This window comes from Ochrobactrum quorumnocens (assembly GCF_002278035.1).
Classification (GTDB): Bacteria; Pseudomonadota; Alphaproteobacteria; order Rhizobiales; family Rhizobiaceae; genus Brucella; species Brucella quorumnocens.
This window is the reverse complement of record NZ_CP022604.1, coordinates 1,601,144-1,657,473: the sequence shown is the minus strand read 5'-3', so window position 1 is coordinate 1,657,473 and position 56,330 is coordinate 1,601,144. Positions and strand designations below refer to the sequence as shown.

The following is a 56,330-nucleotide window of genomic DNA, read 5'->3' as shown; positions in this document are numbered from 1 at the left end:
ACCGTCATCATTGGCGATGAAGCCATCAAGACTCATGGCAAACATATAAACGACTTCGCTCATGACTAGTCCTTCTTGCCAAGAAGTTTCTTGAGCATTTCTGCCATCGGGCCACTCGCGGGAATGCTTGATTTTGCGGCACTCTGGCGCGCCTGACGAATGTGGCTCTGTGCCTTGGGAGGAGCCTTAGCTGCCTGCTCTGGATCTGCTTTGAATCCACTCGGGCGCTGACTACCGTCACCCATGGCGATGGCCACGCGGTTCATGAAGCTGTTGTCTTCCTTCTTGGCAAGCAGGCTGACATTATCTGCGATAGCGCCAAAAAGTATATCAAGCCATTCGCTATCGACTTTTGCAAAATCGCCGAGAACGTAATTGTGAACCAGCTCCTTTGCGCCGGGATGGCCGATGCCGAGACGCATACGGCGATAATCTTTTCCGCCCGGAAAGGCCTGCACATGGGCGTCGATGGATTTGATTCCATTGTGGCCACCAGAACCGCCGCCGGTCTTGATGCGCAACTTTGCAGGCGCAAGGTCAAGTTCGTCGTAGATCACGACGAGGTCGGCAGGGGTCAGCTTGTAGAAGCGCATGGCTTCTCCAATCGACTGGCCAGAAAGGTTCATGAAAGTCATTGGCTTGATGAGAAGCACTTTTTCGCCGTCGATCACGCCATCGGCGATGTCCGCTTTGAACTTCTTCTGCCAATTTGAAAATCTATGGCGGCGGAATATTTCATCCACCGCCATAAAACCGATATTGTGACGGTTATGCGCATATTGGGGCCCCGGATTGCCAAGCCCTGCGATGAGCAGCATGGTTCTGAGCCCCTATATGCGGAAAGCGATTATTCGCCGTCCTTGGCTTCTTCAGCGCCTTCTGCATTTTCTTCCGACTTCAGGCCGGCAGGTGCAGCAATAGTAGCGATCGTGAAGTCACGGTCCTGAATGGCAGCAGTTGCACCCTTCGGCAGCTTGATAGCCGAAATGTGAACCGAGTCACCGATTTCGAGACCGGTCAGGTCGAATTCGAGAGCTTCCGGAATTGCGTTCGCTGGAACGATCAGTTCAACATCGTGACGAACGATGTTGAGAACGCCGCCGCGCTTGATGCCCGGTGCAGCTTCTTCGTTCTTGAAGTGAACTGGAACGTTGACGTGAACAACCGACTTCGCGGAAACGCGAAGGAAGTCGACGTGCTGTGGGAAGTCACGAACCGGATCAAGCTGGTAGTCCTTCGGGAGGACCTGAATTTTCTTGCCGTCTACTTCGATCGTAGCGATCGTGGTTTTGAAACCACCGCCGTGGATCTTGTAGTAAACTTCCTTATAAGGAACGGCGATTGCGAGGGGCTCCTGCTTGTCGCCATAGATGACTGCAGGAATCTGGCCGTTGCGGCGAAGTTCGCGGGAGGACCCCTTACCAACCCGGCTGCGCAGATCGGCCTTGAGCACGTAAGTATCGCTCATGGCATTACCTTTCAAAGTTACTGGAGTGTTGGTCGCAGTTTTTTATCTAAGCATGATCTTGTCCGAAAACCGGTTTCCACTTTTCGGGATCATGCTCCAGCGAACAACATGAAACAGCCCGTAATGTCTTCCACAGTGTGAAAGACCGGACCGCCCCATTCCGCGTTGCCTCCAAGGGTGTCTACGCGGATGGCAGCCTATAGCCCATAGGCTTTTCAAGCGCAAGTTTTTTGGGTTCGAAACACGCCTTCTGTGGGCTTTTCCTTTAACGGGTGGCATTAGCCGCGTCAAAAATGTTAAGCGGGTGCCTGATTGATCGCGGGTTCTCCTGCCGAGTCGTCCCAACATTCACAGAACAAAAGGAAACGAGATGCAGGTCGGTATCGACATGGGTTCTGTTGCTGGAAGCGGTACTGCTGCGGCAGGTGCGCTTGGTGGTGGCAAGCAGGCCATGCTTGATCTTGAAGAGCTTCTCGCAACCCGCCTGCTGGTTCAGGGAAATTCAGGATCAGGCAAATCGCATCTCCTTCGCCGCCTGCTTGAGCAGAGCGCCCAATGGGTGCAGCAATGCGTTATCGATCCTGAAGGCGATTTCGTTACGCTGGCCGATATTCATGGCCATGTCGTCGTTGATGCTGCACGCACCGAAGCCGAACTGACGCGCATTGCCGGACGTATCCGTCAGCATCGGGTTTCCGTCGTACTCAATCTCGAAGGTCTCGACGTCGAACAGCAGATGCGTGCGGCTGCCGCTTTCCTCGGCGGCCTGTTCGATGCTGAACGAGATTACTGGTATCCAATGCTGGTTGTGGTCGATGAAGCGCAGCTTTTCGCACCGGCTGCTGCCGGCGAAGTATCGGACGAAGCCCGCAAGCTTTCCCTGGGTGCTATGACCAATCTTATGTGTCGCGGTCGTAAGCGCGGCCTCGCGGGGGTGATTGCCACACAACGTCTGGCCAAGCTTGCCAAGAATGTCGCTGCAGAAGCTTCCAACTTTCTGATGGGGCGTACTTTCCTTGATATTGATATGGCGCGCGCCGCCGATCTTCTCGGTATGGAGCGACGTCAGGCCGAAATGTTCCGAGACCTGCAACGCGGTCACTTTGTGGCGCTTGGACCGGCATTGTCACGCCGTCCGCTGCCCATCAAAATCGGCAAGGTTGAAACTTCCGCGCGTTCATCGTCACCGAAGTTAATGCCATTGCCGGATGCGCCAGAAGATGCACGCGATCTCATCTTCACGCCTGCACCACAGGAAATCCGTACGGTTGTTCGACGAACTCCGCCGCCACCGCCGCCGCCATCAACAGCGGAAATTCTGGCGCAGGTCGCCAAACCCAAGCTTGAAGCGGAGCCCGTCGAAGCACCGTTGTTTCCTGGCATTGTGGAAGCAGAGCGCGAAGAACTGCTTGAAAAGGTGATGCGCGAAATTGTCGATGACCCGGAAGCATCGTTCCGTTCGGTCGCCGTGCTTTATCAGGATTTTCTGGTGCGTTGCCGTATTCATCGCGTTCCCGGGGAGCCTTTGGCGCTTCCCGCATTTCGTCGCCGGTTGGCGGTTGCGCAAGCGAGCATCAAGGGTGATGCCGCGACTGGCGAAACCTGGCAACAGGCTCTCACGCTGTCCGAAAGCCTCACCGATGATGTGCAGGGTGTGTTCCTGATTGTCGCGCAGGCGGCTGTGACGGGTGCGCCATGTCCTTCGGATGCGGCCCTCGCGCGCGCCTATGGCACGCATTCATTGAGCCGTGCTCGACGTCTCCTGACCTATTTTGAAGAGCGCGGTCTTCTTGTATTGCGTAATGACTTCAAAGGACTTCGCATCGTTAACTTCCCTGATCTTGGCTGTGAGACGGCGCCCGGTGATCCCAACGCGCCTGATGATCACATCGACGAAAGCACTGCTGCCGAGTAACGGACCTTCTGTGCAAATTGTCATCAACCTGTAATGATCCTCAGCAACTGCTTGGGGGATTATGCAGAGAGTGAACATGACAACAGAGCCGCAACCGGATTTCAGGGAATTATTCGCCACTTTTGGCAAGATCGGGTTGCTGTCGTTTGGTGGGCCTGCTGCGCAGATTGCCATGATGCAGCGAGTGATCGTTGACGAAAAGAAGTGGATGGATCAGGAGCGACTGATCCATGCTCTGAACTTCTGCATGCTTTTGCCCGGACCCGAAGCCATGCAACTTGCCACCTATTGCGGCTGGGCCGCCAAGGGTTGGCGTGGCGGGCTGCTTGCTGGGTTGCTCTTTGTTCTTCCCGGCGCTGCGGTCATGTTGGCGCTATCGGCACTCTATGTGGTCTTCGGTCATGTAGATGTGGTTGCCGGTCTCTTGTTTGGGCTGAAAGCGGCAGTTTTGGCGATTGTCTTTGAGGCTCTTTATCGAATGGCCAGGCGCACACTGACGTCTGGGTTTTCCTATGTAATAGCATTGCTGGCATTTATGTCGGTCGCGTTCCTCAAACTGCCATTTCCTTTGGTGGTGGCGCTAGCGGCTCTGGCAGGAGGAATGCGTTACTGGCTGCAGCGCGATGGGCCTGGGTCGGCACATGGTGCGGTTGGTCCGAATGCAATGCGTGTAGCGACACAGCAGGCGCTCATCTGGGGCTCTCTCTGGGTTCTTCCTCTCATAGCGCTTTATCTGGCGTTTGGCGGACGTCATGTGTTCACGACAGAGGCTGTCTTTTTCTCAAAGCTTGCAGCTGTGACATTTGGCGGTGCCTACGCCGCGCTCTCCTATACTGCACAGCAGGCAGTCGAGCATTTTGGCTGGATGAAGCCCGGTGAGATGCTGACAGGACTTGGGCTTGCCGAAACCACGCCGGGCCCGCTGATCCTTGTACTGGTTTTTGTCGGCTTTATCGGGGCGTCCAATCTGTCGGGGCTCCCGCCGCTCGTGGGTGGTTTTTTCGGCGGCTTGATTGCGCTGTGGTTTACCTTCGTGCCGTGTTTTTTATGGATTTTTGTTGGCGCACCATTTCTGGAGCGGTTGCGCAAGGTACGTTGGCTATCCGCCATGCTGGCTGGGATAACAGCTGCAGTCGTCGGCGTGATTGCCAATCTTGCCCTGTGGTTTTCACTGCATGTGCTGTTTGGAACAGTAGTCGACCACCCAATAGGCGCTTTAACCCTGCCTCTGCCAGTGGTGAGCACAATAGACAATGCCGCCGTCCTGATTGCAGGCGCGGCGGCATTTTTACTTATTGTTCTGAAGCTCAACATGCCGCTCGTGCTTCTGCTCGCGGCATGTTTTGGTATCGCTATTCGGTTGATAGCGAATTAGTCGAACAGGCTCGAAACCGACTCTTCGGCCGCAGTGCGCGCGACCGCTTCACCGATGAGGCTGGAGATCGACAGAACGCGAATATTTGGAGCGTCATTGATTGCAGTGGTTGGCTGGATGGAGTCGGTAATGACCAGCTCTTTCAGCTTTGACGAAGCGATACGGGCAACAGCGCCGCCGGAAAGAACACCATGTGTGATGTAAGCGGTAACGCTCTTTGCGCCCTTGGCGAGCAGTGCTTCAGCTGCATTGCAGAGCGTGCCGCCAGAATCCACGATATCGTCGAACAGCAGGCAATCTTTGCCGGTCACGTCACCGATAACATTCATGACTTCCGATTCACCCGGACGTTCACGACGCTTGTCAACGATCGCTAGCTGAGCATCGATGCGCTTTGCAAGCGAGCGAGCGCGAACCACACCGCCAACGTCGGGCGAAACGACCATGCAATTGCCGGTCGCGTAGTTGGCCTTCACATCGCGTGCGATAACTGGAACGGCATAGAGATTGTCGGTCGGGATATCGAAGAAACCCTGAATCTGACCCGCATGAAGATCAAGCGTCAGAACGCGGTTAGCACCTGCTTCGGTGATAAGGTTTGCGACAAGCTTTGCGGAGATTGGTGTGCGTGGGCCAGGCTTACGATCCTGACGCGCATAGCCGAAATAAGGAAGAACGGCTGTGATGCGGCGTGCCGATGAACGACGGAACGCATCAATCATGATGAGCAGTTCCATCAGATTGTCGTTTGCCGGGTAGGATGTCGATTGCAGTACGAATACGTCTTCGCCGCGTACGTTTTCCTGAATCTCTACGAAGATTTCCTGATCGGCGAAACGGCGTACAGTTGCCTTGCCAAGCGGGACGTTGAGATATTGAGCAACGGATTCGGCAAGAACCCGGTTGGAGTTGCCTGCGAAAAGTTTCATTCTTTTTGCCTCTGAAGCCGGAGCAGTTTCGTTCTGTCGCAAAAAGTCCGTGAAACGGACGTAATCTCTGGTTTGAGCGAAACCCAACACAAATCCGGGTGCGCTCTGTCATTCTTAAAAAGCTTTAAAGCCGCGGGTTCTATGACGATTGGTCAAGTGCCGCAGCTTGCAAGGTTTTCTCGAATGTGCGGCCTATTGCAAAGAGTCACTGCCATTGCAAGGCCTGAGGGAAAACAATTGCAGTAAAAAGCGATCGCAAAGTGCTTTCCCACAGGGCTGACACGCGATTCAGCAAAAGATTTCAGTCTTTTGCTGAATCAGCTCGTTTTCATGCGCGATTTGCCGCAAGCCAGGTGGAATACTCCTGCATGGTCTTATCGGCGATGGATTGCATGGCAGAGGGCGGAACGATGCTCCATGAGTCTGCGGACGCGCCCGGAACTTTTTCCTGCCCCTGTATGCGGTGAAGGCGGTTACCGGAAGCATCCATCACATCCCAGACGTATAGGATCGTTGTCTGGTTATCTTCAGACAAAACCGAGAAATAGCCCTTCATCACATAAGCGGCGTCGGTGCCATTATTGCCTGCAAGCTCCACACCCTTGGCGCGTGCATCATCATTGATGCGATGAGTAAGCGGGGTCACGACATTGACGGGCGCGCCAATGATGGGAGCTATGTAAAGCTTGCCCGGTTTGAGTGAGGCCGTACGCGCGGGCGGTGTCGCTGGTGTTGTTGTAACTGCCGGGGGTGAGGTTGGGGCAGTAGTCTGACCTGTAGAAGCTTGGCCCGTGGCCGGTGTTGTGGTTTGTCCAGATTGCTGGTTAGTTCCCTGCACGTTCAATGCAGTTTCGGTGCTGTTGCAGGCGGCAAGCAGTCCAGCAAGCAACAACATCATAGAAAGATGTGCCTTGTTCATGTTCGGCTTCATGCTCCTGAAAGCGCAGACCACTCCTGCGCTATGAACGGAGTTTATCGCTTATCCTGCGTCACTTGACAATAATGTCTAGCGAATGGCGGGACAGCGGTACGGCAGCGCCATTTGTTGTCAAGTAAGTCTGGCCAAGCGTCATCGCGGTTTCGGTGTCAGAATCCATGATGATCATGTGCGCAAACAGCGTCATGTCGGGCTGGATGCTTTCCGGGTTACCGGAATAGAACATCTGCGGGTCCATCCATGACGGTGTAAAGCGCGCACCGACAGAATAGCCGCAAGCATTCAGGCGATGACGGGTAAGGCCATGGGCTTCCATCGTGCGGGAATGCGCATCGAACACGTCGCCAAAGGTTGAGGCCGGTGTCATGGCTGTCTCGACAGCTTCCAGCGCTTCTCGTGCGGCATTGTAGAGCTTTAGATGCTCTGCCTTTGGCTGGCCGATGATGACGGTTCGCATCATCGGTGCGTGGTAGTGTCGGAAGACGCCTGACCATTCCAGTGTGAGCTGATCATTCGCAGAAAGTTTGCGACGGCCTGCTTTGTAGCGGCATAAAAGTGCATCAGCGCCGGAGCCGATAATATATTCATTGGCCGGATAATCGCCATCGCCGGCAAAGTTCGCGCTCATCATGGCCGCCAGAATGTCGGCTTCGCTTGCGCCTGCCTTGGTGAGTTTCAGTGCAGCATCCAGCGCATCATCACTCAGTTCGGCGGCACGCTTGGCATAGGCGATTTCTGCGGGGCTCTTGAGAAGACGCAACCGGTCAACCATACCGGAGGCGTCAAAAAGCTTGGCAAAGCTTTGCAATTGTTCATCGAGCTTTCGTGCGTTGGCCCCGGTCAGCCCGTGGGTCTGGTATTCAATGCCGATGCGCGTGCCGAGCAGATCAAGCTCAGTCAGGATATTGCGCAGATCGATGGCCGGATTGGCATTGTCGCGATCGGTCCAGACGGTAATATTTTCGATATTGGAGGTGTGACGCGCCTGTCTCAGATCGGCAGAGCGGGTCATCAACACTGTCGATCCGTCAGCCTTCACCACGAGGCACTGGAAGAAGCAAAAGCCGAACGTGTCATAGCCGGTCAGCCAGTACATGCTTTCCTGTGCGAACAGCAGCAGAGCATCAAGCTTCTCTTCCTCCATCTTCAAGATCAGACGGTCGCGACGTGCAGCGAATTCTTCCGGCTCGAAGTGAAGGGCCATGTGGTTCTCCTAATCGTTTACGATAGCGATGGCGGCAATTTGACGACCGTAATCAGGCTCGTTGCGGTGCGTCGTGCGCCGGTAGGAATAGAACTGATCTTCATTGGCATAAGTGCACTGGCGCAGTGCTTCGGCTTTCACATTGGCCTTCGTCAGGCGATCTGTGATGAAGGTCCAGAGATCAAAAAGCTTGTGACCTTCCTTACCTGAAGGTTGGAAATATTTGTCATAGCTTACGTCTTTGCCAGTGAACTCGGCATAGAATTCCGGACCGACCTCGTAATTTTCAGGGCCGATTGTTGGGCCCAGCACTGCAACGATATTCTCACGCTTTGCGCCAAGTTCGATCATGGCTTCAATCGTGTTTTCAAGAACGCCGGTGAAAGCGCCGCGCCAGCCGGCATGAGCCGATCCAATGACACCGGCTTCATGATCGGCAAACAGAACAGGACCGCAATCCGCAGACAAAGCGCCGATTGCAATGCCCGGCACATTTGTGACCATGGCATCGGCCTTGGGGCGCGGACTGCTGAATGGTTCAGTGACGCGCAGCACATCCGGTGAGTGGACTTGATGCACGGTCATCAGATGGTCGGATGCGACGCCGAGCGTTTCAGCAACACGACGGCGATTCTCCGTCACCAGTTCCGGTACATCATTTGACCCGCTGCCGACATTCAAACCGGCATAGATGCCATCTGAAACGCCGCCTTTTCGGGTGAAAAAGCCATGCGCAATGCGCTTGCCGTTGTGTCCGGCATGGCCATCCAACAGGGCGGAGCGAAGCGGTTGCGGCTTATCGGTCATTGGCTTTCTCTTTTCAAACGGCGGGATGTTGGGGGAGGCAAGTCAGCTTGTCAATCGCAGCTTTTTGACAGCGAGCTAGGCTGAGGGTTGGTGCAGTGCGGTTTCAAACGGGAAGATCGCGGTTGCCGGATCTGCAATCGCAAGCGCCTTAAATAGTGTCCCCATCTGATCAGGTGCTGCAAGTCGCTCAACGTCTTCGCGAATCTTGTTCTGAAATGCCGCATCGCGTCCAGTACCGAGACGGCCTGCGCGGTCAATAAGACCCATAGCCAGGAGAAAATCGCCCTGCGTCATGGTTCCCGTCTTGCATCCGCAATTGCGTGCAGTTCTTTCCAACATGTCGAAATCGACGTGGCTGGTGAGGTCTGCCTCGCCGGGATGCGCGAAAACATCGTCATAGGCATGTTTCAGCATCGCTTGCAGCGTATCGCCAAGGCCCGATTGAAGGTGTCCATAGTCGATTGTGAGTGCGGCTCCACGCGTTGCCGCAATTCGCTGTGCAATCTCCTGCATCAAAGCCGTGCGGGCAGGGGCAGCTTCAAAGATTGTCCCTTCGGGAGCGGTCTGATGGCCGGGTGGTAACAAAGCTTCGTCAATGCCACCAGCCCCGCTCACAAACTGGAATTCGTCCTGCTCATCAAGTGCAATCAGCCTTTCGACAAAGCGGTCATTGGCTTTAACGAATTGTCGAAACGGTATTGCATCGAACAGCTCGTTGGATACGAGGATCAACGGGCCGTCTGGAATGCTCGAAAAGTTCTCGAACCATTCGATTGAATGGCCCAGACCAGAGAGCTTTTCTTTTTGCTTTTCAATCAGTCGTGGACTGGTTTCGACCATTGCAACGCGCGTGGCTGCGAACATCTGAGGCGCAAGCTGTTTGATCGTGCGCAGCATGTCGCTCATTAGTGTCCCGCGACCCGGTCCAATTTCGCACAGGACCGCGTTGTCAGGGAGGCCGAGCGCATCCCATATGCCGACGCACCATATGCCGATTAGTTCGCCAAACATCTGACTGACCTCGGGCGCGGTAATAAAGTCACCGTCACGTCCGAATGGTTCGCGTGTTGTATAGTAGCCTGATTCACGGTCGCCGAGGCATGCAGTCATATAATCGGCGACGCTGATCGGTCCCGTGGTTCCGATCAGCCGCTTCAAACGATCTTTGAGTGTTACCTCAGGCATTCTTTGCTACAGCCCGGTTTGCACGCAACATTGCCCAAAGCCCAATCAAGACCATCGGCACCGACAGCACCATGCCCATGGTGAGCCAACCGCCGAAAAGATAGCCAAGCTGTGCGTCTGGTTCACGGAAGAACTCGACGATAATGCGGCTGAGGCCATAGCCTGCAACAAAGGTGCCGGCGATGAAGCCGGGCGCTTTGATTTTTTTGCCCACCCAGATGAGCAGGAACAGAACGAAAAACAGCACGAAACCTTCAAGGAAGGCTTCATAGAGCTGGCTCGGGTGACGCGGCAGTGGGCCACCATTGGGGAAATAGACAGCCCAAGGCACATCGCTGACGCGGCCCCAGAGTTCCTGATTAATGAAATTGGCGATACGCACGACGCCAAGGCCTATGGGGACGCCTGCTGCAATCGTATCAAACATGCTCCAGACTTTGATGCCGCGTGAGCGCGCGAACAGGATCATGGCAACCGTGGTACCAAGAATGCCGCCATGGAATGACATGCCGCCATCCCAAACGGCCGGAATAGCCAGTGGATTGGAGAGATAGTAGGAGAAGTTATAGAACAGGACGTAGCCGATACGGCCACCGAGCACCACGCCGAGTGCCGCCCAGATGACAAAGTCGTCGAGCGCTTCGGGCTGCATGGGCGGCTGATTATTGCCCCAAAGGCGATGATTGCGCAAAAGCTTCTTGCCGTACCACCACGCAAACATGATGCCGACAACATAACCAAGACCGTACCAATGAACGGCAAGCGGGCCGATGGAGAAAATCACCGGATCGATATTCGGAAAAGCCAGAGCCGAAACCGGCAGCAACGTCTCTATCATATAATAACTCCATTTTCCGGCGGACCATGCGCGACGATATCTGAGTGGTCAAGTGATCACGATTATACAGCTTCACTTGCATCAGAACCGAGACAGCCCTATTTCCAATTTATGTTTTCAACAAGCCTGTATCGAAGATAGGGAAGAATGCCATGACCAGCGGACAAAACCGGGTTCTCGATGAACTCGCCAAGCTTGTGACCGATGCGGCAGGCGCTGCGCAAGGCGTGCGCCGCGAGGTGGAGACAGCTTTGCGATCACAGAGCGAACGCGTGCTCAACACGCTTGATGTGGTGCAGCGCGAGGACTTTGAAGCCGTGCGTGAAATGGCAATCAAAGCGCGTGCTGAAAACAGTGCTTTGCTTGTTAAAATTGAAGCTTTGGAAGCGCGTCTTGCCAAACTTGAAGTTGATTCGAGTGCCAAAACGACGAAAACCTCTGCTCAGGCGTCTAAATCCAAAGATAATTCATAATTTTTTATTAACAGGCCGCAAGTGGCAAAAACCCTTGTCTTAGAGTCGGTTAAGGCAAGGGTTGCGGCCCGCCCCAATCATATTTCCACATGCTTTAATGCCTCTTTTTAGAAAAGGGGCTGGCGTTCAGATTCAGCATCAATAGACTGAAAACACTACATGATTCGTAACGCAGTCATGTGGGCAGCGGCGAGGGGCTGTAGTTTTAGTTTTCGCGTCTTTCAGGCTGCTTTCCAGTATCAGTTGCGTATGTGCGTGTGCCATTGAGGCGTTGCATGCTTTTCAAGCATGTCGGTTCCTCAACCGATCAATTCGTGCCTGTTTTTCTGCGCTCAGTCTTGCGTGGTGATGGGTGCGGGCGAGCAATAACTTGCGCGCCGGGAATTTGGAGGTGTCTTTCGAGGCGCTTCCCAGAACAGGAAACGGACATGAGCCTTCTTGAGCTTGAATTTGCACGCGAAGCGCATCCTGTGGATGTGATCGAGCACGTTGCGAATTCAAACGACTGGACGTTCGAGCGGACTGGCGACGATGAAATTGCAATTTCGGTAGCGGGTAACTGGACCGACTACCACATCTCGTTCTCCTGGATGGAGGACTTTGAAGCGTTGCACCTGGCTTGCGCCTTTGACATCAAGGTTGCGGAGCCGCGCGTCAATGAAGTGATGCGGTTGCTTTCGCTGATCAATGAAAAACTTCTGATGGGTCATTTTGATCTCTGGCGGCAGGAAGGTGCGATCATGTATCGCCAGTCGTTGCTGCTGGCCGGTGGTGCAGAGCCAACCAGCCGTCAGGTTGAAGTGCTGTTGTCGGCGGCACTTGAAGCTTGTGAAACCTATTTCCAGGCATTTCAGTTTGTTGTCTGGTCGGGTGTCAGCGCGCGTGAATCGCTTGAAAGCGTTGTCTTCGAGACAGTTGGGCGCGCATAAGCATTAGAGATCCCGGTAAACTGCCGGGATCTATTTCAGGGGATTTATTATGAATGCAGCGGAAACGATCAGCTGGGGCGATTTCGAGAAAGTCGATATCCGCACGGGGACCATTGTTGAAGCCGTTCCATTTCCTGAAGCGCGTAAACCTGCTTTTAAACTGAAAATCGATTTTGGTGAAAAAATCGGTGTCAAAAAGTCTTCCGCCCAGATAACGAAGCATTATCAACCGGAAGAGCTGATCGGGCGTCAGGTAATGGCAGTGGTCAACTTCCCACCACGTCAGATTGGCCCCTTTATGTCCGAAGTCCTGACACTTGGCTTTCCAGATGAGAATGGCGAGGTTGTTCTCGCTGCTATCGATAAGAAAGTCCAAAACGGCGTCAAACTGTTCTGATCTTATAGCTGTGATTTGTGCATATCGCATGTTCTGTGCGATTGGTTGTGCAAGCAACGTATAGGAATAAGACAGATGCAGGGAACAATTGCTGTAGCATTGGGCGGTGCGTTGGGGAGCGTTTTGCGCTACTGGTTTGCCATCTGGCTGGCCCCTGTCAGCCGTGATCTGCCTTGGGGCACAATTGTCGTCAATATCATCGGTTCGTTTGCAATCGCCTTTTTTGGTGCACTGACGATGGCCTCGAGCCGCTTCGAAGTGCCTGAAATCTGGCGTCTCGCCTTCATGGTCGGCATTTGCGGCGGCTTCACCACCTTCTCCTCATTCAGCGTGCAAACCTTCGAGTTGCTGCGTCTCGGCATGCCGGGACGCGCACTGCTGAATGTTAGCATATCGCTTTTTGCGTGCCTCGCCGCGACAGCACTTGGCTATGTGGCAGCGCAGGCGATCAGTCGGGTTTAAGCCGGAATACGGATAATTGCTCTCAGGCCGCCTGTGGGGGCGTCTTCAAGATCGATATCGCCGCCGTGACTTCTGGCAATGTCACGCGCGATGGCGAGGCCAAGGCCACCAGTGCCGCCGGAATCCTGCGTGCGCGCTTCATCTAGGCGCACAAAAGGTTTGAAGACGTCTTCGCGTCGATCTTCCGGGATGCCGGGGCCATCGTCATCGACGATAATTTTCAGCCAGCCATCGTCATGGGTAATTGACAGCTCGACATTATCCGCATGGCGGAAGGCATTGGAAACAAGATTGCTAACGAGGCGTGAGAAGGCATTCGGACGAACATTGACCTCGCTGTCGCCTTCGATTGAATACTTGAAGCCACGCTCGCGCAGTCGCGCTTCGTTCGCGAGCTTGTCACACAGCAGGCGCACGTCATAGGTCGCAGCTTCTTCTGAGCCTTCGCCACGTGCAAAGGCAAGATAGCCTTCAAGCATCGTCTGCATGTCGGCGATGTCCTGGTTGAGCGGCTCTGTATCGATTGCGTTACCGGTTAGTGCCAGTTGCAGCTTGAAGCGCGTCAGAATCGTGCGCAGATCGTGGCTGACGCCGGAAAGCATGGCGGTGCGCTGTTCAATTTGCCGTTCGATACGTGAGCGCATCTGGATAAATGCAATGCCTGCGCGGCGAACTTCTTCGGCGCCGTGCGGACGGAAGCCTTCGGGCATCGGTCGACCCTTACCAAAACTTTCGGCTGCTTGCGAGAGCTGCTGGATGGGTTTGATCTGGTTGCGCAGGAAGGCGATTGCGATGATCAACAGTACAAGCGCGGTACCGATCATCCATGTGAGGAAGATGCCGGTATTGGACGCATAGGCCTGACTGCGACGTGCGAAGACACGCAGCACCTTGTCGTCGAGCTTAATCCGAATCTCGATCAGATCGGAATCGCCGACTGTATCGACCCAGAAAGGGCGATTGATCTGGCGAGTGATCTCTTCGCTCAGGAAGTAATCGAGAATAGCGAAGAAGGGTTTCGGCCCGGGTGGCGGTAGCGGATCGGGTGGCAGGATCGAAATGTTCAGCCCTAGACGCTGCTGCGAAATGCGGATCAGATTGTCGTAGCCGGGTTCTTGCGGATAGGTTTCTAGAATGTCGATTATCGCGGAGATATCGCGCACGACAGCCGTGGAAAGCCGTTCAGTCACCATCTGCCAGTGACGTTCCATGAACACATAGGCAATCACGGACTGAAGCAGCACCATTGGCGCAATGATAATGATAAGCGAACGCGCATAGAGCCCTTTGGGCATACGGCGCGCAAACCAGCGCGTGAGTGTTTTCCAGAGCGATTTCATCGTCTCAGAATACTCCAGACGGTTCTGCAAATTCTATGTCTTCGGTCACGCTCTGAAATTTGCGACGCTCCGCTCTTTCTAGATCCAAAGCGCGTTTCGATCGGATCGGCGCTCCAAATCTTTGATTTAACGCGCATTCCGAAAACCGCTTCGCACTTTCTGGGATGCGCTCTAAACGCTACTCGATGCTCAGCTTATAGCCGATGCCGCGAACGGTTTGCAGCCAGACGGGATTAGCCGGGTCCTGCTCGATCTTGCGACGCAGGCGGTTGATCTGCACATCAATTGTGCGTTCGCCGACATCGCCGTCCTGTCCGGTCAGTTCATGACGCGGAATGGTTTCACCGGCACGCTCGGCGAAAATCGCCATGATATCCTGCTCGCGATCCGTGAGCTTGATTGTCTCGGTGCCCTTCTTCAATTCGCGACGCGGAATGAAGAAGGTGTAAGGTCCAAAAACGATCTGTTCGATTTTCAGCTGGGACGGTGACGCACCACGGCGGAGGATATTGTTGATACGCAAGATCAGTTCGCGTGGATCAAAAGGCTTTGGCAGATAGTCATCTGCGCCTGCTGACAGACCATCGATCCTGCTGTCGGTTTCTGACAAAGCGGTCAGCATCAGGATCGGCACGCTTTTCTGCTCACGCAGTGAACGGGTCAGCGAGACACCGGTTTCGCCGGGCATCATCACGTCGAGGATTAGCAGGTCGAAATCGATGCCTTCGAGCTTGCGGCGCGCTTCTGCTGCGCTGCCAGCCATGGTCACTCGAAAACCGCTAGTCGTCAGATATTGCGAAAGCAGGCTGCGAATTCGCGTGTCATCATCGACAACAAGAAGATGTGGCGCGTCGTCGGAAAGGTTGTTTTCATCTACAGCCATGGCGTCGTTCGATCCCATCCTGTTTATATATTGCCGTCAGCGGAGGCTGTGCGGCCCTGGGCTTTTATTATAGGCATGCCGCAGAAAGCTGGTCTCATAGTTTCTACGGCGAGCTGCATCTTAGCCACTGCAAGACAGCGCGTCTATCTGAGGCTTGCACTGTAGGCGATTAGCCCCCAGCCTTATCGAGCCTGGGTTCAGATGCTGCGCCAGCCGTTTCAGTGGCCGCGAAATCGTCAATCTGGGCACGGCGTTCAGGATTGACCATATTATAAAGAAACCGCTCAATGACTTCGCGTTCTGCAGCACCGGATTCTTCCAATGCCCGCGCGATGCGGCGCGACTGTGGCAAAGCAAGTGCAAGCGTGAGTTGTCGCCCACTTTTTGTGGGATAAAGTTTGCGGTGACGGCGATCGTGTAAACCAGTGGCCTGTACAACATGGCCGGTATCGATCAGTTGCTTGAGAACGCGCGACAGGCTCTGTTTGGTAATGCGGAGCACTTCCAGAAGCTCGGCCACCGTCATGCCGGGCTTGCGATTGATGAAATAAAGCACACGGTGATGGGCGCGGCCAAATCCGATCTTCTCGAGGATCAGGTCCGGGTCGGCGGTGAAATCGCGATAAGAGAAGAACAGCAGTTCAATGACGTTGAGATCGTCAGCCTCCAGACACGTCAGAGGATTGCTGATATAGTTAACGTCGTTCGTCGAATTCACATCGAAGCTCCATCCTGTTGCGATAAATATGTCAGCATTGTTGACATAACTCAATCGCCAAGATAATTTTTGGTAAGTGCAGGCTGCTTTTTTTGGAATAAAGTTTGCACTGATGCATGTTGGAGGAGAGATAATTACGCGGCTTGCTGTGTCAGACTGTCCAATAAGGACGGTAAAGCATAATGGCGAGCTTTATTTTCTGTAATTGTCGGAAATATCTTTGTTTTACATGCATTATTTGCCTGATCTCAGCGAGTTGTTCGAGCTGACCTCAGCGCATTTGATTTTAAAATGCCAGTGTTGGCGAAGAAAAACATGTCTTACTTACCAGTTATATCGATTTAACTGGCCAGAAAAGACTAGGGAAAGGCTCATCAGAGCCAAACGGCCTGCAAAAAAGCGGGCAATTTGAGGAAGAGTAAAATGGCTGCGATTCCATTCGATCAACGCGACGGATTTATCTGGCAGGACGGCGAGTTTGTCTCCTGGAAGGATGCGAAGGTACATGTGCTGACGCACGGTCTGCATTATGCGAGCGCCGTATTCGAAGGCGAGCGTGCTTATGGCGGCGAGATTTTCAAGCTGACCGAGCATACTGAGCGCCTGCATGAATCTGCCCGAATTCTTGGCTTCGAGATTCCATATAGCGTCGAAGAGATCGACAATGCCTGTCGCGAACTGCTCAAGAAGCAGGGTTTCGTCGACGCATATGTTCGACCGATTGCTTGGCGTGGATCAGAGTCGCTTGGCGTTTCGGCTCAGAACAATCGCATTCATCTGGCTATCGCGATCTGGCAGTGGCCAAGCTATTTCTCGCCTGAAGAAAAGATGAAGGGCATTCGGCTCGACATCGCAGAATATTGCCGTCCTGATCCGCGCACTGCGCCCTCGCGTTCCAAGGCTGCCGGACTTTATATGATCTGCACTATTTCCAAGCATGCAGCCGAAGCAAAAGGCTATGCGGATGCGCTTATGCTTGACTGGCGCGGTCAGGTCGCTGAGGCCACGGGTGCGAATGTGTTCCTTGTCAAAGACGGTGCATTGCACACACCAAAGCCTGATTGCTTCCTTGATGGCATCACACGCCGGACGATTATTGATCTTGCCAAGCGTCGAGGTCTGGAAGTTATTGAACGGGTTATCATGCCGGAAGAAATGGCGACATTCACAGAATGCTTCCTGTGTGGAACAGCGGCAGAAGTGACGCCGGTTTCGGAAATTGGGAAGTACCATTTTACGCCGGGTGAAATCACCAACACGTTGATGAATGATTATGCGACCGAAGTTCAGCCCAAGCGAATAGCTGCTGAGTAGCAACGTTTTAAACAGAAAAAAGCGGCTTTTAAGCCGCTTTTTTACTATGTGACGGCTTATTGTTTGACATTGGAAAGTTTCGGTCCAAGATTTTCCATGTCGGATTCGCGTTATTCCGGCTTTTAACTCAGATGGGGTGACGATTATGGAATCTCTACTGCCTATCATTCTTCAACTTGTTTCGGGCGCAGTGGGCGGCAATATTGCTGGTGCTGTCAAGAATCTAAGCCTCGGAACTGCTGGCAATACAGTTGCCGGTGGCATCGGTGGCGTTATTCTTGGCCAGCTTCTGCCTATGCTTTCCGGTGGCGGGATGGACTCGGTTCTTAATGGCGTCGTTGGCCAGTTGGCTGGTGGCGGTGTGGGCGGTATCGTCCTCACAGCGATTATCGGACTGATCAAGAACTCAATGGCAAGCAAGGCCTGAGCTTAAGCGAATAGCGCGGTTGTGGGGACAACAACCGGCGATCTCATGGGGTGACATTTTTTCCAAAAGCCGTGCAGACTTTTGGAAACTTGAACAGTTTTCGTGAGAGGGGATACGGGCGGCCTTGTGCCGCCCGTTTTACTATGACCAGACCTTTGCAATCTGAAGTCCGCGCATTATCTGAATATGCAAACAGATCACGGCAGTTCGAGAACCAACGGTTTATCTTTCCAACATACTGACTGAATGGAGTATCCTATATGGGACAATTACAAGCCATCATCGTTCCAGTGACGCCATTTCAGCAGAACTGCACCATCCTTTTCGATGGTGACACTAAGAAGGGTGTTGTGATCGATCCGGGTGGCGATTTTGATCGAATCAAAGAGGCAATTGCGTCTCAGAATGTCGACGTAGAAGCTATTTGGATCACGCATGGCCATATTGATCATGCAGGGGCTGCGCTGGACCTCAAAGAAGATTTGGGCGTTGAGATTATTGGTCCGCACAAGGACGACAAGTTTCTGCTCGATAATCTGGCAACTACTGGCCTTAAATACGGCCTGACTGAGGGTGTACGCAACGTAACACCTGACCGTTGGCTGGAAGAAGGCGATACGGTTTCAGTTGCCGGGCACACTTTCGATGTCTTCCATTGCCCAGGGCATGCACCGGGACATGTGGTGTTCTATAATCCTGAGGCGCGCTTCGCGATTGTTGGAGACGTTTTGTTCAACGGTTCAATCGGTCGCACTGACCTGCCGGGCGGTGATCACGCCGCACTCATTCGCTCGATAAAAGAAAAGCTGCTGCCGCTGGGCGACGATATCGGCTTTCTGTGCGGCCATGGTCCCGGCGGGCGCTTTGGCGAAGAACGCCGCAACAATCCGTTTCTCAACGATATTGGATATGCCTGAACTGAATGCTTCAAGAAAAAAGCCGCCTTTGAGGCGGCTTTTTGTATTTAGACGTGCAGCGGGTTTAGTTGGCCGAGCAGAAATGGTCGCGTCCATCATAACCGCGATAGGTTCCGGTATTTGCATTGAACGAACGATAACGGTCCGAACAATATTGATACCAGCCGCGGCTCCATGGCTCATAGCCGACGCGATACTGCACGCTGCGTGCAGGTGGTGCCGGATAATATGCAGGCGGCGGTGGAGGCGGCGCGTAAACGGGCGCAGGCTGGACATATGTCGGCTGAGGCTGGCTCAAAGCGCTGCCGAGCAAAGCGCCCGCCGCAAGGCCGATGACGCCAGCAGCAACCGCATCGCCGCTGCGGTCACGGTGACGATGATAGGGGCGATCCCAACCGCCGCGGTTCCAGTCGCCTCCGCGATCCCAGCCGCGACGACCCCAAGAGTCAGCTGATGCCGAAGCCAGCGGTGCTGAGACTGCTGCTATGGAGGCAACTGCCAGAATAGCTGTTTTAAGTAGTTTGTTCATTGTCCGCTCCTTCAGAAGCACAACTGCAATTTCGGCGATATGCGGGGCCGAGTTGGCACACCGCATCAATCATGAATGACAAGTTAATAGTCTCGACATGAATGGAGGCTGAACAATGGTGAAGGGGCTGCTGAAACCTTTATTATCCGGTAAAATACATGCAGTGTCGGTAATATTTCGCGCGCTGAGAGTTGGAGCGGGTTGCAGCTAAATGGATTCATTTAGCGTTCGCGAACATGCGTTAGTTAAAAGAATCTGGAGCGAGCGCCATGGGTGCGATTAGGCGCGACACGATCTAGGATTGGCGCTAATCTCAGTACAATAAAAAACCCCGGCGTTAGCCGGGGATCAAATTCTTGTTCTGTAAAGTTTCGGACTTAGTCAGTAACCGAGATATTTACAGCCTTAGGACCTTTGCCGCGACGATCCGGTTCTGTCTCGTAAGAAACCTTCTGATTGTCAGCAAGTCCTGCCAAACCTGAAGCTTGCACAGCAGAAATATGGACAAAAATGTCCGCGCCGCCATCATCAGGCTTGATAAATCCGAAACCTTTTTCGGAGTTGAAGAATTTGACCTGTCCGGTCTGTGCCATGGGATCCGTTCCTTTTCCTTGGCGCCACTGCTTTATTAAGAGACAGTGGAATTACAACTTCCGCCGAACGCACCACACACCCGGCAGAGGGTCATGCAGGCAGTTATCGACATAGGAGAGGAACCGATCATTGCCAGAGACTAATCTCCGACCCGGAACTTCTAGCGGTTCCGGCGCGCCGTTCTTCCAGTCTTCCGTTTGTACTCAAATTGCCCGGACAATCGAAGACTGATCTATGATGCATAATTTGGCAAGCAAATTCTTCATAGAATATGAGATTGGTTATCTTCGTAACGGTATCGTCTCGAATCTTTACAAAAATTACGAGAATATCACTCATTCAATACCAAAATAGCACAGGCCAACAGCAATATATCGATTCATACTAAGGTATAGCATGCTCATTTGCTTACCGATTGCGTAAAACTATGCATGCGCCGCCTGCCGCGCGAAGTTTAGTGCATATGTTGTCCGCTTCACCTCGACTATCAGCTCCGATACGTACTGCATAAATGCCACGCCGGGCCATTGGTGTACGTACGCGGCTAATGACCGGATTGTGGCCTGCGAGCACTGAGGAGAATTGCTTGCGTAACCTGCTCCACTGATTGGCGGCAACGCTACGTCGAAAATTGCCCGCGACCTGAATGCCCCAGGGCTTAGGCTTAATGCGGGACATGGGTATCGTGGCTGTGCGAATGATCGGCAGACGCTGGCAAGCTTCTGCAAAACTGAGTTTTGCGTCGAGCGGCTTGTTGGTGATCTCGCTGCCGGATGCAAAATTATCAGCGGGAGCGCCTGTGAGATCAAGAACGTAGTCTTCTGTCTCAAGTGGAAGAAATCCGCCTGAGCGCATCCAGTTGGAAACGCGGGTCGGCCCTGCATTATAAGCGGCGGCTGCCAGCCCCCAATTTCCGAAAGCGCGTTTGAGTTCGCTTAGAAAGCCTGCAGATGCGGGGATCGCCTGTTCAATATCGAATGGATCGGCGAGGCCACGCTCTTTTGCAGTATAAGGCATGAATTGTGCGATGCCTTGAGCGCCAACCGGGCTTACTGCGCGATGATCGAAGCGGCTTTCTTTCCAGATGAGCCGCGCAAAGAAGTCTTTCGGGATGCCTTTCGCTTCGGCGTTGATTTCTATGAGCTCACAAATGCGACCGACAGTCGGCGTGATCTTCTCGGGCGGCATGGGCGGACCATAGGTCAGAGATTCGGGATTGACCGTTGTCTGGGCTGCCGCGTTGATGCTTTCAGGCCAGCTTAAGAGCTGCATAAATGCAAATGTCGCTATCGTTATATGCAGACGACTCATACTGTTGATTCCGCCCTTTATCCCGCTCTTGGAATGTAGAGTAATGCATGTTTACGACTTGTCGATATGCGGTTTTTGAGAACGTTGCCGATTATCTTTTAATCGCGCCTTGTTCTCGGAGGCTGCTGTGCCATCTTAGATCGCACCCGAAAGTGTGAAACGGTTGTCGAAAAAATGGGCTTGAAAACAAAGTATTGAGACGCGCCGATCTGATTCAATCAGATCGAAATGCGTTCTAACATGCGGATTAGGAGAGGGAGAGAGTTATGTTGTTCAATAAAGTCAGTCGATTGGGCTTGCTCGCGGGTGCCATGTTTCTGGCGGGGTGCGTTGCCGAAGGTGGCCCGGATTATCGGCCTCCAGTACGGCCCGGTCCATCGCAACCGCAGATGTGTCCGATGATTTATGCGCCAGTTTGTGGCGAACGCGGTCATTCACGCAAGACTTTTGGCAATGCCTGTCAGGCCCGTGCCGATGGCTATAGGATTGTCGGTAACGGCCAGTGCAGCTCACGGCCCGGCCAGGGATCGGGACCAGGCGCAGGTTGGGGAGGAGAACGGCCGGGTCGCCCGCCACATCAGGGCAACAGACCAGGACGCCCGAGTGCTGGTGCTTGCACACGGGAATATATGCCGGTTTGCGCGCGTCGCGGTAATGACAGGCAGACATTCTCAAATCGCTGTGAAGCAGAACGTGCCGGTTATCGCATTACCGGCGGTGGTCAGTGCCGGTAAGTTAGCCAACAATAAAAAGGACGGTTTCAACCGTCCTTTTTTCTATCATGCAGCCTTTTGACCAGAGGGTTGCCCCAGCAACGGCTTGCCGAAGCGGTCGATATTGGTATCCCCCCAATCCTTCAGTGCCAGCAGGATTGGTTCGATGCTGCGGCCAAGCGGAGACAGGCTATATTCGACCTTGGGAGGAACCTGTGCATAGACCTTTCGCTCGATCAGACCGTCTTCTTCCAGCTCACGCAACTGATTGGTCAGCATACGCTGGGTCACACCCGGTATTTGCCGCCTGAGCTCATTAAACCGCATCGTGCCGTCGAGAAGATGAAACAGCACAACGCTTTTCCATTTGCCATCGATGAGACTGATGGCGGCTTCAACCGCACAGCCGGGACTGCAATCGAAGCGCGAGTGCTTGGCCTTGGTCATTTAAGTATCCTTTATATACTAAGTACAAAAAACAACACTATTGGCGATTTTTGTGCGTATTCACATTCTGTGATAGTAGTCTAATATTTGGTCCATAGCAAATGGAGCAGAACGATGAAAGCAGTTGCCTATCAAGTTGCGGGTCCGCTGGACCGTGCAGAATCTCTGGTCGACGTAACATTGGAAAAGTCGAAAGCGGCGGGCCGTGATCTGTTGGTTCGGGTTGAGGCGATTTCAGTTAATCCAGTCGATTACAAGATCCGCAGCGGCGTGTCGCCAGAAGCTGGCCAGTGGAAAGTGCTCGGCTGGGACGCGGTCGGGACAGTCGTTGAGACGGGTAACGACGTGCGTAACTTCAAACCGGGTGATGAGGTCTGGTATGCAGGATCTTTGATCCGGCCAGGTGCCAATTGCGAGTTTCATCTGGTCGATGAACGCATTGTTGGCCATAAGCCCGCGTCGCTTGCCAAAAGTGAAGCTGCTGCTCTGCCACTCACATCGATCACCGCCTGGGAAATGCTGTTTGACCGGCTGGATGTGCGCAAGCCAGTGCCAGGCGCTGCAAACGCCATTCTTATTATTGGTGGTGCAGGCGGGGTTGGTTCAATCGCCATCCAGCTGGCGCGGGCTTTGACTGATTTGGTGGTGATTGCTACCGCATCGCGACCGGAAACGCAGGAATGGGTTAAGCAACTCGGCGCGCATTATGTCATCGATCATAGCAAGCCACTGGCAAAGCAGATTGAAGCTCTGGGGATAGGCGCGCCAGCTTTTGTCTTTTCAACCACGCAAACGCAGAATCATGTTGATGAGATTGTCTTGTTGATTGCACCGCAAGGGCGGTTTGGCCTTATCGATGATCCGGAAACGCTCAATGCCATGCCGTTTAAGCGCAAGTCCGTATCGGTGCACTGGGAACTGATGTTTACGCGTTCGATCTTTGAAACTGCCGACATGGATGAGCAAGGCAAACTTCTGAATGAAGTCGCCCAACTGATCGATGCGGGCAAGATCAAAACAACAGTTACGGAAGTGTTTTCGCCAATCAACGCTACCAACCTGAAATCGGCCCATGGCTTGTTGGAAACTGGCAAGGCTAAAGGCAAGATAGTTTTGGAAGGCTGGTAAGCAGCCCTCCAAAAATACCTGAATTGAGCGGTTCCAATTAAGATTGAAACGTTGAAACCGCTCTATTTCTTTCTACGCATTTCCGAACGCAAAACCGGTTTCCACTTTTGCTGGAAATGCTTTAACGCCCCGGTCGGCCAGTCTTGCCGGGGCGACGCTTTTTGCGTGCGGCCTCAGCCGGATCTTCGTAAGAGCCGATGCCAGCACGTTCGCGGCGGATAATTGCGTCGTCAGCGCCTGCCGGTTTTTCTGTCCGCTTAACGGTCATTTCATCCAGCGTATTCTTGCGGAACAGCGGCTTTGCCACATCGGTTCCCGGTCCCATATTGTCGAGCGAAGGCTTGGCGAACAGCGACTTTTTCGGCTCTGCATCCACTGTGCGATGGACCTTACGGCCCGCATTGTGACGACCCTTAGTACGGCCAGTCACAGGGCTTTCAAGTTCCACTTCACGCGCGAGCGGATCGTCGGCAATCGCCAGTTCCATTTCGCGCAAGCGTTTGATCTCGTCGCGCATGCGCGCGGCCTTTTCAAAGTCGAGATCGGCTGCGGCGTCGCGCATCTGCTTTTCCAGATGTTCGAGATGGGAGGCGAGATTGTTGCCCATCATCGCGCCCTGTTCGGCGAAGCCGGAAATATCGGCGCGGACGTGATCCTGTTCGTAAACCGAATTCAGGATGTCCGAGATATTCTTCTTCACCGAAGCAGGCGTGATACCATGCTCAGTATTATAGGCTTCCTGCTTTTCGCGGCGGCGGCTGGTTTCGTCCATCGCGCGTTGCATGGAGCCGGTTATATTGTCAGCGTACAGAATGACCTTACCGTCGACGTTACGCGCCGCACGACCGATGGTCTGAACGAGCGAGGTTTCTGAACGCAGGAAACCTTCCTTGTCCGCATCGAGAATGGCGACGAAGCCGCATTCTGGAATATCCAGACCTTCGCGCAGCAGGTTGATACCCACAAGCACGTCGAATGCGCCAAGGCGCAGATCGCGGATGATTTCTATACGTTCCAGCGTGTCGATATCCGAGTGCATATAGCGCACGCGAACGCCCTGTTCGTGCAGATATTCGGTCAGGTCTTCGGCCATGCGCTTGGTCAGCACGGTGCAGAGCGTGCGATAGCCCTTGCGCGCTGTTTCGCGGATTTCGCCAAGCACATCATCGACCTGATTTTTTGCAGGCCGTACTTCAACAGGCGGATCGATCAGGCCGGTTGGGCGAATAACCTGTTCGGCAAACACGCCGCCAGCTTCTTCGATTTCCCACTTGCCGGGCGTCGCGGACACAGCGATGGTTTGTGGACGCATCGCATCCCACTCCTCGAACCGCAGTGGACGATTGTCCATGCAGGAGGGCAGGCGGAAGCCATATTCGGCCAGCGTCGCCTTCCGACGGAAGTCGCCGCGATACATGCCGCCAATCTGCGGAACTGTGACATGGCTTTCGTCGAGGAAAACGAGGGCATTGTCTGGAATATATTCAAACAATGTCGGCGGCGGCTCGCCCGGCTGACGTCCGGTCAGATAGCGCGAATAGTTTTCGATACCGTTGCAGACGCCGGTTGCTTCCAGCATTTCGAGGTCGAAATTGGTGCGTTGCTCCAACCGTTGCGCTTCAAGCAAGCGGCCGGCGCGCGTGAGTTCGGCCAGACGATGCTGCAATTCTTCCTGTATCGACTTGATGGCCTGATTGAGCGTCGGGCGTGGCGTCACATAGTGGGAGTTTGCGTAAATCTTGACCGATTGCAGATCGCCGGTCTTCTGAGCGGTCAGCGGATCAAATTCCACGATGGTTTCGATCTCGTCGCCAAACAGCGAAATGCGCCATGCGCGATCTTCCAAGTGGGCCGGGAAAATCTCAATTGTATCGCCACGTACGCGGAATGAGCCGCGCACAAAGTTGATGTCTTGCCGCTTATATTGCTGTGCCACGAGATCGGCGAGAAGCTGGCGCTGGTCGAGCCGGTCGCCGATCTTCATTTCGAAAGTCATGGCGGTATAGGTTTCGACCGAACCGATACCGTAAATGCATGAAACAGACGCAACGATAATGACGTCGTCGCGCTCAATCAAAGCACGAGTGGCTGCGTGACGCATCCGGTCGATCTGTTCGTTTACGGTCGATTCCTTTTCGATATACGTATCGGACCGCGCCACATAGGCTTCGGGCTGGTAGTAATCGTAATAGGAAACGAAATATTCGACGGCATTGTTCGGAAAGAAGCTCTTGAACTCGCCATATAGCTGCGCCGCCAGGGTCTTGTTGGGAGCGAGAATAAGCGCGGGACGCTGCGTTTCCTGAATAACCTTTGCCATGGTGAAGGTCTTGCCGGAGCCGGTAACGCCAAGCAGAACCTGCGTTCGGTCGTTCTCTTGCAGCCCGCTGACCAGATCACGAATTGCTGTCGGCTGATCGCCAGATGGTTCGAAACTCGATTCCATCTGGATCGCAATGCCGCCTTCAGATTTGTCCGGGCGGGCAGGACGATGCGGGGTCCAGAGTTCGCCGTTCTTGAACAGTGGATTGCCGGATTCAATCAGATCGGAAAGTGCCTGAACGGTCGCGGTCGCGCCTGAGGGATTAAACTCGGCTGCGTCTTCAAGGCTGATGTCCAGTCCTGCTACTGGATTGAGACCTGCGGCAGCGCGTTCCTTAGCAGACGCAGCGCCCCCCATCGAAGTTCCGCGCGCGCTGCGCGAGGATTCCTTGCTGCGTTCAGGCACCTTTTTAGGAGACTTCGCGGCTTTGGCAGGTTTTGCCTTGGCCTGAGGCTTGACGGCCTCATCGCTGATCTCTTTTGCCCAATCGGAAATGGACCCGGACAGCGGCGCGCCCGAAAACTCGGACTGCGGTGCTTCACCGAAGCCGCCAGTCTGATTCTGCGAATCCTGAGTGTATTTATCTTTTGAGGAAGCCATGCACCCAATATGGAATTTCACAACTCAAATGAAAAGGGTGCACGGATCAAATCCCATGCACCCGGTCCGGAATCTATACGGCTCCTGACATCAAGCTGTCAGGAGGAAGTGCTCGAAGAGGTTCCAGTGGGGATTGAATCGTAGGAACTGCACCGCACTATTTGTTCTTACGCATTATCCAACGCAAAACCGGTTCCCGCTTTTGGTTCAAACGCTTTATCTGCGGCCGTGTGGGCGCCAGCGGTCGCCCGGTCCGTAAACGTTTGGATGGTAACCGGGATGATCCCTCCAACCGGGACGATCGCCCCAATGTGGACGGGGCTCGCCCCACTGGTTTGGCCCACGCCAACCCGGACCCGGACGGTATGGACCCGGACCCCATCCAGAACGATAGGGGCGAGGCCCCCAGCCTGGACCCCAGTTAGGGCCATCATCCCATCGATTGTTGTTGATTGCTGAACCGATTACCAATCCAGCTATGAGCGGTATGCCAACAGCTGCTGCGGTTGATCCAAAATTGTCATTGGTGGTGTAACCGCCGCCGCCAGTCTGAACCGCGATGTAATTTGATGACGCCCAGCCATCAAGGCCGCGATAATTGACGCGGCACCAGCCGTACCCACTTGTGCAGCCTGCAACATCCAGAACAACCCCATTGGGGATGCTACCCATTGATGGATACTGTGTGCCAGGACCGGTGCGGAGATTAATATTTGCAGTTGCAAGCCCGGCCGAAGCTTCTGCATTTGTTGCAAATAAAAGAGCTAATGTAGCAATTGAAGATGTAATAATTAATCTCATACTATCCCCCGATATATATATCATAGATCCATATATAGCAGATGATTGTTATTTTTACTTTAAAGTCTGTATGAATATTTCTATTGTGATTAATAATTAAGATTTTAATCTTCCTGGTGTTGCCTCATGTTTGATTTGCATGGCTGCGGTGCGGATGTCGCACTTTTCCTCGATCAAGGGTTACAGCATACTCGCAGCTGAACACCGCTTTATACCAAGGTGCTAAGAAGCTGACGCATCACGCCTTGAAAATGTTCAGTGGCCACACGGGCTTAACCAAATTCCGATGAGTCTTACTCACTGAACTTTGGTATTACGCTATTCGGAATGCATTCAGGCAATCAAAGGACTTATTGATGAACGATATTAATGCGCCCAAGGGCATGCTGACGGTACGTACACAGGCAATGCCAAAAGATACCAACTCAGCTGGGGATATTTTCGGTGGTTGGGTTATGGCGCAGATGGATACGGCCAGCGGCATCCGTGCTGCAGAGCGTGCCAAGGGGCGCGTTGTTACAGCGGCAGTGCGTGAAATGTCCTTCGCCAAACCGGTCAAAATCGGCGACGTTCTTTGTGTTTATACTGAGATCACGCGCGTTGGCCGCACGTCGATTACGCTTCGTGTGGAAGCTTGGGCCCAGCGCTATCTTGCGGATGAGATGGATCTCGTGACGCATGGTGAGTTTGTGATGGTAGCGCTCGACAAGAGCGGTCAGCCGACGCCAGTTCCTGCTGAATAATTATGGAAAGCCCGGTTGATCCGGGCTTTTTGTTATTTGCAGGCCCGATAGCCGCTCCGACGCTGCATCAGATCGAAGTGAAAATGGTCGGCATGTTCGCGGTTATAGCCGGGGCCAAGTACCGTGGTGAAGTAATCGCAGGCATCGGAACGAACGCTGTTGAGCAGGCCTTTTTCGCGAAAGGCGAAGAAGCTAGGTTTGCGAACGGTTATGCTTTTACCGTTGTTCAGCACAATTTTGGTCACGTCGATGGCATTGCCGCGCGAATGCTCGGACATCTTTGCGCCACGGCGGTGATTCATCGTCCGGCATGAATAGCCACCGGCATTGTGAATCGTATTGACGCCGGAAAGATATCGCAGGCGTGCCGATGGTTGCAGATCGCCTTTGATCCAGCGCGCAAAGGCTTCAGTTACCTGACAATTCAGTGTTGCGGCAGGTTTGAAAGCAATTGAACCGCTGTTAAAGCCGCTGACTTCGATAGGATTATCGATGCGGCAGCTGCCGCTCTGATTGATGGGTGATTTCTCTGTGAAAACAACACCCAGGCGCTTCAGACGCGTCCGGCAGGCCGCATCCGAATTAGACATTGCATAAATGTTTTCGGCTGTGCTGACCGGGTTTTGAACAGGAGCTGCGAAGCCATAATCGCCGGTATAATGCGGCTGGCTCTGCGTCGTCATCTCATTGGCATTGTTTTCGATTTCTTCCGCCAACCCAACAACACGCTCTTCTCGCGGAGCATTGGCGGAAGCAACAGGAGCGGGCGGCAGCGCTATGTCAGCATTGCCGATTTCGGCTTGCGGACGCGGCGGACGTTCTCCTGAGCAACCGGCAGCCAGAGCGAACAGCGCCAGAGATGCCGGTATTAGATAGCGATGAAAGCGATTGGACAACGCAATACTCATGTCCCTGCCTTTCATTGTGAAACCGGGCTTAGGCTCATATTAGTCGATAAGCGTAAACGAACAGTCAGTGAGTGCGTTAAGGGCTATGGCGCAAATAAGGTCATTTCTCGCCAAATCAGTGGTCATAACTTTGGCGAAATCTTCATGCCTTTTTGCTATTTGTTTGCAGCGGTTTCGGGCCAAGCCGCGACAATGTCCTTCCGGTCCCTAAAGTTCTTTCCATGTCAGCACTGATGTCGCCGAGTATTCTGCCGATTCTGCTTTTGATCGGCTCTAATGTTTTTATGACCTTTGCCTGGTACGGGCACCTGAAATTCACCAGCACGCCGCTGGTGACGGTTATTTTCATCAGCTGGGGGATCGCGCTGATCGAATATTGTCTGGCTGTGCCAGCAAACCGCATCGGTCATGAGGTCTATTCCGCTGCGCAGCTGAAAACGATGCAGGAAGTCATCACACTTGTGATCTTCAGCCTGTTCTCGATCTTTTATCTAAAAGAAGCCTTCACTTGGAATCATCTGCTTGGATTTGCGTTGATCGCAGGCGGTGCGGCGCTGATATTTAAAGGCTAAGCTGTTCAGTGGCCGGGATAGGTTCCGCCTTGCGTTTCCAGTACATGGGAACCAATTCCACGGCGAGCATCGCAGCAAACAACAAGCCACAGCCGATAAAGCCGATGAATGTCAGGCGTTCACCCAGGAACATCGCACCGAACAGAGCCGCAAATAAAGCTTCAGATGATAGGAAAATAGCTGCCTGTGCTGATGTGGTATAGCGCTGGCCGATGGCTTGCAGGGTGAACGCAACGCCAGATGAAAAGACGCCTGTAAACAGCAGTTCTTTCCATGTGAGCGCAATGACGTTCCAGTTGATGTCTTCGACGGCTGCGGCAATCATCAGGCCGGCAGCGGCTGCGGTCGCAAACTGCACGCAGCTAAGTGTGATAGGGCGTCCGGCACGATTGGCGCGGGTGATCAGCAGAACCTGCATGGCCCAGAAAACTGCGCCGCAAATGACCAGCCAATCGCCCTGCTTGAGTGCGCTTAATGTTCCACCTGACAAAAGAAAGATACCTGCAAGACATGCAGCCGCACTTGGCCATACCACTGGATGAGGCCAGCTGCGGAAAAGGATGACACCCAATACCGGCACCATCACGACATAAAGGCCAGTGAGAAAGCCAGCATTGGTGACTGATGTTGTGATCAGCCCAATCTGCTGCAGGGCGAGACCTGTAAAAAGAGTAGCTCCTACAAGCATGAAAAAGAGATAATTCTGGTTTTGGAGCTTGTGCGGTGAGCGTCTGCCTTCAGCAATAGAGAACGGCAAAACGGTGAGCGCTGCAATTGCGGAACGCACGCCGATAAACAGGAAGGGGCCAATACTTGCCATGGCCGTGGATTGCGCCACAAAGCCCATGCCCCAAATGACACCCGCCAGAAGGAGGAGTAAATTTGCCTGTACGCGCGTCATTGTTGCTTCATCCCCACGAAAAACGCCCGCAATGATTTGGATCATTTTTCCGGGGTGGCCATGCTATAGAAAATATCACGTTGGATCGGCAAGACAGTATTTTAGAGCGCCGATCTGATGAAATCAGATCGGCGCTCTAAACTCTTTTATTTGAAGCATAATCTTATCGATCCTCGTTTCACTCCGGTCGGATCATGCTCTAAATGCGACGTGTTAGTCCGTTGATATTTTAAATCTTATGGGGTTGGTTATGTTTTTTCTGAAACTTGGGCTTAAAGCAATTCTGCTGGCGGGAGTGGCAACCACATCGCTGCTTTCAGACGTTGGCATATCGCAGGCTGCCTATAAACTGATCCGAGATACCTCTGTTCAATGTGATTTTGCGCAGAACTGCACATTGAGCTTCACTCCGGTCGCGAGTGAAGGCGCGCCTGCACTTGGTCTATATCGCAGCAGCGCAGTCGGTTCCAAGCCGGAGGTGCAGCTTTCATATATTGATCCATCCAAGGTTTCAGGCAAATTGGAGCTGTCTGTCGATGGCTCGTTGGTGCTGACGACTGAAGCCTCGGTGGCCTCGCTCAAGAGTGACCGGCTCAATTATGGCGATGCGGTTGCGGTTACCAAACTGATCAATGCCATGAAGAATGGTCAGAAACTACAACTCAAATTCGCAGGCAAAACCTCGAACTACTCACTTTCAGGATTAATCGGGAGCTTGATCTACGCCGATGAGCAGCAATCGCGCGCCGGTACTGTCGATGCATTGCAGGCAAAAGGTGGGCACCCTGCGCCGCCACCGCCGGAGGTGAAAATCATCGCTTCAATCGAGCAGGTGCCCGAGCAGATTCGCAAGGACTTCACCGATGAAAACGGTGTGTGCGGGACTTCAAGCGGAAATTCTTTCAGCACTGGCGGGGGCTTTGAAACGAAGATCGCAGATGGGCTCAACCTGATCGGAATGCCATGCGGTTCGCCCGGCGCTTATAATCAGCCTTATGTATTCTACAGCCAGTACGAGAATCAGGTGGTGCCGATTTCGTTGCCAACGATTTCCGACGATGGCCCAACCGTCACCGATCAGGCTTGGAACATTGACTGGTCGCAGCAGAGCAAGACGCTGACAGCTTTCTTCAAGGGCAGGGGCTTAGGCGATTGTGGCATCTATGATGTCTGGAAAGCCACAGACACAGGCGAAGGACACGTGCGGTTTGTGCTTTTGCAGGAGCGCTCCAAAGGCGACTGCGATGGCAATTACGATGGTGGTCCTGAGAAATGGCCTGCAAGCTGGCCCATTCAAGCCAAATAGGAACGCCAGAGCACATCCCGAAAAGCGGGAACCCGTTTTCGGAACAAGATGTGCGTAAAAACAAATAGTGAGACGCATTTCCGACGATACCTCTTAAACTGGAAATGCATTAGCTTTGTAGAATTAACAGGCTTAAATTTTTCTTCGTGAAATGACCGATGAAAATGCTATAGTTACAGTAACATCACTTTGAACGGTTCCGAAGCATGTGTTTCGGCGACCGTTTTCTTTTTGTGTACCGGCAGGCGATTAAACCTTCCGGACGGGTGTCCTGAGCCAGTCATGGAGCAGGATCAGGCGGGCAATCAAACTGCCGTCGCGCTCATCCTGGAGGGAAGCGCGGCGGGCGATGGAAAGGACTGGACTGGGTATGGAAAAGTTCCCTATGACCCCTCGCGGTTTCGAAAACCTCAAGGAAGAACTCCGCACGCGTCAGCAAAGTGAACGTCCGCGGATCATTGAGGCAATTGCTGAAGCGCGCGCGCACGGCGATCTTTCGGAAAACGCCGAATATCACGCTGCCAAGGAAGCCCAGAGCTTGAATGAAGGCCGTATCAATGAGCTGGAAGAGCTGGTTGGTCGTGCCGAAGTCATTGATGTAACAAAGCTTTCCGGTGACAAGATCAAGTTTGGCGCAACCGTCACATTGATCGATGAAGATACTGAGGAAGAGAAAGTCTATCAGATCGTCGGCGATCAAGAGGCCGATGTGAAGGAAGGCCGAATTTCGATTTCTTCGCCAATCGCGCGTGCACTGATCGGCAAAGGTGAAGGCGATACCATTGAGGTCAATGCACCCGGTGGTTCGCGTTCATACGAGATTCTCGGTCTCAAGTTCATTTGAGATCGTAATGCCAGATAAGAGGCCCAATAGCGGGTTTGTTCCGGTTCAAGAGGTCGAAGTCGTAGCGCCCAACTTCAAGCGCCGCCTTTCTGGTGTGACTTCGACTATTGTTCAGCTAATCCCTTTGCAGCGTGCAAAGGGATTAGGAATTGCAACGATGGGTCCCGGGCTGCCTGAAACTCTGCCGCATCTCGGCTGGGGCGCTCTTTTTTCGTTCTGGAAAAAACCTGCCAAACGGCGTTTCCGTATCTGGCATGCACGCCGGAATATCGAAATGCTTGCAGGTATTTTCATGCGCGATGTCCTGCGTATGAAGTTGCGGCTGGTGTTCACTTCAGCCGCGCAACGTCATCACAAACCCTTCACCAAGTGGCTGATCCGCCGCATGAATGCGGTGATCGCGACCAGCGGCCGTTCGGGCAGTTTTCTCGAAGTACCGCATCAGGTCATCATGCATGGCGTTGACCTTGAGCGGTTTCATCCGCCCGTTGGTAAAGAAGACCAGTTCAGCGCATCAGGTCTGCCCGGAAAATATGCCATTGGCTGTTTTGGGCGTGTGCGTCACTCCAAGGGCACGGACCTGTTTGTTGATGCGATGATTGCGCTTTTGCCGAAATATCCGGAATGGACGGCAATCATCACAGGTCGGACGACTGCCGAACATCAGCCATTTGAAGATGGTTTAAAGGCACGTATTGCTGCAGCCGGATTGCAGCATCGCATCCACATTCTCGGCGAAGTGCCGGATGTGCGCATCTGGTATCGACGTCTCACGCTCTATGTCGCGCCGTCCCGAAATGAAGGTTTCGGTCTCACCCCGTTGGAAGCCATGGCTTCAAAAACAGCCGTGGTTGCGAGCGATGCCGGTGCTTATGCCGAGATGATCGTGGAAGGTACGGGCAGTTTTGTTTCAGCTGGCGACGGTGATGCGCTGCGCGATGCAATCGAACCTTATCTGGCCGCACCTGCCTTGGCTCAACGCGATGGCGAAAATGCGCTCGCCTATGTTCGCGAAGCTTTCCCGCTTGAAAAAGAGGCTGACGCCATCAGCGCAGTCTATGAACAGGTTTTTAGTAGTTAGAATTACGTCCAAAGAAAAAGAGCGACTGCGCATGAACGCAATCGCTCTCTCATTCAATAATATTTGAGTTAGAGAATCATCAGCGGTTCGTCTTTCACAGGACGAATGGTCAGGGCTGTGCGTACCGAATCCACATTAGGAGCGGCGGTCAGCTCTTCGATAACGAAAGTCTGAAAGGTGTTGAGGTCGCGTGCGACGCAATGGAGCAAGAAATCGGACTCGCCCGATACCATCCATGCGCGGCGTACAAGCGGCCACTGCTTGGTCTTTTCGGCAAAAGCCTTGAGATCGGCGTCTGCCTGACGATGCAGACCCACTGAACAGAATGCTACGAGATCCTGCCCGAGCGCATTGCCATTCAGTATGGCGCGATAGCCACGAATGACGCCACTTTCCTCCAGCTTGCGCACACGACGCAGGCAGGGAGGGGCAGAGATACCGACACGTTCGGCTAGCTCAACATTGGTGATGCGCCCGTTATTCTGGAGCTCCCGAAGGATTTTCCAATCGATTTCGTCCAGATCAGCCTTGATCGGCATGCAAAACTCCGCGCGCAATGAAATTTCATTCAGGCGTAATTATAAAACACTCAGCGCTGCTATAGCGCAATCTAATCCTGCTCATACCAAAAGAAACGACAGGATGTAAACCGTCTAAAGCGTTGTTAGCGCATCCAGAAAGTACGTGTGAACAGGATAAATATGGTTACGAGTTCAAGACGACCGGCCAGCATGAGAAACGAAAGTACCCAAAGTGCCGGGTCGTGGATCGTTGAAAAATTACCAGCAGGCCCGATCGTATCCCCGAATCCTGGGCCTACGTTCGACAATGCGGTCAATGCGCCGGTGAAGGCCGATACGAAATCGAGACCAAGGGAAGCCAGCAAAACAGCGCCGATAATGAGCGATGCAATATAAAGAAACAGATAGAGCAATACGTTCTGAGCGATCTCGCCAGACACCTCAGAAGAACCGTACCGGATTTTTATAACTGCATGGGGCATGACAAGGCGTGCGAGATTGGCTTGTGTCAGGCTCCATAGAATGATGAGGCGGTTCATCTTGATGCCGCCAGATGTCGATCCTGCGCAGCCTCCAAGAAACGATGCGAGGAAGAAAATGCCAAGGGCTGGTGGTCCCCACAGCGAATAATCCTCGGTCGTAAAGCCAGTTGTCGTGATGACGGAGACGAAGTGAAACGATGCGGAGATGAGTGCATCGCCAAACGGAATGTTCGAACCAAGCCTTAGAACAATTGCGAGAAGGAAACTGAAGCCGATGACGAGGGCAAAAAACAGTTTTACCTGCGGATCGGCAAGTGACTCGAGCCGACGTGGCATAAATGCCTTGATATAAAGGACGAATGGTAGGGCCGAAAGCGCCATAAAAACCGTCGATACGATGAGCAGCTTCCGGTTGCCTTCGTAAAAGCCGAATGAACTATCGTGCGTCGAGAAGCCTGCCGTTGCGACTGTTGCCAGACCATGATTGATCGCGTCAAACATGCTCATGCCAACTGCGAAATACGCAATCATGCAGGCGGCTGTCAGAGTGAGATAGGCCATAACGATGCCGAGCGCGATCTGGTTCATGCGCGGCAGAATTTTTTCCGATTTGTCGGAATTTTCCATGTGAAAGAGTGCGAGGCCGCCTGCGCGCAGCGAAGGCAGCATTAATAGCGCCAAGCCGATGAAGCCGACACCACCGATCCAGCACAGAAGCGAACGCCAGAGTAGAATTCCGCGCTGCATCTCATCGAGGCCTGTCAATGCTGTGGCGCCAGTGGAGGTCACGCCTGACATGGCTTCAAAGAAAGCGGTCGCATAGCTGATCGGCAGATGCGAAAAATAAAGCGGGATCGATCCCAGAAAACTGGCTGTCAGCCACAGACATGCAGTTAGCAAAAAACCAAGGCGCGGTGTGAAGCGCGTGTTCTGGTTTTGGGTGGCAAACAGGATCAGGGCTGATAATGCACCGGTTGCTGCCGCAGAACGCACGAAAATAAGCCAGTCATCGCTGCCGTCACGCAAGTCGATTGCCGCAGGCAATAGCATTGCTACAGCCATGACGAGGCCGAAACGCGCACAGATATTAGCAACGGTCTTGTATATGGCCTTCGGCTCCAGCGATTTTGAAAGCTGCTTTGTTGTCCTGTGTTTAACGCGGGAACTTGCCAGCCGCAATGTGGGTATGCAGCATCATTGTGCTGAATGGTGACAAGCTGTGGCTAAAGCGCAGCAAATGCTGCTCCAACCTTGCAAACAGCGGATCGCAGACCTACCTTGGCCACAATATCAGGGCATTGGCAAAGCTGGGCGCGAAGGCGATTCTGGTGAGCCGAAAGCCCACGATTTAAATCGATTTTGGACCGGAGAACTATTCCCATGTCACAGCGTCATGCGCCCGTTATTGTAATCGGCTCTGGTCCGGCAGGCTATACGGCGGCGATTTATGCTGCACGCGCGATGCTCAAGCCCATTATCATTACCGGTTTGCAGCAGGGCGGCCAGTTGATGATCACGACGGATGTGGAAAACTATCCGGGCTATGCCGAGCCAGTGCAGGGGCCATGGATGATGGATCAGATGGCGACACAGGCTCAGAATGTTGGCGCTGAAATCCTTTATGACATCATCACGGAAGTTGATACGACGTCGCGGCCTTTCCGTTTGATTGGCGATTCCGGCACCGTTTATACCTGCGATGCATTGATTATCGCGACTGGCGCTCAAGCCAAGTGGCTTGGTCTTGAAAGTGAACAGACTTTCATGGGCGGTGGCGTTTCAGCTTGTGCGACCTGTGATGGCTTCTTCTATCGCGGCAAGGATGTGGTTGTGGTCGGCGGCGGCAATACAGCAGTCGAAGAAGCACTCTATCTTTCGCATATCGCCAAGAGCGTTACTGTGGTGCATCGCCGTGAAGGTTTCCGCGCTGAGAAGATTATGCAGGATCGCCTGATGTCGCGCGAAAACGTCAAGGTTATCTGGAACAGCGTTATTGATGAAATCGTCGGCACCGAAGCCAAGCCGCCAATGGGGGCAACGGTAACGGGTGTTCGTCTCAAGAATATCGTGACGGGTGAGCTGAGTGAGCATGAAACTCACGGGGTTTTCGTCGCTATTGGGCATGCACCTGCCGTTTCTTTGTTCGAGGGCAAGCTCAAGCAGAAGCCAAATGGCTATCTTTGGACCGCACCCGATTCGACCGCTACCGACGTGCCAGGCATTTTCGCCGCCGGTGACGTTACCGATGATATTTACCGGCAAGCAGTGACTGCCGCTGGTATGGGCTGCATGGCGGCGCTCGAATCCGAGCGCTGGTTAGCTGCACAGGAACCGCTGCACGAAGCTGCGGAGTAACGAGAGGGGGAGAAGGTGGTCGCACCGCTCGACTGGGACAAACTGCGCATTTTCCATGCTGCTGCGGAAGCCGGGTCCTTCACCCATGCCGCACAGACATTGCATCTGTCGCAATCAGCTATCTCGCGACAGGTCAGCGCGTTGGAGCAGGACGTTGGTGTTCCGCTATTCCATCGCCATGCCCGCGGGCTCATTTTGACGGAGCAGGGCGAAACGCTCTACCGGACGGCGCATGACGTGCTGATGAAGCTCGAAAACGTCCGCTCGAAACTGGCCGAAAGCAAGGAAAAGCCGACAGGGCGCCTGCGCGTGACGACAACAGTTGGTCTGGGTTCAGGCTGGCTGATCGAGCGTATTCAGGAATTTGTCGAGCTATACCCTGACGTGCAGCTTCAGCTCATTCTCGACAATGAAGAGCTGGATCTCACCATGCGTCATGCTGACTGCGCGATCCGTCTGCGTCAGCCACAGCAGCCTGATCTGATCCAGCGTCGTCTGTTCACTGTGCATATGCACGTCTATGCGTCGGCTGGTTATGTTTCCAAATACGGCAAGCTGAACTCGATCGATGAGATTGATCAGCATCGCGTGGTGACTTTTGGTGAACCTGCTCCGAGCTATCTCACCGGGTTGAACTGGCTGGAGATCGCTGGTCGCTCAGATGGAAGTGCGCGCATTCCAGTTCTGCAGGTTAATAATCTGCTCTCCATCCGTCGTGCCGTTCAGCGCGGTGTTGGTATCGCGGTTCTGCCTGACTATATGGCGGACAAGGAATCCGGTCTGGTGCAGCTTCTGCCCGAGCTTGAGGAAATACCGTCCTTCGATACGTTCTTCTGCTATCCGGAAGCGTTGAAAAACTCTGCCAAGCTTCATGCCTTCCGTGACTTCCTGTTCTCGAAGGCGCGTAACTGGACGTTTTGATTTTAGTTTAATGACACGAAAAGGCCGCGCTGGATCATCCAGCGCGGCTCTTTCTTTTTCGCATATGTTACTTGCGTGGCAGCAGACGCTGCACTTCCTTGGATGTATCGGCGAGAGCATCTTCCGGCGTTGCAGACTGTTCAACGACGCGCGAAAGATTATCGACGATGGTCTGCGTTACCTTAACGCCATTGGAACCCGGGAAAGCATACCAGGGGATCATCAGCGACATCTGGCTGAGACCGGCTTTAAACAGCGGATTTTCCTCGTAGAATTTGCCGAGATATTCATCCGATTTTGCCGCCAGTTCGTTGTTTGGTACATAGCCAGTGCCCGGCACGACAACCGATGCGCCATAAGGGCCGGCAGCGAATTTGGCGAATTTCCATGCCGCATTCTGCTTGACCTGATCTTCGGTCAGGATAACGACCGCATTACCACCGGTTGGCAGACGGCCCTTTTCGGCGTTGAGAAGTGGGATTTTGGCAGTGCGCATGTCGAACTTGTCACCGACATTCTTGATCGTGTTGCGCAAAGCACCAGTTGTCTGGAATGCGAAGCCGACTTTACCGGCCGCGAAAGCCTGCTCGCCAGCCGCTTTGGTCAGAACCGGCAGACCGCCTTCTTTCACCATACGATCGACAAGCTTGAATGCTGCCAGACCTTCTGGGCCGTTGAACGCGACTTTCTTTTCATCTTCTGAGAGCATCGTGCCGCCAGCGCCGAACAGAAGTGCAGAGAACATCCAGTCATCGCCCTGCCAGCGGAAATCGATGCCTTCATTGCCATCGCCAAGCGCCTTGATCTTACCGCCAAGCTCAATCACTTCGTCCCATGTGGTTGGAGGCGTGTCGGGATTGCCCCCCGCAGCCTTAACCAGATCAGCATTGTAATACATGATCGGGTTTGAGGTTGCGAAAGCCAGACCGACCTGACGGTCGCCGACACGCGCAAGGCTCAGCAGATGATCGGTGAAGCCCTGGGCTTCAAGATCCGTTTCCTTATCGACGAGCGGCTTCATATCAACGCCGATGTTGCGCTCGGCCAATACGCGCAAGCGATTCAAACCGGTGAAAGTGATGTCCGGCATTTCCGAGGTGCCAGCCTGACGCATGATGGTCTGGATGCCTTCCTCGTAAGTCGCGGAAGGACTGACGAAGTTGATTTTGATGTCCGGATTTTCTTCCATGAACTTCTTGGAGATGTCCGCCATGACATCCTTGAAGAAGCCGGGCATCGGGTAATGCACATTCAGTGTGGTGTCTGCGAAAGCAGGCGCGGTGAGGCCTGTCGCAACAACCAGAGCGGCGAGAGCGCTGGAAAGGCGTTTCATGGGTAACTCCTGTGGGACGGGGAGGGAAAATTCAGCCCTTTAGGCCAGTTAAGGTGATGCCTTCGATGAAGCGGCGCTGGGCTGCAAGGAACGCGAGGAGAAGCGGCAGCGTAATGATGAGCGTTGCCGCCATGAGTGCTCCGTAGTCGTCGCCTGCTTCTGCCGCGCGGAAGTAAAGCAGGCCGAGCGGTGGCGTAGCGCGTTCCATGCCGGTGACGACAATGAGCGGCCAAAAAAGATCGTTCCAATGCGCAACTACCGAGAAAATCGAAAAGGCTGTGATGGCCGGCCATGCGTTGGGAACAATGACCCGCATGACAATGCCAGCTTCGGACATGCCATCGAGACGGGCCGCACTGATGAGATCATCCGGCAGGGCACGGAAGAACTGCAGAAACAAGAAAATACCGAAGACCGAGATGAAGAACGGAGCGCTCAGTGCGAAATAGCTGTTGAGCACACCAAGCTTGTTGAAACCGACATAGAATGGCAGTGCGGTTGCATGGATCGGCACAAGAAGGCCAAGCATAACCAGCATCATCATGGTGCGCTGGCCGCGAAACTGTAACTTTGCCATCGCATAAGCGCAGGGAATGGCGATGACCACCTGAACGACCAGAACCAATCCACACACGACAACACCGTTAAACAGCAAAAGCCCCATTGGAACGCGTGTCAAAGCTTTGGTCAGATTGTCCCAAAGCGCCCAGTGCTGTGGAATGAGAGAGAGCGAGGACGAGAAAATGTCCTGCTGGGATTTTGCTGCCGTGGACAGCATGAAAATATAGGGTGCCAAAAACAGCAGCGCACCCAGCGACAGAATTCCGAGACGGAAAGAACGAGCCAATGTCATCCGGGGTTCCTCAATAGTGGGTCCGACGGTCCAGAACGCGGAACTGAAGCATCATCAGGACAATAAGAACGGCGAGGAAAATCACGGTCATTGCAGAGGCATAACCGACGCGCAGAAAGACGAAGCCTTCCTGATAGATAGTCCAGAGCAGCACTTCGGAGGCTTTGTTCGGGCCGCCTTCTGTGAGAGTCTTGACCGTTTCAAAGACCTTCACGGCATTGATAATGCTGATCGTTGTCACAAAAAGCGTAGTTGGTCCGAGCAAAGGCCATGTGACCAGACGAAACCGCTCCCAGCTGCTTTTCACGCCATCCACTTCGGCAGCAGAGTAGAGCTCGCGCGGGATTGCGGTGAGGCCTGCCAGAAACAGCACCATGTTAAAGCCAACGCTTTGCCACACGCCGATCATCGCAAGACTGGTCAGAACCGTGTCGCTGGAACCAAGCCAATTGGGGCCAGTGATGCCGATCAGGCCGAGCATGGCGTTGACGGGGCCGAGGGTTGGGTGCAGCAAATATTGCCACACGGTTGCCATGGCGACGAGGAGTGAGGCTACTGGCAGGAAGTAAACCGTGCGGAAGAACGACTTGCCGCGCACTTCGCTTTCGATAAGGAGTGCTACGCCAAGGCCGAGAAAGACTGAGGTAGGAGCCACAATAGCGGTGTAGACAACAGTGTTTTTGAGCGAGATCAGGAAGGTGCGGTCGCTGAAGAGTTCGGCATAATTATCAAGCCCGATAAACTCGAAACCATCATAGCCAAGCTCGAAATTGGTGAAACTCCAGAAGATCACGGCAGCGGTTGGCAGCAAGATCAGGAGTACAGTCAGAAAAATCGCAGGGGAAGCGAGTTTCCACGCAAGACGTTCTTCGCGACGGCGGGCATTTTCTGCGGCCGTACGTGCACGGCTTGCGCCCGCATGGGAAAGGGCGGCGTCAGACATGGGCTGGTGCCTTTTCGCGGGCTGCAAGCGTCACGTTGCTATCGGCGGGTTGACGCAAACGCAGGCCATCATCGCCAAACAAATAGATGCTGGTGGCGTCAAAATGCAGGCCCACCGGCATGCCGGTTATGATGTGCTTTGCGTTGGCGGGGTCGAGCTTTGCCGTCAGTTCCACTGATGTGCCGGGCGCTTTCATATAAATGAGCACTTCCGAGCCGAGAAACTCGATCCGTGAGACGGTCGCACTGATGCCGGTCTTGTCATGCGGAACGATACGGAAATGTTCAGGTCTGATGCCGATGCGGACTTGCGTGCCGAAATGGGCTGCGACGCCTTGCAGAATGGCGTGACCAGCAAAATGAACGATGCCGTTATCGCTGATCACGGCATCAAGGATATTGATCCGGGGCGTGCCAATGAATTGCGCGACTTCGATGTGTTTTGGATCGTTATAGATCGCAGTTGGAGTGTCGATCTGAAGGAGCTTGCCACCCATCATGACCGCAACGCGGTCGGCCATGCTGAGCGCTTCCGCCTGATCATGTGTAACGTAGATAGTTGGCACACCTGCACGACGATGCAACTCGACAATCTCGGCGCGGGTATGAACACGCAGATTGGCATCAAGATTGGATAGCGGTTCGTCCATAAGGAACGCACCCGGCTGGCGAACGAGGGCGCGGGCAAGAGCCACACGCTGCCGCTGACCTCCCGACATCTGACCCGGCTTTCGATCAAGCAGATGGTCAATTTTCAGGCTGGTCGCAGTCGCCCTGACCTGTTTCTGAATAAAAGCCCGCTTTTTCCTCTGGCTGGGAATAAGTGGACCAATGAGCGGCATGCGCTCCATCGTTGTCAGATCGCGCATGGCAAGCGGCACGGCAATGTTCTGTGCGGCTGTCAGGTGCGGATAAAGGGCGTATGACTGGAAGACCATCGCCATATTGCGATCGGCGGGATGTGCTGCGGTAATGTCACGCCCGGCAATGGCTATGCTGCCCTCGTCTGCGTGGTCCAGCCCGGCCAGAATGCGCAGCAATGTGCTTTTGCCGCAGCCGGAAGGACCAACGAGAGCAATGAATTCACCCTCCGCCGCTTCCAGAGAAATACCGTCAAGAATACGGTTGCTGCCATAGGATTTGCTGATGTCGCGGAGGGTGAGCGTGCTCACTGGCTGGCCTCCTCAGCAACCTTTGTGGCTTTGCCATCGCCGGTGTGGTGGGGATAGACCTCGTGCATGACATCGTCGATCACGTAAGGTTTCAGTTCTGCGATGTGGACGATTTCACTTTTTGCGATGTCATCAAGATCATGGATGACCGCACCCAGAATGCGTTCGCCGGGCAGATCGCGTTCAATCGAACCAACTGTGAATGCGGCAGCGGGTGCCCAGATATAGCTGATGCCGTCGGTCGTGCCTGCCCAAGCGCGGTGCAGATGACCGCTGGCATGAAGTTTCACATTATGAGCTGAGAAAAGATCATAAAGACGCTGGCGGGGTGCCGGGCGAATGCCCCAGTAGCCTGTGTCGCCTTCGTTCGGCGCATCGACGAAAACAGGCTTGTGTGCAAAGACTGCAACCGGCCTGCCGTCGCTGTGGTTCAGTTCAGCTTCCAGCCATTGAAACTGTTCTTCTTCCTCAGCCGAATTTGCGCCGATAATCAGGCTGTTGAGACCAATAATGCGCCAGCCGCCGAAATCCTTCGCCCAATAATCTGGGCCGAAATGAGTGCGCCAGCGCTCAAGGCGCTCAAGGTTGACGGGCTGGTGGCTGCCGGGAAGGTGGCCGATGTCGTGATTGCCCGGCAGGCTCAGAACCGGAGCGGGAAGCTCTGCAATACGGTCGCGGCAGAAAATCAGGTCAGCTTCAACATCGGCTCCATCGACGGTCAAGTCGCCGGTATGGATGATGAGGTCTGGCTTCTGCTGTTCGACCCAAGCAACCAGTGGGGACCAGTTGCTGTTGAAGTGCGACTTGGTAGGGCTGAGGTGAGTGTCTGTAATCTGAACGATCCGCAAGATGGCGCTCCTTTTTGAATAAGGGGTGCGCGCAGCACGTGCCGTTTTGGGCATTCATCGGGGATAGCTGCGGCCTTGCGAGGGCTTCTATGCCTCTTCTGTGACAGGTTCGATGCAGTGTGGTGATAGTTTCGTGACAGCCCCTGTGAATGTTGCCAGTGGAAGTGATTTGCTGTTTTTAGAGGCAGGCCAGGCTTGCATCTGCCTGCGGCTTGGGCTGTCATTATAGTGCTGATATAGAATATGGTTTCAGTGGTTAATGTATAACTGTATGAATTTATTTATGTTTTTATTGTTTTCGAGCTATGCATAAAACGCATAGCTGCATTGCCATAAAGTTGCATTGCCAAAACAATAAGCAAAGTGCATATAAAGATCATCTCAGCGCTGCGTTTCCTCCTCCCATTTTACGCAGGCTGAGTGTTCCCCTCTGGAGGTTTGCCTCAATGGCACCTTCAAAACTCAAAGCCAGACATTTGTCTGGCTTTTTTTTTGACTTTTCGCCCAGCACTTTACTTTCTCGGAAATGCAGATACGAAAAAGGGGCCTTTCGGCCCCTTCGTCATTCAATGTCTCAAGTGTTTAGCGCAAGCTTGCGCAGAAGCGCTGAATGCGTGAGCAGGCTTCTTCAAGCAGTTCATCCGAGGTCGCATAGGAAATGCGGAAGTTTGGTCCGAGACCGAAAGCCGAGCCGTGAACCACGGCAACGCCTTCTGCTTCCAGCAGTTCGCTCACGAAATCTTCGTCAGTCTCAATAACCTTGCCGGCTTCAGTCTTCTTGCCGATAAGGCCCGCGCATGACGGATAGACGTAGAACGCACCTTCAGGTGTCGGGCAGTTGATGCCCTTGGCCTGGTTGAGCATGGAGACAACCAGATCACGACGAGCCTGGAAGATTTCCTTGTTCTTCGGAATGAAGTCCTGTGTGCCGTTCAGCGCTTCAACAGCAGCCCACTGAGCGATGGAGCAGGCACCAGAGGTCTGCTGACCCTGAACCATGTCCATGGCCTTGATGAGCTGCAATGGACCTGCTGCATAGCCGATACGCCAGCCGGTCATTGCATAGGCCTTCGATACACCGTTCATGGTGAGCGTGCGATCATAAAGCGAAGGCTCGACCTGCGCAGGTGTCGTGAAGACGAAATCGCCATACACCAGATGCTCATACATATCGTCGGTCAGAATCCAGACCTGCGGATGACGCACGAGAACGTCAGTCAGGGACTTCAGTTCTGCTTCCGTATAGGCGGAACCGGTTGGGTTCGACGGCGAGTTGAAAATGAGCCACTTGGTCTTTGGCGTGATCGCCTTTTCAAGATCAGCTGCTGTCAGTTTGAAGTTATCTTCCTGACGCGTGTTGACGAAAACAGGCGTGCCACCGTTGATGGCAACCATTTCCGGGTAGCTTACCCAGTATGGAGCAGGGACGATAACTTCATCGCCAGGGTTCAGTGTAGCCATGAAAGCGTTGAACAGAATCTGCTTGCCACCAGTGCCGACGATGACCTGCTCAGGCTTATAGTCGAGGCCATTTTCGCGCTTGAACTTGGCGACGATAGCCTGACGCAACTCAGGGATACCAGCAACAGGGGTGTACTTGGTTTCGCCGCGATTGATCGCGTCGATGGCCGCTTGCTTGATATTGTCTGGTGTGTCGAAATCGGGTTCTCCCGCTCCGAGACCAATCACGTCCTTGCCCTTGGCTTTCAGTTCGCGTGCTTTCTGGCTGACCGCGATGGTCGCAGATGGCTTTACACGAGAAAGGGCGTCGGCGAGAAATGCCATGATAGATCTCCATAGATGGCAGGATCAGATAACCGGCACCGGGCACGGTCCGGTTTTGCGGACTTTCTATGTCGCATTGGCGCACGAATCGCAACAAAAGCTTTGCAGTTTCGCAATAAATTCGGGTTTCTCGCGAGAATGTGTTGCTGAAAAGTTCTGATCCATCAATGCCGCGAACATATTGTTTCAATGAAACTGATTGGACAGGCTGCACGGATGCAAAGATGTTATACCAGCACAGGAGAAGCAGATGCTCACAATCTATTCACAGCCAGATTCCGGAAATTGCTATAAGCCACGGCTTTTGCTTGCGAAACTCGGCAAGCCGTTCAAGCATGTCACTGTGTCTTCCCTCGACGGTTCGACGCGAATGCCCGAATATCTGGCGAAAAACCCCAATGGCAAAGTTCCGCTGCTCGAGCTGGAAGACGGTCGCTTCCTTGCCGAATCGAATGCCATTCTTCTCCATCTAGCAGAGGGAACGCCCTATCTGCCGAAAGACGCTTATGAGCGGGCGTTAGTTTATCAATGGCTGTTCTTCGAACAATATAGCCATGAACCTTATGTCGCTGTGCGCCGCGCCTTGATGGTCTATCCAGAGCGGGCGCATGACGCGACGCCTGAACGTCTCGCATCAACACTTGTTGGTGGCGAAAAAGCCCTTGGTGTTATGGAAGAGCAGCTGAACAAGACACCATTTCTCGTTGGCGACAGCCTGACTGTCGCCGACATCGCGCTTTATGCCTATACGCATGAGGCGCATCGAGGTGGTTTCAACATGGAGCGATATCCGGCTGTAAATGCATGGCTTGCCCGCGTTGCTGCGGATGAGGGGCATGTATCGCTGGACTGGTTGCCATAAGGGTTTTAGAGCGGTTCCAGTTAAGATTGAACCTTTGGAGCCGCTCTAGGCTCCAAACCCAATTAAACATTTGATCAAATTACTTCTTCATGATTCACTCTCCTGATAACGGGAGTTTTGGAGCATGGCAGGAGAATTCTGGCTTGATGATCGGCAATGGGCAGTGATCGCTCCTTTGCTTCCAACGAACCAACCCGGCGCGCATCGAACTGACGACCGCCGGGTGATTAGCGGCATCATCCATGTGCTGCGCACTGGCTGTCGGTGGCAGGATTGCCCCGCTGTCTACGGTCCCTCGACAACCATCTACAATCGTTTCCATCGTTGGTCTGCCAAAGGCATATGGCGGCAACTATTCGAAGCACTGGTGCAGACGACCAATCGCGACATTCACATGATCGACAGCACCACCGCAAAGGCGCACCGATCTGCTGCTGGCGGAAAAGGGGGGCGGAAGCTCAAGCCATCGGTCGATCGCGAGGCGGCAGATCGACAAAAATACATGCTGTTGTCGATGGTTGTGGCCGCCCAGTCGCACTGAGAATAACCCCTGGGCAGCGCGGTGACGCTCCCATTGCCATCCCACTGCTTGAGCCACTGCCGCCAAGCAACCTGTGCGCTGCCGATACGGCTTACGATAGCAACGCGTTACGCGATTTTCTCAAAGCTCGCGGCACTGAACCGGTCATTCCAAATAATCCGACCCGTAAGCGGATCAAACCTTTCAACCCAATTGCCTACCGCCGCCGAAACATCATCGAACGCACCTTTTGCCGCCTCAAGGACTGGAGGAGGGTCGCGACACGATATGACAAGCTCATGCTGAACTTTACAGCCACATGCTATATCGCTGCCATCGTCACATGGTGGCTCAATTGAGTCTGGACCCTAGAGCGTGTCGCGTTTAATCGCACCCATGGTGCTCGCTCTAGATTCTTGTAATTTCCGCATGTTCGCGAACGTTAAATGAATCCATTTAACTGCGACATGCTTTAGCTATTTGTTTTACGTATTATCCAAAGCAAAACCGCTTCACACTTTCGCTGGAAATGCTCTAATCCGCCATGAGGTCTAGCAAGCTTCGCGTGGCCATGATTTTAAAGGCCGCTATCAACGCATCGCATTCGTTTTCCGAGACCTCGACGGCGATGCGCATGGTGGTTTCGCCAAAATGCATCAGCAGGAAAGCGGTTTCGTCCAACTGTGCCGACTCTCTAGCGGGAACAATCCTACGGATCGTATCTGCGAGCAACTTGCCGTTCTGTCGACTCTCGGCGATCTCCAGCTTTGACAATATTTTATCGGTCTGCGTGGCCGACCATATGTCGCGCATTGCGGGTTCCAGCCGCATCAACGCCAGATATTCGTCAATCAATGCATTGAATGCCACGATCAGTTCGTCGACCGAACTCGCCGCTGCAAGGCCGTCTTCGATGCACTGACGGGACTGCGCATTACAGCTTTCAAACAGATAGCGGATCAGCGCGCTTTTATCAGGAAAATACTGATAGAGCGCACCGATCGAAATGCCTGCCTGCTGTGCAATCTCGCTCATCTTGAGACTGTCGCTGCCTTTGGCGGCGATCAGCGCAGTGGCGCATTCTGCTATGCGCCGGATTTTTTCCTGTGCGCGGCTTTGACTAGGAGTGCGGCGCAGGATGGCCGCGCCCATAACTTCTGTTTCCGTGCCTGAATTCTGCTTCATGACCGACTCACATTCTCGTCTTGACAGAATATGAGGATTACTCACATATTGTAAATATGAGAGTTACTCACATTTTGGGAGATGAAGATGAATACGGATCTGAATGATCGTTTTCTGGTGATTGGGGCTACCGGAAAAACCGGCAGGAGGGTTTCAGAAAGGCTGCAAGGGATGGGGCTTTCGGTTCGCGCCGTATCGCGCAGTACCGAGATAGTTTTTGACTGGAACAATCAATCTACCTGGGCCGCGGCGCTTGAAGGTATCACGAATGCCTATGTCACCTATCAGCCGGATCTGGCCTTGCCGGGTGCCGTGGATGTCATCCGCGCGTTCCTGTCGACGGCGAAGAAGGCAGGCGTGAACCATGTCGTACTTCTTTCCGGGCGAGGAGAGGAGGAGGCCGAGGCTGCAGAGCAGGTTCTTCAAACTTCCGGATTGGACTGGACCGTGCTTCGCGCAAGCTGGTTCATGCAGAACTTCAGTGAGAACTACATGCGAGATGAGTTACTTTCAGGCTCGCTGACGCTGCCGGTTGGTCACACGAAAGAACCATTCATCGATGCCGACGATATCGCTGATGTCGCGGTTGCCGCCCTTACGGAAACGGGGCATCGCAATCGGCTCTATGAACTGACCGGTTCGGAACTGTTCAGTTTCAGTGATGCTGTAAACGAGATCGCCCAAGCGACAGGTAGAGAGTTGTCGTTTCATCCCGTTTCGTTTGCTGACTATGAAGTGGTCCTGCGCGAACAGATGCTGCCTGAAGATGTCATAACGCTTTTGCGATATCTTTTCACTGAGCTTTTCGATGGTCGCAATGCGAGTGTGGCGCATGGCGTGGAAGAAGCTCTCGGACGCACGCCGCGGCGGTTTGCAGATTTTGCCCGCAAGGCTGCCGGTGAAGGCACATGGGAGGGACAGTCATGACAATAAGTTTTCAACTGCTTGTTCTGCTGACAGCATGGGGTAGCGCCATAACGGGCGGCATTTTCTATGCATTTTCAAGCTTTGTAATGGCGGCATTGGCGCGTATCCCAGCCAATGCGGGCATATCGGCAATGCAATCGATCAACATCACAGTCATCAACGGCACGTTCTTCGCTGCGTTTTTTGGAACGGCAGTATTGTGTCTGGCGATTATTGCGCTGGGTCTGCTGGGCTTTGGTAGCCTGTCGAAATGGGTAATGATCGGTGCTGCCGTTTATCTCATTGGTACCATCGGGGTGACAATGGTCCTGAATGTGCCGCTGAACAATCAGCTTGCTGCGATTGATGCAAATGCTGCCACGTCAGCTGACGTCTGGCTCGCTTACGTTCGGGACTGGACGCTATGGAACCATGTCCGCACCGGTGCGGCACTGATCGCAGCTCTCATTCTGGGTGCAAGCGCGCTGGCAAAAATCTGAACGACAATGAATAAGAATGCGGACAAACAAAAAGGCGGGGCAATGCCCCGCCTTTCATTTGCCTATTCGGCAAAAATTATGCTGCGACGAGGTTGTCGGCAGACGAACGGCCCGAACGACGGTCCTGTACGATTTCGTACGTAACCTTCTGGCCTTCATCGAGCGTGGCCAGACCAGCGCGCTGAACAGCGGAAATGTGAACGAATACGTCCGTGCCGCCCTGATCAGGCTGAATGAAGCCGAAGCCCTTGGTCGTGTTAAACCACTTAACTGTTCCCGTAGCCATGGGAAATTCCTTTGTAACATTAGTAGTAGTTAGTCCGTATGCTTCGCACACGTCCCTGTGAATCGAATTTATGGACAGGAGATCGTCAGGAAGCACGGCAGGCCGGGCGGGTCGCAAAGTCACTTGACCGAAAAATCGATGACAAGACTATATGCGACAAATTTGACCAACACAAGATAGGCGGCGCTATCTCTAAAGGCCTATTTTTGTAATGCTTTTCCCCATTCCCAGGTCAATGCGAGCACTTGCTTCCAGCAAGGGTAGCCAGAACAATTTGAAAAGAATTGGTTTGTTTCCGTCGCAAGGAAACATTTCATATTGGTGCCATTCCTCGGGAAATTTGCCCGACAGAGGTAGATGGAAGCAGTGACGACGGTGTGTTTCAATGTGAAAAGGTTCGATATAGTTGTAGGTCAAAGTTTCCAGATGACGCATGCCGGACGTTTTGAAAATACCAGTTTCTTCGTGAAACTCACGATAGGCTGCGCTTTGGATTTCTTCGCCCTCATCGACAGTTCCGCCTGGAACCTGCAGCGGTGTGTCTGGATTTTCCGGTTCGCGGAAAACGAGCAGCTTTCCGTTCCATGTGGCATAAATCAGTACTTTATCAATTGCTTTAGTGGATGTGGTCATCGGAAGCCTTCGCGCGATTTGTACTTTGTACTATCGTGACAGGGTCCGGGGTCACGCAAAAGTTCCAAAATATTGCTATAGGGCGTGATCAGAATTGATTAAGAACAACTCGATGAAGTCTTGTTTTTAGAGCTGGGTTTGCCCGCAACGTTTCACTTCTGCCCTAAACGATTTTGATGAGGAAAGACTTGGTGCCGAAATCAAAGCAGAAAAAGCCGCAAGGGCTCGATAGTGCGCATCAGCAAGCTGATCGCGGCATGCAAGACGGCAGTGATCTTTTCTCGCAAGCGCGCATGATGATGAGTGCGTTCTGGGTATCGCCGGTTCGCAACCAGTTGATCGCGCTGGGCACTGGTATCTTCGTTCTGATTGTGTTGATTGCTGTGGGGCAGGTCGCCATCAATCGTTGGAATGTCCCGTTCTACAATGCTCTGTCAGATCGCAATCTGAGCGCCTTCTTTCATCAGCTTCTGATCTTTTTTGCCATCGCCGGATCGGTCCTTCTTCTAAACGTGTCCCAGACCTGGCTGAACCAAATGTTCAAGCTAAAGCTACGAGAAGGACTGGCGCGCGATCTGGTGGGTGAGTGGTTGCAGCCGGGGCGGGCATTCCGTCTTGCGAAAGCTGGCGAAATTGGCGTCAACCCGGACCAACGATTGCAGGAAGATGCGCGTCATCTTGCCGAGACTACGAGCGATCTTGGCATCAATCTGCTGCAATCCACCGTCATTCTCGTCAGCTTTGTTGGCGTCCTGTGGTCTCTGTCGAGCGGTTTTGTATTCCATCTTTGGGGTTATAGTTTTTCCATACCGGGCTATATGGTTTGGGCGGCGGTTTTTTATGCGGGTTCTGCGTCGCTGTTGTCCTGGTTTGTTGGCCGCAGTCTCGTTAATCACAATGCCAACCGCTATGCGCGCGAGGCCGATTTTCGCTTCTCGTTGATGCGGGTGAATGAGCATATCGATGCTGTTACATTGGCACGAGGCGAGGCTGATGAGCGCCGCAGGTTGGACCTGGATCTTGACGCGGTGCTGGTTGCCATCAAGCGAATTGTTATTGCCACAACCAATCTGACATGGGTCACGGCAGGCTATGGCTGGTTCACCATTGTTGCTCCGATCCTTGTTGCCGCACCTGTCTATTTTTCGGGTGGACTGACCTTCGGCGGTTTGATGATGGCTGTCGGCGCTTTTACGCAGGTGCATAATTCGCTGCGCTGGTTTGTCGATAACTTTGGCGCGATTGCCGATTGGCGGGCAACATTGCTGCGCGTGGCGAGCTTTCGACAAGCCATATTACGTATGGATGAAATTGGCCACATCGACCGGCAGATAGTTCTGGAAACCAACGAGGATGAGCGGCTTACGATCGAAGCTCTGTCTATTGCGGTCCCTGATGGATGTCTCAATCTAGTTGAGACGAATGTCAGCATCGGTCCCGGGGAGCGGCTGTTTGTGACAGGCGCAACTGAAACCGAACGCAGTCGGTTTTTCCGCGCGCTTGGGGGCTTGTGGCCTTGGGGGAGCGGGCGGATTGGATTGCCTGCTGGAGATCGCGTGGTGTTTATTCCGCATGCTCCCTACATTCCGCCCGGCAACCTGCATGATGCGGTGGTCTATCCGTTGAGTGCCGCTGATTTCTCGAAGAATCAGGTGGCGGACGTGCTGAAACTCGCCGGATTGGAGAGGCTTACACCGCAGATCGACCGTGTCCTGCGTTGGGATCGCACACTGACTGATGATGAGCAACAAAGCCTCGCTCTCGCCCGGCTTGTGCTGCAAAATCCAAGCTGGATTGTGATTGATGGTACGCTCGATGGGATGGATGAAGAGGCGCGAAAGCGTGCTTATGCGATTCTGACTGGTCCTTTAAAGGAAGCTGCTGTCATCCATATTGGCAAAGGGTTAGGCCATAACGGCTTGTTCGCGCGGCAACTGCATCTGGAAATGGACTTGCAGGCCGATCCCCTTCGTCTGCCCCACCAATCGGAAGCAACGGCATAAGAAATCAACAAAGCAAAAAGGCCGCAGATTTTCATCTGCGGCCTTTTTCATTCCCGTGTAACTATTTGTTTTTACGTATTATCCAACGCAAAACCGCTTCGCTTTTTTACCTCAAATGCTTTAATTACGGAAGTAATCCTGAAGCGGACGAACTTCCAGCGATCCTGCCTTAAGCGCCGCAATGGCTTCAGCGGCCGCTTCAGCACCGGCCATTGTCGTGTAGTAAGGGAGTTTCTGCATCAGCGTTGCGCGGCGGATCGACTTGGAGTCGGAGACTGCACTTGCGCTGTCGGTCGTGTTGAAGACCAGATGGATCTGGCGGTTGCGGATCGCATCTTCCACATGCGGGCGACCTTCGATGACCTTGTTGATCTTGGTCGATTCTACGCCATTTGCTTCGAGGAACTGTTGTGTTCCGCCGGTCGCCATGACCTTGAAGCCGATGCTGACCAGTTTGCGCACGGCACCAAGCACGCGTTCCTTGTCTTCGTCACGAACCGACACGAAAACCGTGCCTTCGCGTGGCAGTTCAACGCCTGCACCGAGCTGCGCCTTGGCGAAGGCAAGCGCGTAGTCGTAATCAAGGCCCATGACTTCGCCAGTTGAACGCATTTCTGGTCCGAGCAGCGTATCAACGCCGGGGAAGCGGGCGAATGGGAACACGGCTTCCTTGACCGCGATATGCGGACGTGCGGTTGGCTGCGGCTTGCCGCCATAGGCATTGAGCGCGTCTTCGAGGCTTTCGCCTGCCATGATACGGGCCGCAACCTTGGCAATTGGCGTTCCAACGGTCTTGGCAACGAAAGGCACGGTACGCGATGCGCGAGGGTTGACTTCGAGGATGAAGATTTCACCATCCTTGATAGCAAACTGAACGTTCATCAGGCCACCGACATTCAATGCCTTGGCAAGCAATGCCGTTTGGCGTTCAAGCTCTGTCACGATCTCAGGTGAAAGCGTATGAACTGGCAGCGAACAGGCGCTGTCACCGGAGTGAATGCCTGCTTCTTCGATGTGTTCCATGATGCCGGAAACATAGCTGTCCTTGCCATCGCAGAGGCAGTCGACATCCACTTCGATGGCCTGTGTCAGATAGGTATCGAACAGAAGCGGGTTTTTGCCCAGCAGCGTGTTGATCTGGCCGGTCTTGTCGTTTGGATATTTCGCCTTGATGTCTTCAGGCACCAGCTCAGGAACCGTGTCGAGCAGATATGTCTGCAAGCCACGCTCGTCATGGATGATCTGCATGGCACGACCACCAAGAACATAAGACGGGCGGACAACCAGCGGGAAGCCCAAATCAGCAACGATCAGGCGCGCCTGCTCAACCGAATAGGCAATGCCGTTCTTTGGCTGGTTAAGGCCGAGCTTGATCAGCAGCTTTTGGAAGCGGTCACGGTCTTCAGCAAGATCGATAGCGTCAGGTGACGTTCCGAGGATCGGAATGCCAGCCTTTTCCAGCGCATTGGCAAGCTTGAGCGGTGTCTGGCCACCGAATTGAACGATGACGCCATGTAGCGTACCTTTCTCCTGCTCAACGCGCAGGATTTCAAGTACGTCTTCTGCCGTCAATGGCTCGAAATAGAGGCGATCGGACGTGTCATAATCTGTTGAAACCGTTTCCGGGTTGCAGTTGATCATGATGGCTTCATAGTCAGCATCGTTGAGCGCGAAAGCCGCATGGCAGCAACAATAGTCGAACTCGATGCCCTGACCGATACGGTTTGGACCGCCGCCGAGAATGACGACCTTCTTGCGATCCGATACTTCGGCTTCCGAACGCGGCTGACCGACGAAAGGCGTTTCATAGGTCGAGTACATGTATGCGGTTGGCGATGCGAATTCGGCTGCGCAGGTATCAATGCGCTTATAGACCGGATGCACGTCGAGCTGATTACGCAGCTTTGCGACATCTTCTGCATCCTTGCCGATCAGTCCTGCAAGACGCGCATCGGAGAAGCCCATAGCTTTAAGCATGCGCAGGTTTTCGGCATCCTGCGGCAGACCATGTTCGCGGATGCGGGCTTCTGTGTTGACGATGCCTTCGATCTGTTCAAGGAACCATGGATCGATTTTGGAGACATCATGCACCTGCTCGGTGCTGAGGCCGAGGCGCATTGCCTGTGCGACCATGCGCAGACGGTCTGGCGTTGGCGTGCCGATTGCGGCGCGGATCGCGTTCTTCTCGTCGCCTTCCTCAATGTTTGGAATGGCGATTTCATCAAGACCCGTCAGGCCTGTTTCCAGACCGCGCAGCGCTTTCTGCAAGCTTTCCTGGAAAGTACGGCCAATGGCCATGACTTCACCGACCGATTTCATGGCAGTGGTCAGGATCGGCGAGGAACCAGGGAATTTTTCAAACGCAAAGCGTGGGATCTTGGTGACGACATAGTCGATCGACGGTTCGAACGATGCGGGTGTTGCGCCGCCGGTGATGTCGTTGTCGAGTTCGTCGAGTGTGTAGCCGACTGCAAGTTTGGCTGCGACCTTTGCAATCGGGAAGCCAGTGGCTTTCGATGCAAGCGCCGAGGAGCGCGATACGCGCGGGTTCATTTCAATCACGATCATACGGCCATTGGCTGGGTTAATCGCGAACTGAACGTTGGAGCCGCCAGTTTCAACGCCGATCTCGCGCAGCACCGCAATCGAGGCGTTACGCATGATCTGGTATTCTTTGTCGGTCAGCGTCAGCGCAGGGGCGACCGTGATACTGTCGCCCGTATGCACGCCCATTGGATCGAGGTTTTCGATTGAGCAGATGATAATGCAGTTGTCCGCCTTGTCGCGGACGACTTCCATTTCATATTCCTTCCAGCCGAGAACCGATTCTTCGATCAGAACTTCGGTGGTTGGCGACGCGTCGAGGCCGCGTTCGATGATTTCGAAGAATTCCTGGCGGTTATAGGCAATGCCACCGCCTGTGCCGCCGAGCGTGAAGCTCGGGCGAATGATGGCTGGCAGGCCAACAACGTCCATGGCCTGTGCGGCTTTGGCGAGCGCATGGCTCATGTAACGCTGCTTGCGCTCAACTTCGCCGAGCTGCCATTCGGTTTCCAGCTTGTCGAGTGCCTTGTCGAGATCATCACCGGAATATTGCGCTTTGACTTCGTTGCGCTTGGTTTCGTGGCGCTTGCGATCTTCTTCCTTGATCTCGGTCGCGTTGGCGAGCATCGAGGTCGGTGTGTCGAGGCCAATCTTTTCCATGGCTTCGCGGAAGAGCGCACGATCTTCTGCCTTGTCGATAGCTTCGGCATGCGCGCCAATCATCTCGACATTATAGCGTTCAAGCACACCCATGCGGCGCAGCGAAAGCGCGGTGTTGAGTGCGGTCTGTCCGCCCATCGTCGGCAGGAGCGCGTCAGGGCGTTCCTTGGCAATGATCTTGGCAACAACTTCCGGAGTGATCGGTTCGATATAAGTCGCATCTGCCAGATCCGGATCGGTCATGATCGTTGCCGGATTGGAGTTGACGAGGATGATGCGATAGCCTTCCTCTTTGAGCGCCTTACAAGCCTGCGTGCCCGAATAATCGAACTCGCATGCCTGGCCGATAACAATGGGGCCCGCGCCGATAATCAGGATCGATTTGATATCTGTACGTTTCGGCATGGGCATATCCTGCTTATTAGTGTTAGCGCATATCTTGGCCTCAAAACCGGTTCCCACTTTTGAGAGACATGCTTTTAGCCTGCCAGAAAAGCCCGCACGGTTTTCCGGCGGGTTGGCAGAAGTATATTCTGTGGGCTAAGTGGGCCTTATAGGCAATGATGGTGCAAAGCGGAACCCCACAATTGCCCTTATTTCAAAGAAAATGCGAGCATTCACGAAAATTCTCGATCATGGCTCCGATTTGCAACCTCTAGAGCGTGTTGCGCTTAATCCCACCCACGGTGCTCGCTCTGGATTCTTTCAATTGTCGCATGTTCGCGAACGGTAAGTGAATCCATTTGAGCGCGACATGCTTTAGTCGCTTCTTATGTTGCGGCCATGTCTTTGTTTGTGATTGAAGTTGCCATTTACTTTTTATGTTGCTGTGCCAACTGTTTGTGCGACAATTGCATGCAATAGATTGCTGCTGTCTTTGTCTGAGACGGCACGGTGAAGGGGAGTTGGTCAATGCGTTGGCAAGGCCGTAGACAAAGCGACAATGTGGAAGATGTACGGGGCCAGCAAAGCGGTGGCCTCGGTGGTGGTTTTGGTCGCGGTGGCGGCGGAATGGGTGGGCCGGGTTTTCGCATCGTTCGCGGCGGCGGTATTTCCGGGATTCTCATTCTCGTCGTGATGTTCTTTGTGTTGCGTGCGTTTGGCATTGATCCACTACCGCTTCTATTCGGTGATGGCAGTATCAACTCCACTCAGACCCAGCAGAGCAGTGGCCGTACTGCGGCTGAAGGTGGCACGGTTGCCAATGATGAGGCGACACAGTTTGCACGCACTGTTTTGGCCGAAACAGAAGATGTCTGGAGCGGCATTTTCCAGTCGCGCGGGCAGACTTATACGCCACCAACAATGGTCCTGTTCTCCGATGGCGTGCGTTCAGCCTGCGGTATGGCCTCTTCGGCATCTGGTCCGTTTTATTGCCCCGGTGACCGCAAGCTTTATCTTGATCTGACTTTCTTCAATGAACTGGCCAATAAGTTTGGTGCATCCGGCGACTTTGCCAATGCCTATGTGATTTCGCATGAAGTGGGGCATCACGTTCAGAACTTGCTCGGTATTCTTCCGCGCTTCAATCAGATGCGTCAGCAGATGAGCCCAGCACAGGCTAACCAGATGTCGGTGCGTGTTGAGTTGCAGGCAGACTGCTTTGCAGGTGTATGGGGCTATTACACGGATCAGAAAGGTATTCTGGAAGCAGGCGACCTCGAAGAAGCAATCAATGCCGCCCACCAGATTGGCGACGA

The 56,330-nt window shown here is 53.6% G+C and carries 55 protein-coding genes and 2 pseudogenes (2 of these 57 running past the window's edge); 24 read left to right on the top strand and 33 right to left on the bottom strand.

The window, feature by feature from the left end; all coding sequences use genetic code 11:
- The 3 genes in view from CES85_RS17600 to CES85_RS17590 are tightly spaced (at most 29 nt apart) and all read right to left on the bottom strand, a layout consistent with a single transcriptional unit that may run on beyond the window.
- Window positions 1-63: the 5' end (the start) of a dihydrofolate reductase family protein gene (locus tag CES85_RS17600; RefSeq protein ID WP_095447103.1), read on the bottom strand. 462 nt of this gene lie to the left of the window's left edge; 63 of the gene's 525 nt are visible here — the first part of the coding sequence; it begins with the start codon at window positions 61-63; the stop codon falls past the left edge of the window.
- Window positions 64-65: 2 nt separating this feature from the next.
- Entirely contained in the window at window positions 66-818 is a 753-nt protein-coding gene (gene pth, locus CES85_RS17595; protein ID WP_095447102.1) for an aminoacyl-tRNA hydrolase, read from the bottom strand.
- Between the two features lie 29 nt (window positions 819-847).
- A complete protein-coding gene (locus tag CES85_RS17590; protein WP_095447101.1) occupies window positions 848-1,468 on the bottom strand; it encodes a 50S ribosomal protein L25/general stress protein Ctc in 621 nt (206 codons plus the stop codon).
- Between the two features lie 370 nt (window positions 1,469-1,838).
- Here CES85_RS17590 and CES85_RS17585 point away from each other — a divergent pair, with 370 nt between their 5' ends.
- Entirely contained in the window at window positions 1,839-3,383 is a 1,545-nt protein-coding gene (locus CES85_RS17585) for a helicase HerA domain-containing protein (protein ID WP_095447100.1), read from the top strand.
- 76 nt (window positions 3,384-3,459) lie between these two features.
- Window positions 3,460-4,758: a chromate efflux transporter gene (gene chrA / locus CES85_RS17580; RefSeq protein ID WP_095447099.1), complete on the top strand. Its 1,299-nt coding sequence runs from the start codon at window positions 3,460-3,462 to the stop codon at window positions 4,756-4,758.
- Here chrA and CES85_RS17575 read toward each other — a convergent pair.
- The 6 genes from CES85_RS17575 to lgt all read right to left on the bottom strand — a co-directional run bounded on the left by CES85_RS17575 (window position 4,755) and on the right by lgt (window position 10,658).
- Window positions 4,755-5,687 carry a ribose-phosphate pyrophosphokinase gene (locus CES85_RS17575; RefSeq protein WP_095447098.1) on the bottom strand — a complete coding sequence of 311 codons (933 nt, stop codon included), beginning with the start codon at window positions 5,685-5,687 and terminating at the stop codon, window positions 4,755-4,757. The two genes, chrA and CES85_RS17575, sit on opposite strands and share 4 nt — an antisense overlap.
- A gap of 328 nt (window positions 5,688-6,015) precedes the next feature.
- Window positions 6,016-6,618, bottom strand: a complete 603-nt coding sequence (locus tag CES85_RS17570) for a hypothetical protein (protein WP_095447097.1) — start codon at window positions 6,616-6,618, stop codon at window positions 6,016-6,018.
- Between the two features lie 58 nt (window positions 6,619-6,676).
- Complete coding sequence (locus CES85_RS17565) at window positions 6,677-7,828, bottom strand: M24 family metallopeptidase (RefSeq protein ID WP_095447096.1); 1,152 nt, start codon at window positions 7,826-7,828, stop codon at window positions 6,677-6,679.
- Window positions 7,829-7,837: 9 nt separating this feature from the next.
- Window positions 7,838-8,635, bottom strand: a complete 798-nt coding sequence (gene pgeF, locus CES85_RS17560) for a peptidoglycan editing factor PgeF (protein ID WP_095447095.1) — start codon at window positions 8,633-8,635, stop codon at window positions 7,838-7,840.
- 75 nt (window positions 8,636-8,710) lie between these two features.
- Window positions 8,711-9,820 carry a class I SAM-dependent methyltransferase gene (locus CES85_RS17555; protein ID WP_095447094.1) on the bottom strand — a complete coding sequence of 370 codons (1,110 nt, stop codon included), beginning with the start codon at window positions 9,818-9,820 and terminating at the stop codon, window positions 8,711-8,713.
- Window positions 9,813-10,658 carry a prolipoprotein diacylglyceryl transferase gene (gene lgt, locus CES85_RS17550; RefSeq protein ID WP_095447093.1) on the bottom strand — a complete coding sequence of 282 codons (846 nt, stop codon included), beginning with the start codon at window positions 10,656-10,658 and terminating at the stop codon, window positions 9,813-9,815. Before lgt ends, CES85_RS17555 begins: the two co-directional genes overlap by 8 nt.
- Window positions 10,659-10,810: 152 nt before the next feature.
- Between lgt and CES85_RS17545 the strand changes: the two genes are divergently transcribed.
- The 4 genes from CES85_RS17545 (at window position 10,811) to crcB (ending at window position 12,919) form a co-directional block, all read left to right on the top strand.
- Window positions 10,811-11,131: an accessory factor UbiK family protein gene (locus CES85_RS17545; RefSeq protein ID WP_095447092.1), complete on the top strand. Its 321-nt coding sequence runs from the start codon at window positions 10,811-10,813 to the stop codon at window positions 11,129-11,131.
- A gap of 428 nt (window positions 11,132-11,559) precedes the next feature.
- A complete protein-coding gene (locus tag CES85_RS17540) occupies window positions 11,560-12,060 on the top strand; it encodes a type III secretion system chaperone family protein (protein ID WP_095447091.1) in 501 nt (166 codons plus the stop codon).
- A gap of 49 nt (window positions 12,061-12,109) precedes the next feature.
- Window positions 12,110-12,457, top strand: coding sequence for a tRNA-binding protein (locus CES85_RS17535; RefSeq protein WP_095447090.1), 348 nt, complete (start codon window positions 12,110-12,112; stop codon window positions 12,455-12,457).
- A gap of 75 nt (window positions 12,458-12,532) precedes the next feature.
- Complete coding sequence (gene crcB / locus CES85_RS17530) at window positions 12,533-12,919, top strand: fluoride efflux transporter CrcB (protein WP_095447089.1); 387 nt, start codon at window positions 12,533-12,535, stop codon at window positions 12,917-12,919.
- Here the strand turns inward: crcB and CES85_RS17525 are convergent.
- From CES85_RS17525 to CES85_RS17515, 3 genes are all read right to left on the bottom strand, one after another.
- On the bottom strand, window positions 12,916-14,259 hold the full coding sequence (locus CES85_RS17525; protein WP_095447088.1) for an ATP-binding protein: 1,344 nt from the start codon (window positions 14,257-14,259) through the stop codon (window positions 12,916-12,918). The two genes, crcB and CES85_RS17525, sit on opposite strands and share 4 nt — an antisense overlap.
- 178 nt (window positions 14,260-14,437) lie before the next feature.
- Window positions 14,438-15,160, bottom strand: a complete 723-nt coding sequence (locus CES85_RS17520; RefSeq protein ID WP_095447087.1) for a response regulator — start codon at window positions 15,158-15,160, stop codon at window positions 14,438-14,440.
- Between the two features lie 151 nt (window positions 15,161-15,311).
- Window positions 15,312-15,860, bottom strand: coding sequence for a MarR family winged helix-turn-helix transcriptional regulator (locus CES85_RS17515; protein WP_095447942.1), 549 nt, complete (start codon window positions 15,858-15,860; stop codon window positions 15,312-15,314).
- Between the two features lie 423 nt (window positions 15,861-16,283).
- Between CES85_RS17515 and CES85_RS17510 the strand changes: the two genes are divergently transcribed.
- From CES85_RS17510 to CES85_RS17500, 3 genes are all read left to right on the top strand, one after another.
- Window positions 16,284-17,174, top strand: a complete 891-nt coding sequence (locus CES85_RS17510; protein ID WP_095447086.1) for a branched-chain amino acid aminotransferase — start codon at window positions 16,284-16,286, stop codon at window positions 17,172-17,174.
- A 145-nt stretch (window positions 17,175-17,319) separates the two neighbouring features.
- A complete protein-coding gene (locus tag CES85_RS17505) occupies window positions 17,320-17,601 on the top strand; it encodes a hypothetical protein (protein WP_095447085.1) in 282 nt (93 codons plus the stop codon).
- Between the two features lie 260 nt (window positions 17,602-17,861).
- Window positions 17,862-18,518, top strand: a complete 657-nt coding sequence (locus CES85_RS17500; protein ID WP_094540034.1) for an MBL fold metallo-hydrolase — start codon at window positions 17,862-17,864, stop codon at window positions 18,516-18,518.
- A 64-nt stretch (window positions 18,519-18,582) separates the two neighbouring features.
- Here CES85_RS17500 and CES85_RS17495 read toward each other — a convergent pair whose 3' ends face one another.
- From CES85_RS17495 to CES85_RS17485, 3 genes are all read right to left on the bottom strand, one after another.
- Window positions 18,583-19,047 carry a BA14K family protein gene (locus tag CES85_RS17495; RefSeq protein ID WP_095447941.1) on the bottom strand — a complete coding sequence of 155 codons (465 nt, stop codon included), beginning with the start codon at window positions 19,045-19,047 and terminating at the stop codon, window positions 18,583-18,585.
- A 377-nt stretch (window positions 19,048-19,424) separates the two neighbouring features.
- On the bottom strand, window positions 19,425-19,640 hold the full coding sequence (locus CES85_RS17490; protein ID WP_024899445.1) for a cold-shock protein: 216 nt from the start codon (window positions 19,638-19,640) through the stop codon (window positions 19,425-19,427).
- A gap of 409 nt (window positions 19,641-20,049) precedes the next feature.
- Window positions 20,050-20,952 carry a lytic transglycosylase domain-containing protein gene (locus CES85_RS17485; RefSeq protein WP_244923263.1) on the bottom strand — a complete coding sequence of 301 codons (903 nt, stop codon included), beginning with the start codon at window positions 20,950-20,952 and terminating at the stop codon, window positions 20,050-20,052.
- 266 nt (window positions 20,953-21,218) lie between these two features.
- Between CES85_RS17485 and CES85_RS17480 the strand changes: the two genes are divergently transcribed.
- Window positions 21,219-21,686, top strand: a complete 468-nt coding sequence (locus CES85_RS17480; RefSeq protein WP_095447084.1) for a Kazal-type serine protease inhibitor family protein — start codon at window positions 21,219-21,221, stop codon at window positions 21,684-21,686.
- 45 nt (window positions 21,687-21,731) lie between these two features.
- Here CES85_RS17480 and CES85_RS17475 read toward each other — a convergent pair whose 3' ends face one another.
- Window positions 21,732-22,112 (bottom strand): winged helix-turn-helix transcriptional regulator, encoded by a 381-nt coding sequence (locus CES85_RS17475; protein WP_095447083.1) that lies wholly within the window; start codon window positions 22,110-22,112, stop codon window positions 21,732-21,734.
- Window positions 22,113-22,226: 114 nt separating this feature from the next.
- Between CES85_RS17475 and CES85_RS17470 the strand changes: the two genes are divergently transcribed.
- Entirely contained in the window at window positions 22,227-23,240 is a 1,014-nt protein-coding gene (locus CES85_RS17470) for a zinc-binding alcohol dehydrogenase family protein (protein WP_095447082.1), read from the top strand.
- A 121-nt stretch (window positions 23,241-23,361) separates the two neighbouring features.
- Here the strand turns inward: CES85_RS17470 and uvrB are convergent, their stop codons facing one another.
- Both uvrB and CES85_RS17455 read right to left on the bottom strand, forming a co-directional pair.
- Complete coding sequence (uvrB, locus tag CES85_RS17465) at window positions 23,362-26,163, bottom strand: excinuclease ABC subunit UvrB (protein ID WP_095447081.1); 2,802 nt, start codon at window positions 26,161-26,163, stop codon at window positions 23,362-23,364.
- Between the two features lie 216 nt (window positions 26,164-26,379).
- Complete coding sequence (locus CES85_RS17455) at window positions 26,380-26,964, bottom strand: SH3 domain-containing protein (protein WP_095447080.1); 585 nt, start codon at window positions 26,962-26,964, stop codon at window positions 26,380-26,382.
- A 356-nt stretch (window positions 26,965-27,320) separates the two neighbouring features.
- On the opposite strand from CES85_RS17455, the gene CES85_RS17450 reads away from it, so the two are divergent.
- Window positions 27,321-27,707 carry an acyl-CoA thioesterase gene (locus CES85_RS17450; protein WP_007875958.1) on the top strand — a complete coding sequence of 129 codons (387 nt, stop codon included), beginning with the start codon at window positions 27,321-27,323 and terminating at the stop codon, window positions 27,705-27,707.
- A 32-nt stretch (window positions 27,708-27,739) separates the two neighbouring features.
- Here CES85_RS17450 and CES85_RS17445 read toward each other — a convergent pair whose 3' ends face one another.
- Window positions 27,740-28,615, bottom strand: a complete 876-nt coding sequence (locus CES85_RS17445) for an extensin-like domain-containing protein (protein WP_235901990.1) — start codon at window positions 28,613-28,615, stop codon at window positions 27,740-27,742.
- Between the two features lie 221 nt (window positions 28,616-28,836).
- Between CES85_RS17445 and CES85_RS17440 the strand changes: the two genes are divergently transcribed.
- On the top strand, window positions 28,837-29,187 hold the full coding sequence (locus CES85_RS17440; protein WP_095447940.1) for a DMT family protein: 351 nt from the start codon (window positions 28,837-28,839) through the stop codon (window positions 29,185-29,187).
- Here CES85_RS17440 and CES85_RS17435 read toward each other — a convergent pair.
- Complete coding sequence (locus tag CES85_RS17435) at window positions 29,177-30,088, bottom strand: DMT family transporter (protein WP_095447939.1); 912 nt, start codon at window positions 30,086-30,088, stop codon at window positions 29,177-29,179. The two genes, CES85_RS17440 and CES85_RS17435, sit on opposite strands and share 11 nt — an antisense overlap.
- A gap of 250 nt (window positions 30,089-30,338) precedes the next feature.
- Here CES85_RS17435 and CES85_RS17430 point away from each other — a divergent pair, with 250 nt between their 5' ends.
- The 3 genes from CES85_RS17430 (at window position 30,339) to CES85_RS17420 (ending at window position 33,319) form a co-directional block, all read left to right on the top strand.
- Window positions 30,339-31,394, top strand: coding sequence for a DUF1176 domain-containing protein (locus tag CES85_RS17430; RefSeq protein WP_095447938.1), 1,056 nt, complete (start codon window positions 30,339-30,341; stop codon window positions 31,392-31,394).
- Between the two features lie 370 nt (window positions 31,395-31,764).
- Window positions 31,765-32,238 carry a transcription elongation factor GreA gene (greA, locus tag CES85_RS17425; RefSeq protein ID WP_095447078.1) on the top strand — a complete coding sequence of 158 codons (474 nt, stop codon included), beginning with the start codon at window positions 31,765-31,767 and terminating at the stop codon, window positions 32,236-32,238.
- Window positions 32,239-32,245: 7 nt separating this feature from the next.
- The gene (locus CES85_RS17420; RefSeq protein WP_095447077.1) at window positions 32,246-33,319 is read left to right on the top strand and encodes a glycosyltransferase family 4 protein; all 1,074 of its coding nucleotides are present in this window, start codon (window positions 32,246-32,248) and stop codon (window positions 33,317-33,319) included.
- Between the two features lie 68 nt (window positions 33,320-33,387).
- Here CES85_RS17420 and CES85_RS17415 read toward each other — a convergent pair whose 3' ends face one another.
- Together CES85_RS17415 and CES85_RS17410 are read right to left on the bottom strand one after the other, a co-directional pair.
- Entirely contained in the window at window positions 33,388-33,858 is a 471-nt protein-coding gene (locus CES85_RS17415; protein WP_095447076.1) for an Lrp/AsnC family transcriptional regulator, read from the bottom strand.
- Window positions 33,859-33,983: 125 nt separating this feature from the next.
- Window positions 33,984-35,384 carry a TrkH family potassium uptake protein gene (locus CES85_RS17410; RefSeq protein WP_095447937.1) on the bottom strand — a complete coding sequence of 467 codons (1,401 nt, stop codon included), beginning with the start codon at window positions 35,382-35,384 and terminating at the stop codon, window positions 33,984-33,986.
- A 318-nt stretch (window positions 35,385-35,702) separates the two neighbouring features.
- Here CES85_RS17410 and trxB point away from each other — a divergent pair, with 318 nt between their 5' ends.
- Together trxB and CES85_RS17400 are read left to right on the top strand one after the other, a co-directional pair.
- Entirely contained in the window at window positions 35,703-36,677 is a 975-nt protein-coding gene (gene trxB / locus CES85_RS17405; protein WP_095447075.1) for a thioredoxin-disulfide reductase, read from the top strand.
- Between the two features lie 15 nt (window positions 36,678-36,692).
- Window positions 36,693-37,598: a LysR family transcriptional regulator gene (locus CES85_RS17400; RefSeq protein WP_024899462.1), complete on the top strand. Its 906-nt coding sequence runs from the start codon at window positions 36,693-36,695 to the stop codon at window positions 37,596-37,598.
- A 67-nt stretch (window positions 37,599-37,665) separates the two neighbouring features.
- Here the strand turns inward: CES85_RS17400 and CES85_RS17395 are convergent, their stop codons facing one another.
- The 7 genes and pseudogenes from CES85_RS17395 to CES85_RS17365 all read right to left on the bottom strand — a co-directional run bounded on the left by CES85_RS17395 (window position 37,666) and on the right by CES85_RS17365 (window position 44,531).
- Window positions 37,666-38,931 (bottom strand): ABC transporter substrate-binding protein, encoded by a 1,266-nt coding sequence (locus CES85_RS17395; protein ID WP_095447074.1) that lies wholly within the window; start codon window positions 38,929-38,931, stop codon window positions 37,666-37,668.
- 31 nt (window positions 38,932-38,962) lie between these two features.
- A complete protein-coding gene (locus CES85_RS17390) occupies window positions 38,963-39,784 on the bottom strand; it encodes a carbohydrate ABC transporter permease (RefSeq protein WP_095447073.1) in 822 nt (273 codons plus the stop codon).
- Between the two features lie 10 nt (window positions 39,785-39,794).
- Window positions 39,795-40,727, bottom strand: coding sequence for a carbohydrate ABC transporter permease (locus CES85_RS17385; RefSeq protein ID WP_095447072.1), 933 nt, complete (start codon window positions 40,725-40,727; stop codon window positions 39,795-39,797).
- Complete coding sequence (locus CES85_RS17380) at window positions 40,720-41,898, bottom strand: ABC transporter ATP-binding protein (protein ID WP_095447071.1); 1,179 nt, start codon at window positions 41,896-41,898, stop codon at window positions 40,720-40,722. Before CES85_RS17380 ends, CES85_RS17385 begins: the two co-directional genes overlap by 8 nt.
- On the bottom strand, window positions 41,895-42,746 hold the full coding sequence (locus CES85_RS17375; protein WP_095447936.1) for a metallophosphoesterase family protein: 852 nt from the start codon (window positions 42,744-42,746) through the stop codon (window positions 41,895-41,897). The genes CES85_RS17380 and CES85_RS17375 overlap by 4 nt, the downstream gene beginning before the upstream one ends.
- 376 nt (window positions 42,747-43,122) lie before the next feature.
- Window positions 43,123-43,312: pseudogene (locus tag CES85_RS27830) on the bottom strand (hypothetical protein).
- A 16-nt stretch (window positions 43,313-43,328) separates the two neighbouring features.
- On the bottom strand, window positions 43,329-44,531 hold the full coding sequence (locus tag CES85_RS17365; protein WP_094577703.1) for a pyridoxal phosphate-dependent aminotransferase: 1,203 nt from the start codon (window positions 44,529-44,531) through the stop codon (window positions 43,329-43,331).
- Between the two features lie 250 nt (window positions 44,532-44,781).
- On the opposite strand from CES85_RS17365, the gene CES85_RS17360 reads away from it, so the two are divergent.
- Both CES85_RS17360 and CES85_RS17355 read left to right on the top strand, forming a co-directional pair.
- Window positions 44,782-45,393 carry a glutathione S-transferase family protein gene (locus CES85_RS17360; protein ID WP_095447070.1) on the top strand — a complete coding sequence of 204 codons (612 nt, stop codon included), beginning with the start codon at window positions 44,782-44,784 and terminating at the stop codon, window positions 45,391-45,393.
- Window positions 45,394-45,517: 124 nt separating this feature from the next.
- Window positions 45,518-46,203 (top strand): annotated as a pseudogene (locus tag CES85_RS17355) (IS5 family transposase); the annotation flags it as partial.
- Window positions 46,204-46,447: 244 nt separating this feature from the next.
- On the opposite strand, the gene CES85_RS17350 reads toward CES85_RS17355, so the two are convergent.
- Window positions 46,448-47,065 (bottom strand): TetR/AcrR family transcriptional regulator, encoded by a 618-nt coding sequence (locus CES85_RS17350; protein ID WP_244923262.1) that lies wholly within the window; start codon window positions 47,063-47,065, stop codon window positions 46,448-46,450.
- Between the two features lie 120 nt (window positions 47,066-47,185).
- Between CES85_RS17350 and CES85_RS17345 the strand changes: the two genes are divergently transcribed.
- Window positions 47,186-48,025: an NAD(P)H-binding protein gene (locus tag CES85_RS17345; RefSeq protein WP_095447068.1), complete on the top strand. Its 840-nt coding sequence runs from the start codon at window positions 47,186-47,188 to the stop codon at window positions 48,023-48,025.
- A complete protein-coding gene (locus CES85_RS17340) occupies window positions 48,022-48,504 on the top strand; it encodes an anthrone oxygenase family protein (RefSeq protein WP_095447067.1) in 483 nt (160 codons plus the stop codon). Before CES85_RS17345 ends, CES85_RS17340 begins: the two co-directional genes overlap by 4 nt.
- A gap of 76 nt (window positions 48,505-48,580) precedes the next feature.
- Here CES85_RS17340 and CES85_RS17335 read toward each other — a convergent pair whose 3' ends face one another.
- Together CES85_RS17335 and CES85_RS17330 are read right to left on the bottom strand one after the other, a co-directional pair.
- On the bottom strand, window positions 48,581-48,790 hold the full coding sequence (locus CES85_RS17335) for a cold-shock protein (protein WP_007875924.1): 210 nt from the start codon (window positions 48,788-48,790) through the stop codon (window positions 48,581-48,583).
- 192 nt (window positions 48,791-48,982) lie between these two features.
- Window positions 48,983-49,423, bottom strand: a complete 441-nt coding sequence (locus CES85_RS17330; RefSeq protein ID WP_095447066.1) for an NUDIX hydrolase — start codon at window positions 49,421-49,423, stop codon at window positions 48,983-48,985.
- Window positions 49,424-49,680: 257 nt separating this feature from the next.
- Here CES85_RS17330 and CES85_RS17325 point away from each other — a divergent pair, with 257 nt between their 5' ends.
- Window positions 49,681-51,426, top strand: coding sequence for an ABC transporter ATP-binding protein/permease (locus tag CES85_RS17325; protein WP_095447935.1), 1,746 nt, complete (start codon window positions 49,681-49,683; stop codon window positions 51,424-51,426).
- Between the two features lie 120 nt (window positions 51,427-51,546).
- Here CES85_RS17325 and carB read toward each other — a convergent pair whose 3' ends face one another.
- Complete coding sequence (gene carB, locus CES85_RS17320) at window positions 51,547-55,035, bottom strand: carbamoyl-phosphate synthase large subunit (protein WP_095447065.1); 3,489 nt, start codon at window positions 55,033-55,035, stop codon at window positions 51,547-51,549.
- A gap of 507 nt (window positions 55,036-55,542) precedes the next feature.
- On the opposite strand from carB, the gene ypfJ reads away from it, so the two are divergent.
- On the top strand, window positions 55,543-56,330 hold the 5' portion of the coding sequence (gene ypfJ / locus CES85_RS17315) for a KPN_02809 family neutral zinc metallopeptidase (RefSeq protein WP_095447064.1). It continues 142 nt past the right edge of the window; the window shows 788 of its 930 coding nt (coding positions 1-788); its start codon is at window positions 55,543-55,545; the stop codon falls past the right edge of the window.

Bases quoted from the DNA above. Each gene is read 5' to 3' on its own strand.
- pth (WP_095447102.1), bottom strand. From the start codon at position 818: ATGCTGCTCATCGCAGGGCTTGGCAATCCGGGGCCCCAATATGCGCAT.
- CES85_RS17590 (WP_095447101.1), bottom strand. From the start codon at position 1,468: ATGAGCGATACTTACGTGCTCAAGGCCGATCTGCGCAGCCGGGTTGGT.
- CES85_RS17585 (WP_095447100.1), top strand. From the start codon at position 1,839: ATGCAGGTCGGTATCGACATGGGTTCTGTTGCTGGAAGCGGTACTGCT.
- chrA (WP_095447099.1), top strand. From the start codon at position 3,460: ATGACAACAGAGCCGCAACCGGATTTCAGGGAATTATTCGCCACTTTT.
- CES85_RS17575 (WP_095447098.1), bottom strand. From the start codon at position 5,687: ATGAAACTTTTCGCAGGCAACTCCAACCGGGTTCTTGCCGAATCCGTT.
- CES85_RS17570 (WP_095447097.1), bottom strand. From the start codon at position 6,618: ATGAAGCCGAACATGAACAAGGCACATCTTTCTATGATGTTGTTGCTT.
- CES85_RS17565 (WP_095447096.1), bottom strand. From the start codon at position 7,828: ATGGCCCTTCACTTCGAGCCGGAAGAATTCGCTGCACGTCGCGACCGT.
- pgeF (WP_095447095.1), bottom strand. From the start codon at position 8,635: ATGACCGATAAGCCGCAACCGCTTCGCTCCGCCCTGTTGGATGGCCAT.
- CES85_RS17555 (WP_095447094.1), bottom strand. From the start codon at position 9,820: ATGCCTGAGGTAACACTCAAAGATCGTTTGAAGCGGCTGATCGGAACC.
- lgt (WP_095447093.1), bottom strand. From the start codon at position 10,658: ATGATAGAGACGTTGCTGCCGGTTTCGGCTCTGGCTTTTCCGAATATC.
- CES85_RS17545 (WP_095447092.1), top strand. From the start codon at position 10,811: ATGACCAGCGGACAAAACCGGGTTCTCGATGAACTCGCCAAGCTTGTG.
- CES85_RS17540 (WP_095447091.1), top strand. From the start codon at position 11,560: ATGAGCCTTCTTGAGCTTGAATTTGCACGCGAAGCGCATCCTGTGGAT.
- CES85_RS17535 (WP_095447090.1), top strand. From the start codon at position 12,110: ATGAATGCAGCGGAAACGATCAGCTGGGGCGATTTCGAGAAAGTCGAT.
- crcB (WP_095447089.1), top strand. From the start codon at position 12,533: ATGCAGGGAACAATTGCTGTAGCATTGGGCGGTGCGTTGGGGAGCGTT.
- CES85_RS17525 (WP_095447088.1), bottom strand. From the start codon at position 14,259: ATGAAATCGCTCTGGAAAACACTCACGCGCTGGTTTGCGCGCCGTATG.
- CES85_RS17520 (WP_095447087.1), bottom strand. From the start codon at position 15,160: ATGGGATCGAACGACGCCATGGCTGTAGATGAAAACAACCTTTCCGAC.
- CES85_RS17510 (WP_095447086.1), top strand. From the start codon at position 16,284: ATGGCTGCGATTCCATTCGATCAACGCGACGGATTTATCTGGCAGGAC.
- CES85_RS17505 (WP_095447085.1), top strand. From the start codon at position 17,320: ATGGAATCTCTACTGCCTATCATTCTTCAACTTGTTTCGGGCGCAGTG.
- CES85_RS17500 (WP_094540034.1), top strand. From the start codon at position 17,862: ATGGGACAATTACAAGCCATCATCGTTCCAGTGACGCCATTTCAGCAG.
- CES85_RS17495 (WP_095447941.1), bottom strand. From the start codon at position 19,047: ATGAACAAACTACTTAAAACAGCTATTCTGGCAGTTGCCTCCATAGCA.
- CES85_RS17490 (WP_024899445.1), bottom strand. From the start codon at position 19,640: ATGGCACAGACCGGACAGGTCAAATTCTTCAACTCCGAAAAAGGTTTC.
- CES85_RS17485 (WP_244923263.1), bottom strand. From the start codon at position 20,952: ATGAGTCGTCTGCATATAACGATAGCGACATTTGCATTTATGCAGCTC.
- CES85_RS17480 (WP_095447084.1), top strand. From the start codon at position 21,219: ATGTTGTTCAATAAAGTCAGTCGATTGGGCTTGCTCGCGGGTGCCATG.
- CES85_RS17475 (WP_095447083.1), bottom strand. From the start codon at position 22,112: ATGACCAAGGCCAAGCACTCGCGCTTCGATTGCAGTCCCGGCTGTGCG.
- CES85_RS17470 (WP_095447082.1), top strand. From the start codon at position 22,227: ATGAAAGCAGTTGCCTATCAAGTTGCGGGTCCGCTGGACCGTGCAGAA.
- uvrB (WP_095447081.1), bottom strand. From the start codon at position 26,163: ATGGCTTCCTCAAAAGATAAATACACTCAGGATTCGCAGAATCAGACT.
- CES85_RS17455 (WP_095447080.1), bottom strand. From the start codon at position 26,964: ATGAGATTAATTATTACATCTTCAATTGCTACATTAGCTCTTTTATTT.
- CES85_RS17450 (WP_007875958.1), top strand. From the start codon at position 27,321: ATGAACGATATTAATGCGCCCAAGGGCATGCTGACGGTACGTACACAG.
- CES85_RS17445 (WP_235901990.1), bottom strand. From the start codon at position 28,615: ATGAGTATTGCGTTGTCCAATCGCTTTCATCGCTATCTAATACCGGCA.
- CES85_RS17440 (WP_095447940.1), top strand. From the start codon at position 28,837: ATGTCAGCACTGATGTCGCCGAGTATTCTGCCGATTCTGCTTTTGATC.
- CES85_RS17435 (WP_095447939.1), bottom strand. From the start codon at position 30,088: ATGACGCGCGTACAGGCAAATTTACTCCTCCTTCTGGCGGGTGTCATT.
- CES85_RS17430 (WP_095447938.1), top strand. From the start codon at position 30,339: ATGTTTTTTCTGAAACTTGGGCTTAAAGCAATTCTGCTGGCGGGAGTG.
- greA (WP_095447078.1), top strand. From the start codon at position 31,765: ATGGAAAAGTTCCCTATGACCCCTCGCGGTTTCGAAAACCTCAAGGAA.
- CES85_RS17420 (WP_095447077.1), top strand. From the start codon at position 32,246: ATGCCAGATAAGAGGCCCAATAGCGGGTTTGTTCCGGTTCAAGAGGTC.
- CES85_RS17415 (WP_095447076.1), bottom strand. From the start codon at position 33,858: ATGCCGATCAAGGCTGATCTGGACGAAATCGATTGGAAAATCCTTCGG.
- CES85_RS17410 (WP_095447937.1), bottom strand. From the start codon at position 35,384: ATGGCTGTAGCAATGCTATTGCCTGCGGCAATCGACTTGCGTGACGGC.
- trxB (WP_095447075.1), top strand. From the start codon at position 35,703: ATGTCACAGCGTCATGCGCCCGTTATTGTAATCGGCTCTGGTCCGGCA.
- CES85_RS17395 (WP_095447074.1), bottom strand. From the start codon at position 38,931: ATGAAACGCCTTTCCAGCGCTCTCGCCGCTCTGGTTGTTGCGACAGGC.
- CES85_RS17390 (WP_095447073.1), bottom strand. From the start codon at position 39,784: ATGACATTGGCTCGTTCTTTCCGTCTCGGAATTCTGTCGCTGGGTGCG.
- CES85_RS17385 (WP_095447072.1), bottom strand. From the start codon at position 40,727: ATGTCTGACGCCGCCCTTTCCCATGCGGGCGCAAGCCGTGCACGTACG.
- CES85_RS17365 (WP_094577703.1), bottom strand. From the start codon at position 44,531: ATGGCATTTCTCGCCGACGCCCTTTCTCGTGTAAAGCCATCTGCGACC.
- CES85_RS17360 (WP_095447070.1), top strand. From the start codon at position 44,782: ATGCTCACAATCTATTCACAGCCAGATTCCGGAAATTGCTATAAGCCA.
- CES85_RS17350 (WP_244923262.1), bottom strand. From the start codon at position 47,065: ATGGGCGCGGCCATCCTGCGCCGCACTCCTAGTCAAAGCCGCGCACAG.
- CES85_RS17345 (WP_095447068.1), top strand. From the start codon at position 47,186: ATGAATACGGATCTGAATGATCGTTTTCTGGTGATTGGGGCTACCGGA.
- CES85_RS17340 (WP_095447067.1), top strand. From the start codon at position 48,022: ATGACAATAAGTTTTCAACTGCTTGTTCTGCTGACAGCATGGGGTAGC.
- CES85_RS17335 (WP_007875924.1), bottom strand. From the start codon at position 48,790: ATGGCTACGGGAACAGTTAAGTGGTTTAACACGACCAAGGGCTTCGGC.
- CES85_RS17330 (WP_095447066.1), bottom strand. From the start codon at position 49,423: ATGACCACATCCACTAAAGCAATTGATAAAGTACTGATTTATGCCACA.
- CES85_RS17325 (WP_095447935.1), top strand. From the start codon at position 49,681: ATGCAAGACGGCAGTGATCTTTTCTCGCAAGCGCGCATGATGATGAGT.
- carB (WP_095447065.1), bottom strand. From the start codon at position 55,035: ATGCCGAAACGTACAGATATCAAATCGATCCTGATTATCGGCGCGGGC.